Origin of the sequence: Nonomuraea sp. B12E4, assembly GCF_039871825.1 — a bacterium.
GTDB lineage: Bacteria > Actinomycetota > Actinomycetes > Streptosporangiales > Streptosporangiaceae > Nonomuraea.
The window spans coordinates 221,540-269,645 of sequence record NZ_JBDPME010000011.1 but is presented as its reverse complement, the minus strand read 5'-3'; the positions used below and the strand labels follow the sequence as shown (position 1 = coordinate 269,645).

General features: G+C 72.1%; 51 protein-coding genes and 5 pseudogenes (1 of these 56 only partly in view). 32 read left to right on the top strand and 24 right to left on the bottom strand.

The window, feature by feature from the left end:
- Positions 1-361 precede the first annotated feature (361 nt).
- A complete protein-coding gene (locus tag ABGB18_RS25865) occupies positions 362-1,351 on the top strand; it encodes a hypothetical protein (protein ID WP_347698166.1) in 990 nt (329 codons plus the stop codon).
- A 295-nt stretch (positions 1,352-1,646) separates the two neighbouring features.
- Here ABGB18_RS25865 and ABGB18_RS25860 read toward each other — a convergent pair whose 3' ends face one another.
- Positions 1,647-2,228, bottom strand: coding sequence for a helix-turn-helix domain-containing protein (locus ABGB18_RS25860; protein WP_347698165.1), 582 nt, complete (start codon positions 2,226-2,228; stop codon positions 1,647-1,649).
- A gap of 104 nt (positions 2,229-2,332) precedes the next feature.
- Between ABGB18_RS25860 and ABGB18_RS25855 the strand changes: the two genes are divergently transcribed.
- The 3 genes and pseudogenes from ABGB18_RS25855 to ABGB18_RS25845 all read left to right on the top strand — a co-directional run.
- Positions 2,333-2,878, top strand: coding sequence for an LLM class flavin-dependent oxidoreductase (locus tag ABGB18_RS25855; protein ID WP_347698164.1), 546 nt, complete (start codon positions 2,333-2,335; stop codon positions 2,876-2,878).
- A gap of 131 nt (positions 2,879-3,009) precedes the next feature.
- A complete protein-coding gene (locus ABGB18_RS25850; RefSeq protein ID WP_347698163.1) occupies positions 3,010-4,440 on the top strand; it encodes an FAD-dependent monooxygenase in 1,431 nt (476 codons plus the stop codon).
- Positions 4,391-4,969 (top strand): annotated as a pseudogene (locus ABGB18_RS25845) (TetR family transcriptional regulator); the annotation flags it as partial. The gene ABGB18_RS25850 and the pseudogene ABGB18_RS25845, both read left to right, overlap by 50 nt.
- Positions 4,970-4,973: 4 nt before the next feature.
- Here the strand turns inward: ABGB18_RS25845 and ABGB18_RS25840 are convergent.
- Positions 4,974-5,036 (bottom strand): annotated as a pseudogene (locus ABGB18_RS25840) (hypothetical protein); the annotation flags it as partial.
- A gap of 119 nt (positions 5,037-5,155) precedes the next feature.
- Between ABGB18_RS25840 and ABGB18_RS25835 the strand changes: the two are divergent.
- Both ABGB18_RS25835 and ABGB18_RS25830 read left to right on the top strand, forming a co-directional pair.
- Positions 5,156-5,317 carry a hypothetical protein gene (locus ABGB18_RS25835; RefSeq protein ID WP_347698162.1) on the top strand — a complete coding sequence of 54 codons (162 nt, stop codon included), beginning with the start codon at positions 5,156-5,158 and terminating at the stop codon, positions 5,315-5,317.
- Between the two features lie 45 nt (positions 5,318-5,362).
- Positions 5,363-5,983, top strand: coding sequence for a ferric iron reductase (locus ABGB18_RS25830; protein WP_347698161.1), 621 nt, complete (start codon positions 5,363-5,365; stop codon positions 5,981-5,983).
- 203 nt (positions 5,984-6,186) lie between these two features.
- Here ABGB18_RS25830 and ABGB18_RS25825 read toward each other — a convergent pair whose 3' ends face one another.
- Entirely contained in the window at positions 6,187-6,909 is a 723-nt protein-coding gene (locus tag ABGB18_RS25825; RefSeq protein ID WP_347698160.1) for an SDR family oxidoreductase, read from the bottom strand.
- 51 nt (positions 6,910-6,960) lie between these two features.
- On the opposite strand from ABGB18_RS25825, the gene ABGB18_RS25820 reads away from it, so the two are divergent.
- A complete protein-coding gene (locus ABGB18_RS25820; RefSeq protein ID WP_347698159.1) occupies positions 6,961-7,521 on the top strand; it encodes a MarR family transcriptional regulator in 561 nt (186 codons plus the stop codon).
- Between the two features lie 16 nt (positions 7,522-7,537).
- On the top strand, positions 7,538-8,764 hold the full coding sequence (locus ABGB18_RS25815) for an acyltransferase (protein ID WP_347698158.1): 1,227 nt from the start codon (positions 7,538-7,540) through the stop codon (positions 8,762-8,764).
- 22 nt (positions 8,765-8,786) lie between these two features.
- On the opposite strand, the gene ABGB18_RS25810 is transcribed toward ABGB18_RS25815, so the two are convergent.
- From ABGB18_RS25810 to ABGB18_RS25800, 3 genes are all read right to left on the bottom strand, one after another.
- The gene (locus ABGB18_RS25810; RefSeq protein WP_347698157.1) at positions 8,787-9,074 is read right to left on the bottom strand and encodes a zinc-binding dehydrogenase; all 288 of its coding nucleotides are present in this window, start codon (positions 9,072-9,074) and stop codon (positions 8,787-8,789) included.
- Between the two features lie 9 nt (positions 9,075-9,083).
- Positions 9,084-9,761, bottom strand: coding sequence for a zinc-binding dehydrogenase (locus ABGB18_RS25805; RefSeq protein WP_347698156.1), 678 nt, complete (start codon positions 9,759-9,761; stop codon positions 9,084-9,086).
- Between the two features lie 115 nt (positions 9,762-9,876).
- A complete protein-coding gene (locus ABGB18_RS25800; protein ID WP_347698155.1) occupies positions 9,877-11,097 on the bottom strand; it encodes an erythromycin esterase family protein in 1,221 nt (406 codons plus the stop codon).
- Between the two features lie 57 nt (positions 11,098-11,154).
- Between ABGB18_RS25800 and ABGB18_RS25795 the strand changes: the two genes are divergently transcribed.
- The 3 genes from ABGB18_RS25795 (at position 11,155) to ABGB18_RS25785 (ending at position 16,510) form a co-directional block, all read left to right on the top strand.
- Positions 11,155-11,868: a TioE family transcriptional regulator gene (locus tag ABGB18_RS25795; protein WP_347698154.1), complete on the top strand. Its 714-nt coding sequence runs from the start codon at positions 11,155-11,157 to the stop codon at positions 11,866-11,868.
- A gap of 86 nt (positions 11,869-11,954) precedes the next feature.
- The gene (locus tag ABGB18_RS25790) at positions 11,955-13,748 is read left to right on the top strand and encodes an HSP90 family protein (RefSeq protein ID WP_347698153.1); all 1,794 of its coding nucleotides are present in this window, start codon (positions 11,955-11,957) and stop codon (positions 13,746-13,748) included.
- Positions 13,745-16,510: a hypothetical protein gene (locus ABGB18_RS25785; protein WP_347698152.1), complete on the top strand. Its 2,766-nt coding sequence runs from the start codon at positions 13,745-13,747 to the stop codon at positions 16,508-16,510. The genes ABGB18_RS25790 and ABGB18_RS25785 overlap by 4 nt, the downstream gene beginning before the upstream one ends.
- 238 nt (positions 16,511-16,748) lie before the next feature.
- Here the strand turns inward: ABGB18_RS25785 and ABGB18_RS25780 are convergent, their stop codons facing one another.
- From ABGB18_RS25780 to ABGB18_RS25765, 4 genes are read right to left on the bottom strand one after another with little or no spacing between them, the layout of a single operon-like run.
- Positions 16,749-18,773, bottom strand: coding sequence for an ABC transporter ATP-binding protein (locus ABGB18_RS25780; protein ID WP_347698151.1), 2,025 nt, complete (start codon positions 18,771-18,773; stop codon positions 16,749-16,751).
- The gene (locus tag ABGB18_RS25775) at positions 18,770-19,687 is read right to left on the bottom strand and encodes an ABC transporter permease (protein WP_347698150.1); all 918 of its coding nucleotides are present in this window, start codon (positions 19,685-19,687) and stop codon (positions 18,770-18,772) included. Before ABGB18_RS25775 ends, ABGB18_RS25780 begins: the two co-directional genes overlap by 4 nt.
- Entirely contained in the window at positions 19,680-20,660 is a 981-nt protein-coding gene (locus ABGB18_RS25770) for an ABC transporter permease (protein ID WP_347698177.1), read from the bottom strand. Before ABGB18_RS25770 ends, ABGB18_RS25775 begins: the two co-directional genes overlap by 8 nt.
- A gap of 2 nt (positions 20,661-20,662) precedes the next feature.
- A complete protein-coding gene (locus tag ABGB18_RS25765) occupies positions 20,663-22,399 on the bottom strand; it encodes an ABC transporter family substrate-binding protein (RefSeq protein WP_347698149.1) in 1,737 nt (578 codons plus the stop codon).
- A 320-nt stretch (positions 22,400-22,719) separates the two neighbouring features.
- Between ABGB18_RS25765 and ABGB18_RS25760 the strand changes: the two genes are divergently transcribed.
- Both ABGB18_RS25760 and ABGB18_RS25755 read left to right on the top strand, forming a co-directional pair.
- On the top strand, positions 22,720-23,601 hold the full coding sequence (locus ABGB18_RS25760) for a sigma-70 family RNA polymerase sigma factor (RefSeq protein ID WP_347698176.1): 882 nt from the start codon (positions 22,720-22,722) through the stop codon (positions 23,599-23,601).
- Positions 23,602-23,671: 70 nt separating this feature from the next.
- Positions 23,672-23,863 (top strand): aldo/keto reductase, encoded by a 192-nt coding sequence (locus ABGB18_RS25755; protein ID WP_347698148.1) that lies wholly within the window; start codon positions 23,672-23,674, stop codon positions 23,861-23,863.
- A 58-nt stretch (positions 23,864-23,921) separates the two neighbouring features.
- Here the strand turns inward: ABGB18_RS25755 and ABGB18_RS25750 are convergent, their stop codons facing one another.
- A complete protein-coding gene (locus ABGB18_RS25750; protein WP_347698147.1) occupies positions 23,922-24,725 on the bottom strand; it encodes an alpha/beta fold hydrolase in 804 nt (267 codons plus the stop codon).
- Between the two features lie 500 nt (positions 24,726-25,225).
- Between ABGB18_RS25750 and ABGB18_RS25745 the strand changes: the two genes are divergently transcribed.
- The 4 genes from ABGB18_RS25745 to ABGB18_RS25730 all read left to right on the top strand — a co-directional run bounded on the left by ABGB18_RS25745 (position 25,226) and on the right by ABGB18_RS25730 (position 27,878).
- A complete protein-coding gene (locus ABGB18_RS25745) occupies positions 25,226-25,597 on the top strand; it encodes a hypothetical protein (protein WP_347698146.1) in 372 nt (123 codons plus the stop codon).
- A 93-nt stretch (positions 25,598-25,690) separates the two neighbouring features.
- Complete coding sequence (locus ABGB18_RS25740; protein ID WP_347698145.1) at positions 25,691-26,806, top strand: histidine kinase; 1,116 nt, start codon at positions 25,691-25,693, stop codon at positions 26,804-26,806.
- A complete protein-coding gene (locus tag ABGB18_RS25735; RefSeq protein WP_347698144.1) occupies positions 26,803-27,450 on the top strand; it encodes a response regulator transcription factor in 648 nt (215 codons plus the stop codon). Before ABGB18_RS25740 ends, ABGB18_RS25735 begins: the two co-directional genes overlap by 4 nt.
- A 104-nt stretch (positions 27,451-27,554) precedes the next feature.
- A complete protein-coding gene (locus ABGB18_RS25730) occupies positions 27,555-27,878 on the top strand; it encodes a hypothetical protein (protein ID WP_347698143.1) in 324 nt (107 codons plus the stop codon).
- Positions 27,879-28,115: 237 nt separating this feature from the next.
- On the opposite strand, the gene ABGB18_RS25725 is transcribed toward ABGB18_RS25730, so the two are convergent.
- Positions 28,116-28,610, bottom strand: a complete 495-nt coding sequence (locus ABGB18_RS25725) for a carboxymuconolactone decarboxylase family protein (RefSeq protein ID WP_347698142.1) — start codon at positions 28,608-28,610, stop codon at positions 28,116-28,118.
- A 283-nt stretch (positions 28,611-28,893) separates the two neighbouring features.
- Here ABGB18_RS25725 and sigJ point away from each other — a divergent pair, with 283 nt between their 5' ends.
- The 3 genes and pseudogenes from sigJ (at position 28,894) to ABGB18_RS25710 (ending at position 30,585) form a co-directional block, all read left to right on the top strand.
- On the top strand, positions 28,894-29,829 hold the full coding sequence (sigJ, locus tag ABGB18_RS25720) for an RNA polymerase sigma factor SigJ (protein WP_347698141.1): 936 nt from the start codon (positions 28,894-28,896) through the stop codon (positions 29,827-29,829).
- Between the two features lie 77 nt (positions 29,830-29,906).
- Positions 29,907-30,017, top strand: a pseudogene (locus ABGB18_RS25715) (NAD-dependent epimerase/dehydratase family protein); the annotation flags it as partial.
- Between the two features lie 94 nt (positions 30,018-30,111).
- A complete protein-coding gene (locus tag ABGB18_RS25710; protein WP_347698140.1) occupies positions 30,112-30,585 on the top strand; it encodes an SDR family NAD(P)-dependent oxidoreductase in 474 nt (157 codons plus the stop codon).
- Here the strand turns inward: ABGB18_RS25710 and ABGB18_RS25705 are convergent.
- Complete coding sequence (locus tag ABGB18_RS25705) at positions 30,546-30,890, bottom strand: SgcJ/EcaC family oxidoreductase (RefSeq protein WP_347698139.1); 345 nt, start codon at positions 30,888-30,890, stop codon at positions 30,546-30,548. The two genes, ABGB18_RS25710 and ABGB18_RS25705, sit on opposite strands and share 40 nt — an antisense overlap.
- Before the next feature lie 294 nt (positions 30,891-31,184).
- Here ABGB18_RS25705 and ABGB18_RS25700 point away from each other — a divergent pair, with 294 nt between their 5' ends.
- The 3 genes from ABGB18_RS25700 (at position 31,185) to ABGB18_RS25690 (ending at position 35,809) form a co-directional block, all read left to right on the top strand.
- Positions 31,185-32,474, top strand: a complete 1,290-nt coding sequence (locus ABGB18_RS25700) for a dicarboxylate/amino acid:cation symporter (RefSeq protein ID WP_347698138.1) — start codon at positions 31,185-31,187, stop codon at positions 32,472-32,474.
- Positions 32,475-33,444: 970 nt separating this feature from the next.
- Positions 33,445-33,699: a MerR family transcriptional regulator gene (locus tag ABGB18_RS25695; protein WP_347698175.1), complete on the top strand. Its 255-nt coding sequence runs from the start codon at positions 33,445-33,447 to the stop codon at positions 33,697-33,699.
- 496 nt (positions 33,700-34,195) lie between these two features.
- Complete coding sequence (locus ABGB18_RS25690; protein ID WP_347698137.1) at positions 34,196-35,809, top strand: DUF885 domain-containing protein; 1,614 nt, start codon at positions 34,196-34,198, stop codon at positions 35,807-35,809.
- Positions 35,810-36,060: 251 nt separating this feature from the next.
- On the opposite strand, the gene ABGB18_RS25685 is transcribed toward ABGB18_RS25690, so the two are convergent.
- Both ABGB18_RS25685 and ABGB18_RS25680 read right to left on the bottom strand, forming a co-directional pair.
- A complete protein-coding gene (locus tag ABGB18_RS25685) occupies positions 36,061-36,825 on the bottom strand; it encodes an NAD(P)-binding domain-containing protein (protein ID WP_347698136.1) in 765 nt (254 codons plus the stop codon).
- Between the two features lie 58 nt (positions 36,826-36,883).
- The gene (locus ABGB18_RS25680; protein ID WP_347698135.1) at positions 36,884-37,324 is read right to left on the bottom strand and encodes a hypothetical protein; all 441 of its coding nucleotides are present in this window, start codon (positions 37,322-37,324) and stop codon (positions 36,884-36,886) included.
- A 100-nt stretch (positions 37,325-37,424) separates the two neighbouring features.
- Between ABGB18_RS25680 and ABGB18_RS25675 the strand changes: the two genes are divergently transcribed.
- Both ABGB18_RS25675 and ABGB18_RS25670 read left to right on the top strand, forming a co-directional pair.
- Positions 37,425-37,802: a MerR family transcriptional regulator gene (locus ABGB18_RS25675; RefSeq protein WP_347698134.1), complete on the top strand. Its 378-nt coding sequence runs from the start codon at positions 37,425-37,427 to the stop codon at positions 37,800-37,802.
- 49 nt (positions 37,803-37,851) lie between these two features.
- A pseudogene (locus tag ABGB18_RS25670) lies at positions 37,852-38,115 on the top strand (cadmium resistance transporter); the annotation flags it as partial.
- Positions 38,116-38,197: 82 nt separating this feature from the next.
- On the opposite strand, the gene ABGB18_RS25665 reads toward ABGB18_RS25670, so the two are convergent.
- A complete protein-coding gene (locus tag ABGB18_RS25665; protein WP_347698133.1) occupies positions 38,198-39,118 on the bottom strand; it encodes a zinc-binding dehydrogenase in 921 nt (306 codons plus the stop codon).
- Between the two features lie 97 nt (positions 39,119-39,215).
- On the opposite strand from ABGB18_RS25665, the gene ABGB18_RS25660 reads away from it, so the two are divergent.
- Together ABGB18_RS25660 and ABGB18_RS25655 are read left to right on the top strand one after the other, a co-directional pair.
- Positions 39,216-39,791 carry a TetR/AcrR family transcriptional regulator gene (locus ABGB18_RS25660; RefSeq protein ID WP_347698132.1) on the top strand — a complete coding sequence of 192 codons (576 nt, stop codon included), beginning with the start codon at positions 39,216-39,218 and terminating at the stop codon, positions 39,789-39,791.
- A 69-nt stretch (positions 39,792-39,860) separates the two neighbouring features.
- Complete coding sequence (locus ABGB18_RS25655; RefSeq protein ID WP_347698131.1) at positions 39,861-40,820, top strand: LLM class flavin-dependent oxidoreductase; 960 nt, start codon at positions 39,861-39,863, stop codon at positions 40,818-40,820.
- A gap of 144 nt (positions 40,821-40,964) precedes the next feature.
- Here the strand turns inward: ABGB18_RS25655 and ABGB18_RS25650 are convergent, their stop codons facing one another.
- The 3 genes from ABGB18_RS25650 to ABGB18_RS25640 all read right to left on the bottom strand — a co-directional run bounded on the left by ABGB18_RS25650 (position 40,965) and on the right by ABGB18_RS25640 (position 43,430).
- The gene (locus ABGB18_RS25650) at positions 40,965-41,351 is read right to left on the bottom strand and encodes a hypothetical protein (RefSeq protein WP_347698130.1); all 387 of its coding nucleotides are present in this window, start codon (positions 41,349-41,351) and stop codon (positions 40,965-40,967) included.
- Between the two features lie 320 nt (positions 41,352-41,671).
- On the bottom strand, positions 41,672-42,847 hold the full coding sequence (locus ABGB18_RS25645; RefSeq protein WP_347698129.1) for a GDSL-type esterase/lipase family protein: 1,176 nt from the start codon (positions 42,845-42,847) through the stop codon (positions 41,672-41,674).
- A gap of 4 nt (positions 42,848-42,851) precedes the next feature.
- The gene (locus ABGB18_RS25640) at positions 42,852-43,430 is read right to left on the bottom strand and encodes a TetR/AcrR family transcriptional regulator (protein WP_347698174.1); all 579 of its coding nucleotides are present in this window, start codon (positions 43,428-43,430) and stop codon (positions 42,852-42,854) included.
- Between the two features lie 324 nt (positions 43,431-43,754).
- Here ABGB18_RS25640 and ABGB18_RS25635 point away from each other — a divergent pair, with 324 nt between their 5' ends.
- Positions 43,755-43,964, top strand: coding sequence for a hypothetical protein (locus ABGB18_RS25635; RefSeq protein WP_347698128.1), 210 nt, complete (start codon positions 43,755-43,757; stop codon positions 43,962-43,964).
- Here the strand turns inward: ABGB18_RS25635 and ABGB18_RS25630 are convergent.
- Positions 43,948-44,079, bottom strand: coding sequence for a hypothetical protein (locus tag ABGB18_RS25630; protein ID WP_347698127.1), 132 nt, complete (start codon positions 44,077-44,079; stop codon positions 43,948-43,950). The genes ABGB18_RS25635 and ABGB18_RS25630 overlap by 17 nt on opposite strands.
- 87 nt (positions 44,080-44,166) lie before the next feature.
- Here ABGB18_RS25630 and ABGB18_RS25625 point away from each other — a divergent pair, with 87 nt between their 5' ends.
- Positions 44,167-44,826, top strand: coding sequence for a hypothetical protein (locus ABGB18_RS25625; protein WP_347698126.1), 660 nt, complete (start codon positions 44,167-44,169; stop codon positions 44,824-44,826).
- Between the two features lie 198 nt (positions 44,827-45,024).
- Here ABGB18_RS25625 and ABGB18_RS25620 read toward each other — a convergent pair whose 3' ends face one another.
- Together ABGB18_RS25620 and ABGB18_RS25615 are read right to left on the bottom strand one after the other, a co-directional pair.
- Positions 45,025-45,681 (bottom strand): hypothetical protein, encoded by a 657-nt coding sequence (locus ABGB18_RS25620; protein WP_347698173.1) that lies wholly within the window; start codon positions 45,679-45,681, stop codon positions 45,025-45,027.
- Between the two features lie 332 nt (positions 45,682-46,013).
- The gene (locus tag ABGB18_RS25615) at positions 46,014-46,475 is read right to left on the bottom strand and encodes a MarR family transcriptional regulator (protein ID WP_347698125.1); all 462 of its coding nucleotides are present in this window, start codon (positions 46,473-46,475) and stop codon (positions 46,014-46,016) included.
- Positions 46,476-46,598: 123 nt separating this feature from the next.
- Here ABGB18_RS25615 and ABGB18_RS25610 point away from each other — a divergent pair, with 123 nt between their 5' ends.
- The 3 genes and pseudogenes from ABGB18_RS25610 to ABGB18_RS25600 form a co-directional block, all read left to right on the top strand.
- Positions 46,599-46,955, top strand: a complete 357-nt coding sequence (locus ABGB18_RS25610) for a multidrug efflux SMR transporter (protein WP_347698124.1) — start codon at positions 46,599-46,601, stop codon at positions 46,953-46,955.
- A gap of 29 nt (positions 46,956-46,984) precedes the next feature.
- On the top strand, positions 46,985-47,305 hold the full coding sequence (locus ABGB18_RS25605) for a multidrug efflux SMR transporter (protein WP_347698123.1): 321 nt from the start codon (positions 46,985-46,987) through the stop codon (positions 47,303-47,305).
- Positions 47,306-47,376: 71 nt separating this feature from the next.
- Positions 47,377-47,526: pseudogene (locus ABGB18_RS25600) on the top strand (DNA-binding response regulator); the annotation flags it as partial.
- Here the strand turns inward: ABGB18_RS25600 and ABGB18_RS25595 are convergent.
- Positions 47,502-47,717 carry a hypothetical protein gene (locus ABGB18_RS25595; RefSeq protein ID WP_347698179.1) on the bottom strand — a complete coding sequence of 72 codons (216 nt, stop codon included), beginning with the start codon at positions 47,715-47,717 and terminating at the stop codon, positions 47,502-47,504. The pseudogene ABGB18_RS25600 and the gene ABGB18_RS25595 sit on opposite strands and share 25 nt — an antisense overlap.
- 192 nt (positions 47,718-47,909) lie before the next feature.
- A protein-coding gene (locus tag ABGB18_RS25590) for an MFS transporter (protein ID WP_347698122.1) crosses the window boundary here: on the bottom strand, positions 47,910-48,106 show its 3' end. It continues 1,219 nt past the right edge of the window; the window shows 197 of its 1,416 coding nt (coding positions 1,220-1,416); the start codon falls outside the window, past its right edge; it ends in the stop codon at positions 47,910-47,912.

The following is a 48,106-nucleotide window of genomic DNA, read 5'->3' as shown; positions in this document are numbered from 1 at the left end:
GCCGAGAACCTCGCAGCCGAGGGCGGCGGAACATGGAAGACCTACGCTCCTGGCGATCACACACAGTGATGGAAAGCCCCGAACGGCCGGGAACTCAGATCAGTCAATCAACGGCTCCTGCCAGTTCTGCCTCCCTTTCACGGCGGTCCTGGTACTGATCGTGACAGGCTCCCCCGGGGATCGCCTCCCTCTCAAGAGGGAGTGGCTCCCCGTGCCGGGGGAGGCCCAAGTTGGCGAGCCCGGGGGATCTGGCGGGCGTGGTGCGCCGCCTACGTTTCTCGTGTCGGCATCCCGCCGGTGAATCCCCAGGCCACAGCGCCCCTCACGCGCCGAGGGCCGGGCACTTCCACGGAGGCTTGTGATGATCGGTTTCGACCTGCACCACCCGCGGCCCGCCACCTTCCCCGCACCTGTCGCGCACGTCCCCGCGACCGGCATCCGTTCCCTGCTCGCCGCGATGCGCGCCTCCGTCCGGGCGTTCTGGGACGAGGCGACGGGCTACCAGCGCCTGGCCTACCTCGTCGGCGCGGCCCTGATGGTCGTGGGGCTGGCGCACGCCGCGATCTGGATGGTGGTCGGTGGCTCGGCCGAGGGCGCGTTGTCGTGGCGCAAGCCCATGACGTTCGGCCTGTCGTTCGGCCTGACCACCGCCACGCTCGCCTGGGTGGGCGGTCACCTGCCCGTGGGACGCCGGATCGGCTGGGTCGTCTCCGCCGCGCTGTGCGCCTCGACCACCTTGGAGGTCGCCTGGGTCGTGCTGCAGCACGCCCGGGGCGTGGCCTCGCACTTCAACGACGCGACACCGCTCGACGAGACACTGTTCGTCGGCGGCGGCGTGACGATCGGCGTCACCCTCGTCGTGGTCGTCCTCATGACGCTCGCCTCGTTCGTCCGCACCTCCGCTCCCCCGGCCATGGCCCTGGCGCTCCGTGCCGGGCTGGTGTCGCTGCTGGTCGCCATGGCCGTCGGCGGGTGGATGATCATCAACGGCAACGAACTGCTCGACGCCGACGTCAGCCCGCTCACGCAGTCGATGACCACGTACGGCGCCGCCGGCGTGATGAAGTTGGCGCACGCGGTGCCGATGCACGGGATCCAGTTCTTCGGGGTGCTCGCCTGGCTGCTGACCTTCTCCGGCCTGCCCGCCCGCCGGCGGCTGTCGCTGGTCGCGCTGGCGGTGGCCGGGTTCGCCGGGCTGTTCGGCGTGGTGCTGATGCGGACCGTCTCGGGGCTGGCGCCGTTCACGCCGATGGACGCCTCCCTGGGCGTCTACCTGGCCCCGATCGGGCTGCTGGCCACGGCCGGGAGCGTCACCCTGGCCGCCGTGTGGCGCCACGCCCGTGGGATCTGAACCCCCGTACCCCTCGATCCGGAAGTCAGGTCGGCATGAATGGCTCGCAGCGGGCCCGCCGCGACGAACCGGCCGCCTTCCTCCGCGCCCAGCACGCGGCCCTGACCAGAGCGGCCGAAGCTCACAACCTCGCCGCGCTGATCACCGGCGACTGAGGCCGCCCGCCCTCGCCGAGAAGCCGTGCCGGACCCAGCACAGCTTCTTCATCCCGGCTCACCCTGCGGATGGCGGCCGCCGCACCAGGGGCCGCGGCCGGTATCCGGATTACCGTTCCGGATGCACTGATGAACGGCGGCTAGCGCGGTCGGCGCAGTCCGGCGACGAGGAGCTCCACGAGCCGCCGCGCGTCGTAGCGGGGATCGTTGTCGGCGCCGATGCAGAGGTTCCCGACGCCGCGCATGAGCTCGTAGGCCTCGAGGTCGGAGCGGATCTCGCCGGCGGCGGCCGCGGCTTGGAGCAGTTGCCCGCACACGGGCACGAGCCGGTCGAGGAAGTAGGCGTGCAGCGCGTCGAAACCGGGCTCGTCCGACTGCAGCACGGCGGCGAGCCCGTGCTTGGTGACCAGGAAGTCGACGAACAGGTTGATCCACCGCCCCAGCGCGGCGTGCGCGGACGCGCTGCTCGCCAGCAGGGCCGGACCGGCCTCGGCGCAGGCCTCGACCTGGTGCCGGTAGACGGCGATGATGAGGTCCGCCCGGGTCGGGAAGTGCCGGTAGATCGTGGCCACCCCGACCCCCGCCCTGGCCGCGATGTCGCGCACCGGCGCTTCGACGCCCGAGGTCACGAAGACCGCCGCGGCGGCGTCGAGCAGCGTCCTCTCGTTGCGCCGGGCGTCGGCCCGCTTGCGCGGGGCCGCGCCCCCGTCCCTGTCGTTCACCGCGCTGTTTCCTCCCATACCGGGCTTGCCAAAACGGAACGACGTTCCCTGTCGTACTTTCGGAACACGATTCCGGTTGCCCATGATGCCAGAGCCCGGGACCGGTGGCCAAGCCATGCCTTGGCCTGCCCTTCCACGACGCCGCACACGCCGTGGGCAGCCTCGCCGAGGCGTGCACGGTGATCCCGCGGTTGTGGACCGAGGCCGAACCGTTCGACTTCCACGGCACGTACGTCCGGCTCACCCAGGCGTTCGGCAACCCCAAACCCGTCCAGCGCCCCCATCCGCCGATCCTCATCGGCGGACGCTCGTCCTCGACACTGCGGGTGGTCGCCGAGCACGCCGACCTGTGGAACATCCCGGGCGGCGACATCAACGACGTCATCAGCCGCAGCGCGCTGCTGGACCGCTACTGCGCCGAGGTCGGCCGCGACCCCGCCTCGATCACCCGCTCGATCCACCTGCCCGTCTCCTACGACCAGCCCGGCGCCACCCGGCACGCGATCGGCGAGGCCCTCGACGCCGGCTTCCGCCACATCGTCCTCGGCCTCCCGACGCCCTACCCCACCGCCACCGCCCGCCGGGTCACCGACGAGCTCATCACCCCGTCGACCCAGGCCCTGGCACAAACCCCGGCATCACCTTCCTGACGCGAGCGCATAGCGCCGGGCACCGAGCCGAGGTACGACACACCCCGGGCGATCGGCGCTGAGGCGCTGGCTCACCAGGACATCCATGCGCTATAAATGTAGCGATACATACGTAGCGAATGGAGAGCGTCGTGAACGACGTCATCATCGTGGGAGCCGGCCCCACCGGCCTGATGGCCGCCTGCGAGCTGGCCCTGGCCGGGGTGTCCTGCGCGATCGTGGAGAAGCGCGGCTCCGATTCCAACGTCACCCGGGCCTTCGGCCTGCACGCCCGAGCCTTGGAGCTGCTCGACGCCAGAGGCATGGGCGACGAGTTGGTGGCGCGGGGCAACCCGCTCAGGACCGTGTACCCTGCCTACGCCTCACGTGTGGACTTCGGCCGGCTCGACACGAGATATCCGATGCTGCTGATCGTGCCGCAAAACGGCACCGAGCTGATCCTCCAGCAGCGCGCCACCGACTTAGGCGTGGAGATCCGCCGCAATGCCAACGTCGTCGGCCTGACCCAGGACGCCGAGTCCGTACGGCTCAGCCTGGAAGACGGAACGGAGCTGGCCGCCCGGTACGTCATCGGCGCCGACGGCGCCCACAGCACCGTCCGGGATCTGGTGGACGTGGGTTTCGCCGGGGCGACCTACAGCCTGCCCATGCTCCTGGCCGATGTCCGCATCCCCACCTCCGAGCCGCCCTCCATCGCTCAGGTCGGCGCAGAGGGCGTCGTCGTGACCCTCCCGTTCGGCGACGGCTGGTTCCGGGTCGGCGCGTGGCTACGCGAAGCCCAGAAGGACGCGGATTTCGCTCAGATCCGCGAAGCCTTCCGGCACATCGCCGGCACCGACTACGACATGAGCGAGCCGCGTTGGTTCTCCCGCTTCACCGCCGAACGTCGTCAGGCCCGCCACTACCGATCGGGACGCGTCTTCCTGATCGGGGACGCCGCCCACGTGAACTCGCCCATCGGCGGCCAGGGCATGAACACCGGCCTCCAGGACGCCGTCAACCTGGGCTGGAAGCTCGCCGCCACGTTGCACGGCTGGGCCCCGTCCTGGCTCCTCGACACCTACCATGCCGAGCGGCATCCCGTCGGCTCCACCGTCCTGGCCATGACCGACCACCTCACCGGGCTGGTGTTGAGCGGATCACGGCTACGCCTGGCGATCAACCGGCGCATCATGGCCACCCTGCTGCACACCAGCGCCGGACGTCGTCGCATCCTCGGACGGCTGTCCGGCCTGGAGTTCGCCTACCCGCCCGGCGGGCCGGACGCCCATCCGCTGACCGGCCGCCGCGCCGCCGACGGACCGACAGAGGCAGGCCGCCTGTACGAGGTACTGCGCGCCGGCACCTTCGTCTTGCTGTCGGACCAGGGAGTGCCGGCCCCGTATCGGGATCGCGTACGGTGGGCCAAGCCGCCGCACGGCACCCGGCCGGAGGCGACACTGGTCCGCCCGGATGGCTACGTGGCCTGGGCCGGTGATCGCGACGGCATCCAAGCGGCTCTGCTGAAATGGTGTGGCCCGGCCGACCACGACAACCTTGAAGGACACCGTGCCAGCGCCTAACCCACAGCGCCGCGACCACCTCGCAGACGCGGCCATCACCGTACTGGCCGAGCAGGGCTCCCGCGGGCTGACCCACCGGGCCGTCGACACCGCCGCCGCCGTGCCACCCGGCACCACCTCACGCTACTTCCGCACCCGCGACGCGCTCCTCAACGGAGTCATCGAGCGGATCACCCACCGGCTCGGCGAACGCGTGAACGCCTATGCCATCCGGCCGGTCTCGCCCCGCGACCTTGAGGAAGCCCTGGTCGCCGTCCTGACCACGATGCTGACCGACGGCCGGAATGACCCGCTGGCCCTGTTCGAACTGCACCTGGAGAGCACCCGCAATCCCCGCCTGCGGCACACGCTGACCGACGCTCTGCACAGCCGCGCCGATCTCATCGTGCGGCAATGCCGCGCCGCCGGGGTCGAGGTCAGCCAGGACGACGCCATGCTCCTGGAGATGAGCGTGCTGGGCATCCTGTTCACCGCGCTGACCACCGGCGTCCCCCGATCCCCAGGCGAGCCGATCCGCACCGCCGTGCGCACCCTCATGGCCGCCGTCTCCTCACCAGAGCGCCGGATTCCATCGCCACCCAGATCGCGCCGTCCGGCCCGACCGTGAGCCCGTGAGGCTCCCAGGCGGCTGTCCCGCTTCACCCGGCGCCTGCGCCGGCCGATCATCACCCTCGAGCTGTGGGCGGCCGCGGAGCTGACGCGCAGCGGGCTGCCCGTGCTGTGCGAGGTGGCGGGCGGGGTGCTGGGCGACGAGCCGCGGGAGTCGTGGGGGTTCCTGGTCCGCGAGGCGAGTCCGCGCCTGGGCACCACCGTCCTGCCTCCCGGAGGGAATCCGGCCGGCGCCGACGTGTGGCACCCGAGCGCGGCGGACGGGTGATGTCCGCGCCCGGCGGGTGTCGCCGGCTCGCCACCGCAGCACACGGTGCCGCTGTTCGCCCTGTACGGCCGGGACGTCCGCTGGCCGGATCACCCGACCCTGCTGGAGCAGCTCGTCATCCGCAGCGGCGAGGATCCGGCATCGTGGCTGGTCCGGCGGGTGGTGACGCCCATGGTGGCGCTCTGGGCGCACGCCGCCGTCCGTACCGGGTGCGCGCTGGAGATGCACGGCCAGAACACCCTGTTCGGCTACGACCGCGACGGACGCCGTTCCGCCGTGTTCTACCGCGACTGCGCCGTCAACATCGATCCGGCCATCCGCGCGCGGCGGGGGCTGACGCGCCCCCTGCCGGAGGTGAACATCATCTCCCGCGACGTACGCCAGCCCGCCCCGCACGTGTTCAGCCTGGTCTACGACGGCTTCATGGCGCACCATGCGCTGGAGCGGCTGGCCGAGGTCGCCGCCGAGACCCTCGGGGTGGATCCGCGCCTCCTGCGGCAGGCGGGCCGCGCGGCCTTCACCGCGCACGGCGGGCAGTCCCTCGACCTGCCCGCCACGGTCTTCTACTACGACGACGTGCTGCGCCCCGACGGCCGGTGGTCCCTGAAGGACACCGGCGAGCATCCCCGCTGGCGGCCCGGCCCGAGCACCCATCCCGCGGCCTGAGCTCAGGTCCGGCCCGTTCCGGCGATGGTGAGGATCCGCACGTGTCCGGTTTAGAAGTGGCGACTGTGGTTCTCGCTCCGCCGCCGGTCGTCTTCGACGCCTCCTTGTCCGTCGAGTCGCACACCTCCCCGATGCGCGGCTCGCGCGAGCAGGCGGTCGCCGGGGTCACCTCCGGACGGCTCTCCGTGGGGTTCGCCCTCGTGTCAGCGGGTGGTGAAGGCGCCGCCGTTCACGTGGATGGTCTGGCCGGTGATGTGCCGGGCGCCGGGAGAGGCCAGGAAGAGGATGGTCTGGGCGATGTCGTCGGGAGTGCCCGGCCGCTTGAGCAGCGTCTCCTCCACGAGTGCCCGGTGGCGCTCCTCCGTCATCCCGTCACCGAAGAAGCCGGTGCCGGCGACGTACCCGGATGAGATGACGTTGCAGGTGACGTCCTGGGGGCCGAGTGCGGCGGCGAGGGAGACGTTCCAGGCGGCGAGCGCGGCCTTGGCGGCGCCGTAGGAGCCGCCGCGGCGTTCGGCGCCGATCGATCCGACGCTGATGACCGCGCCTCCCGGGGCGAGCCGGTCGCGGACCGCGGTCGTGGTGAGCACCGCGGTGAGCACGTTGCCGGACACGCTGGACAGCCACTCCTGCGCGAGCGCCTCCAGCGGCGGCGTCCCGGCGGCCGGGGCGGCGGGCAGACCGCCGGCGGCGTTGACGAGCACGTCGAGCGAGCCGCCCAGCTCCCCGGCCAGGGCGGCGACCTGGCCGGGACTGGTGGCGTCGCAGGCCAGCCCGCGCACGCCCAGTGCCTCGGCGGCGGGGGCCACGGTGTCCACGCGGCGGCCGGTGATGACGACGTCGGCGCCGTCGGCGGCGAAACGAGCGGCGACGGCCCGGCCGATGCCGCTGCTACCCCCGGTGACAAGTACGGTCCTGCCCATCATTCCTCCTTGGCGACTGCTATGTTTAGATCTAAACATAGCGGAGGATTCCCGATGGCCGACACCCCGACCAGTCCCGCGGAGATCGCGGCCGCCTGGCAGCGCGAGCGCCCCGGCACGCCGACCGACTCCATCGAGATCGTCACGCCCATCTGGCGGCTGGCCAAGATCTTCGCCGACGACCGCGCCCGCGTGCTGCGCGCCGCCGGGATCGACGCGGCCACGCTCGACCTGCTCTCCGTGATCCGCCGCTCCGGGCCGCCGTACCGGCTGAGCACCCGCGAACTGGCCCGCCGCACGCTGGTGACGGCCGGCGCGATCTCCCAGCGGGTGGCCAGGGCCGAGCGTGCGGGCCTGATCCGGCGGAGCCCCGGCGACACCGGGCGCAAGAGCGTCGCGGTGTCACTGACGGAGGAGGGTCACGCGCTCATCGAGCGGTCGGTCGACTCGGTCCTCGGCCGCGAAGCCTCCCTGGTCGCGGGGCTGACGGAGGGCGAACGGGCCGCGCTCGCGACCCTGCTGGAGAAGCTGACCATCGACGTCCAGGACAGGATCTCCGCCTTGGCGCCGGCTTCCCGCCCCCTTGACCCGGCCGCCCCACTTTCCCGGCATTGATCGCTAACATCGCCGGATGCCGAAAAATCCGGGGGCCGAGCCACCGGCCGGGCGACGCATGGCCTGGCTCGACGCCCTGCGCGGCATCGCCGCCACGGCGGTGGTGCTCGAACACGCCTTCAAGTTCCTGTTACCCGAGGCGAAAGCGCCGGTCAGGGCGGTTTTCGAGTCCGGCTGGTACGGGGTGACGGTGTTCTTCCTGGTCAGCGGCTTCATCGTGCCGGCCTCGCTGGAGCGGCGCGGCAGCGTGCGGGCCTTCTGGATCTCGCGTTTCTTCCGGTTGTATCCGCTGTTCGGGGTGTGCGTGGCGGGGGTGGTGCTGCTCGTGGCGGCCGGCTGGGACGGCCTGCACATCTGGTGGGGCTCGCGGACGGTCTCCCTGGCGGTGGGCCACCTGACGATGCTGCAGAACCTGCTGTACGTGCCGAACCTGGTCAATGTGCTGTGGACGCTCTCGTACGAGATGGCCTTCTACCTGCTGGTGACCGCGATGTTCACGCTCGGCGTGCACCGCCGGAGCACCGCGGGCTCGCTCGCCTTCACCGTGGCCGCCGTGCTGGGGGCCGGCACGCTGCCGGTCACGCTGCTTTCGGCCGGCGGGCCGGGGCGGATGCTGACGGTGGTGCTGCTGATCGTCACGCTGGCCGGGCTGGGGCTGGCGGCGGTGATCGCGGGGTCGGGTCGCGTACGGCGGGCGGGCGCGATCCTCATCGGAGTCGTCGTGCTCGGGCTGCTGGCGGTCAACCAGACCTATCCCGCTCCCGGGCAGGGGCTGCTGATCCTGGCCACCATGTTCGCCGGCACGGCGCTGTATCGGGCCGAGCAAGGCCAGATCCCGTGGAAGCGGGCGTTATGGGTGGTGCTGGTGCCGCCTGCCGGGCTCTGGCTGGCGCACGGCGATCTCGGCCAGCAGATCGCGACGGCCGCCGCCTGGATCACCTTCGCCACCGGGATGGCGCTGCGGCACCGGAGAGTGCCACGGGTGCCGGCCTGGCTGGGCCTGATCAGCTACTCGATCTACCTGCTCCACCCCCTGCTCCTGGAGGGTGTCGAGCGGTTCTGGCCCGACCCGCTGGCCGTGCCGCTCGCCCTGCGGCTGCCGGCCCTGGCGGGGGTGATGGCTCTGCTGCTCGGGCTCAGCACACTGACCTGGCGTTTCGTCGAGTCCCCAGCGCTGCGGCTGGGCAGGCGCCTCATCTCAGCCGGGTCTCAGCCGGCGGTCGCGGCACACCGCGACCGCTGAGCCTCGCGGGCGTCCGCCCGGGTCAGGGGAGCAGCAGGGTCTTGCCCAGGACCGTGCGGGCCTCCATGGCCGCATGCGCCTCGGCCGCCCGCTCCAGCGGGTACGTCCGGCCGATGACCGGCCTGATCCGGCCCGCCGCCGCCTCGGCCAGGGCCCGCTCGGTACGGTCGCGCCAGTCGGCGCCCATGGCGGCCAGTTGTTCGAGGCCGATCACCGTGACCCCGCGACGTTCGGCGTCCTCCGGCGCGATCACGGAGACCCGGCCGCTGGCGGCGCCGTGCACGGAGAAGCGGCCCCCGCGCGCCGTCACCTCGAACGCCTACCGCCCGACCCACCCGCCGGCCCCATCGAAGACCACGTCCGCCCCGCGTCCGCCGGTCGCCTCCCAGATCGACTTCGTCCAGCCCGGCCGGCTGTAGTCGACGACCGCCTCGGCGCCGAGCTCGCGCGCCACCGCCAGCTTCGGCGCGCTGCCGGCGGCCGCCACGACCTGCGCCCCGGCCGCGCGCGCCAGCTGCACCAGCAGGCTGCCCAGGCCCCCGGCGGCTGCCTCGACCAGCACCCACTCGCCGGGCCGCACCCCGGCGTTGTCCATCAGGCCGACCGCCGTGCTGCCGTCGTGCAGCAACGCCGCCGCCTCCGGCAGGCCCACGCCGTCCGGCACCGGGACGAGGTCGGCCACCGCCGCGACGGCCAGCTCGGCGTTCCCGCCGCGCAGGCCCACCGTGCGCGCGACGACGCGCCGATCAAGCCACCCGGCGGCCACACCCGCGCCGAGGGAGGCCACCCGCCCGGAGACCCCGCCACCGGGGAAGTACGGCGGCTCGGGCAACGCCGGGCCCGGCGTGATCCCGCGCCGTAGCTGCGTCTCGACGAAGTTGATCTCCGCGGCCTCGACCTCGACCACGACCTGCCCGGGCCCCGCGGCCGGGTCCGGCGCCTCCCCCGGCTCCATCACCTCGGGCCCGCCGAACCGCGTCACCTGCACCACACGCATGCTGCCCACTTCCCACGACCGTGTCCACGAATTCCGGACTCAGCCTGATACCCCAACCACACTTGAGGTCAAGTCGGAGCGGACCAGGCAGAAGCCGGCTCCGCCTCATGCGCCATCACCCCACCGGACGCGCCCGGTCGCCCGGAAGGTCCTTGATGAAGACGATGCCGTCGAGCTCGGCCAGATGCGCCGGGTCCAGCGGGAAGTAGCCGAACCAGGGGGAGACGCGGGCGGCGGGCGGCGCGTCGGCGAGGGCCGCGGCCAGCCCGCGGGCGTCCACGAGGGAGCGGTCCTCCGGGAGCGCGTACAGGAGCCCTTCGACCGTGTCCGGGGGCGGGTCGTCCACTCCCTGGTGCCGGATCGTGCCGAGGGCCGTGGCCAGGAAGGCGTAATCCTCGCCCAGGCGGGCGCTCATGATCGCGCCGGTGCTCCACCACTCCATCGGCACCTCGCCCAGGCGCATCCTGCTCTTCTCCCGCTGGAGGTGCCGGTTGGAGGCGTGGACCAGCGCCGGGCCCCACTCGGCGACCGCGAGCAGGTTGGCGGCCATCATCGTGGCCCGCGAGCCCAGCAGCCGCGGAACGCGGGCCGGCGAGGGCTCGGCCAGCCAGAAGTGGTAGCCGAGCAGGCCGGTGGCGGTGCGCCCGTACAGGCAGGCGCGTTCCCAGTCCTCCCGCGAGGAGACCGCGAGCAGGCGGGGGGTCTGCTCGTCGAGCAGCGCCACCAGGTCGTCGGCGAGCAGCCGCAGCTCCTTGGCCTCGGCCGACCGCCCCACGGACCGGGTGGAGTCCATCATCGCGGCTGGATCGGCCCACCGGTCGTCGGCGCCGAGCAGGCGGTCGAGCGTGCCGGCGGTGCAGGGCAGCAGGTCCGCCCGCACCCGGGCCGCGAGGTAGCCGTGGAGCGCGGTGAGGGCCTGCCGGGGGCTCGCGGCGGCGGTGATCTCCAGCGGGCCGTCGAAACCGGCGAAACGCAGCCGGTCGGACGCGGGCCGGCCCTCGTTGTGGGCGCGCATCCAGCGTACGAGCTCGCGATTGGCCGCCGAGGCGCCGAACCCGTGGCTGAAGCCGCGCTCCATGACCTCGTCGAGGGTGCCCGTGCCCGAGGTGACGTAGTCGTCCACCGCCAGGCCCATCAGGCAGTCACTCTCGATCGCGATCGACCGGTAGCCCTCCTGCTCGACGAGCTGCCGGAAGAGCTCGTTACGCACCTCGAGCAGGAGGTCCTCGCCGTGGGTGGGCTCGCCCAGGCCGAGCAGCCGCGGCCGGGCCGGGAGCAGGCTCATGACGGCGGCGGCCTCGACCGCATGGACGGTGTCCTTGATGCCGGTGCTCATGCCTTCAACGGTATCGTTAACCATAAAGTTGAGACTTTTCGCGATATCGGCAGGCCCATGCGACGAAACCCTCAAGGCGGCGTACGCCTCAGGCCGGTCGACCTGGCCCGCCCGCACGGCCTGTCCACGCAGGCGGTCAGAAACTACGAGGACGCCGGCATCCTGCCGCCCGCCGAACGCACCGTCCACGGCTATCGCGCCTACACGCCGCTGCACGCGCAGGCCCTGCGCGCGTTCCTCGCCCTCGTGCGCGGGCACGGCCACCAGACGGCCACGTCGATCATGCGGGCGGTCAACCGGGGTGCCACCGAGGACGCGCTGCGGCTCATCGACGAGAGCCACGCCCAGCTCCTCGACGACCGCCGCACCCTACAGGCCGTCCAAGCCGCCCTCCGCGACCTCGCGCCCCTCCCCCAGGAACGCGGCGACACCTTCATCGGCCCCCTGGCCAGAAGGCTCGGCCTTCGCCCGGCCACCCTGCGCAAATGGGAGAACGCCGGCCTGATCCGGCCGCGCCGCGACCCTCGGACGGGCTACCGGGTCTACAGCGCGGCCGACGTACGCGACGCCCGGCTGGCCCACCAGCTCCGGCGCGGCGGCTACCTGCTGGAGCAGATCGCCCCGCTGATCGCCCAGGTCCGCTCCGCCGGCGGCGTCGCACCCCTGGAGTCCACGCTGCGCGACTGGGCCACCCGCCTGTCGGCGCGGGGCCGCGCCATGCTCGCGGGCGCCGCCGCCCTGGACGCCTACCTCGGCGGCGACCAGGGCTGATCATGATCCGACGATGCCCGGAAAAATGCGGATCGCCCGGCGCCACTACTATGGCCCGCTGGTGACAACGACCGAGGAGTGGGGACGTGGAGCGTACCTTCCAGGTCGATCTGCGAGGGATCGTCGACCTGTTCAGCCGGCACCTGTACGCCAGTCCACGGGTGTACATGCGCGAGCTTCTGCAGAACGCCGTCGACGCCATCACCGCGCGCCGCGCGCTCGACCCGGACGCGCCGGCCACGGTGTCGATCGAGCCGCCCGAGCTCACCGGCGACGGGACCCTGCGCGTGCACGACAGCGGCATCGGCCTGTCCGAGCCCGAGGTCCACGAGCTGCTCGCCACGATCGGGCGCAGCTCCAAGCGGGACGAGCTGGGGCTGGCGCGGCACGAGTTCCTCGGCCAGTTCGGCATCGGGCTGCTGTCCTGCTTCCTGGTGGCCGACGAGGTCCGGGTGACCACCCGATCGGCGCGCGGCGGGCCGACGGTGGAGTGGACCGGCCTGGCCGACGGCCGCTACCGCGTGGCGCCCGCGGCACGCGAGCGGGTGGAGCCCGGCACCACCGTGACGCTCAGCCCGGTGCCCGGCATGGCCCGGTGGCTGGCCGGCGAGATGGTGCACGACCTCATAGCAACGTACGGTGACGCGCTGCCGGTGCCGATCTCGATCGCCGGGCGGCGGGTCAACTCCGGCGCGCTCCCCTGGCAGAACGGCTACCCGTCGCCTGCCGCGCGGGCCGGGGCGCTGCGCGCGTACGCCGAGCGCGTCTTCGGCTTCGCCCCGTTCGACGTGATCGACCTGGCGGTCCCCGAGGCCGGGCTGGCCGGGCTGGCGTTCGTGCTGCCGATGGCGGCCAACCCCGCGGCCCACGCGGGCCACCGGGTGTACCTGCGCCGGATGCTGCTGGCCGACGGCGTCGACAAGCTGCTGCCCGAGTGGGCGTTCTTCGTCCGCTGCGTGGTGGACACCGGCGAGCTGCGCCCGACCGCCAGCCGCGAGGCCCTGTACGAGGACGACCTGCTCGCCGGCACCCGGGAGGCGCTCGGCGCGCAGGTGCGGGACTGGCTCGTCCGCCTGGCCGCGACCGACCCGGACCGCCTGCGCCGGTTCCTGGCCGTCCACCACCTGGGCGTGAAGTCGCTGGCGCTGCACGACGTGGACATGCTGCGGGTGGTGGACCGCTGGTGGCCGATGGAGACCGACGCCGGGCCGATGACGCTGGCCGACTTCCGCCGGCGGCACCCGGTGGTGCGCTACACGGCGACCGCGGACGAGTTCCGGGTGCTGGCCCCGGTGGCCGCCGCGCAGCATTTCGGCCTGGTCAACGGCGGCTACGCGTACGACATCGAGATCATGCGCCGGCTGCCGCTGCTGGACCCGGCGGTCGACGTACGCCGGCTGGACCCCACCGAGCTGGCCACCCGCTTCGAGCCGCCGGACCCGGTGCTCGAAGCGCGGATGCGGCCGTTCCTGGTCGCGGCCGCCGGCATCCTGCGGGGCCTGGGATGCGACGTGGTGCCGCGCTCCTTCGACCCGCCGGCCCTGCCGGCGCTCTACCTGACGAGCCGGGCCGCGGCCCAGGCGGAGGAGATGCGGTCGGCCCGGGCGTCGGCGGATGAGCTGTGGTCCGGGGTGCTCGGCGCCGTCGACACCACGGACGCGGCGCACCGGCCGCAGCTGATCCTCAACCTGCGCAACCCCGTCGTCCGCCGGGTCGCCGAGGTGCGCGACCCGTCCCTGGCCGCGCTCGGCGTCCAGGCCCTGTACGGCCAGGCGCTGCTGGCCGGCCACCATCCGCTCAGCCCGGAGGACGGCGCGATGCTCAACCGCTCCTTCCTGGGCCTGCTGGACTGGGCCACCGGCGCGGCGGGCGCCCGATGAGCCGCGGCGAGGCCGAGGTCTCCGCGATGCTGGCGCAGGCCCGGCGGATGGACCACGGCGAGGCGCAGATCGCGCTGCTGGAGGACGCGGTGCGGCACGCCGACGCCGGCGGGCTGCACCGGCTCGCCTTCCTCGCGCGCCGGAGCCTGGCCGGCGCTTACAGCACCGAACGCCAGTGGGACAAGGCGTTCCCGCTGTTCTCCCGCTGCCTGAGCGAGTACGACGCGCGGCCCGGCGAGTTCGGCCCGGAAGAGGACTGGGCGCTGCGCGGCTGGTACGCCAGCATCGCCCAGTCGATGGCCGAGTTCCCCGAGATCAGCCTGACGCAGATCAACGGTGCCTTCGAGGACATGGAGCGCCGCTTCCGCGCCGGCGGGCACAGCCTGGGACAGGTGTACGACGCCCGCCGGTGGGTGGCCCAGCTCGCGTGCGACTGGCCCGAGGAGGAGCGCCGGCACCGGCAGTGGAAGGCGGCCGGCGGACCGGACCCGGATTCGGTGTGGGATTTCGAGGCCGACGTGGAGCGGCTGGTCCGGCGCGGTGACGACGCGTCCGTCGAGCGGGCGCTGGCCCTGGCCGGGCCGGTGCTCGCGGGCGAGGTCACCTTCCACGAGCCGCCCGCCCCCATCCAGTGCCACCTGTTGCTGCCGCTGGTCCGCGCCGGCCGCCTGGAGGAGGCGGTGAAGGCCTTCAACCGGTCACACCGCGACATGTGCGAGGGCCATTACCGCTACGAGTACTGCAGCATGCAGATCGAGTTCTGCGCGCTGACCGGCAACGAGGAGGCCGGGCTGGACATCCTGCGGGCGCGGCTGGTGGGTTACCCCACGCTGAACCGGCCGAACGGCAAGATGGAGTTCGCCGCCGCCGGGGCGATCCTGCTCCGGCGGCTGGTCGCGGACGGCCGGGGCGGCGAGTCGGTCCGTGCGAACGGCACCGACCTGAGGTGGTCGGTGGCGGAGCTCTGCCAGGAGATGGAGAGCACCGCGCGCGACCTGGCCGCCCGGTTCGACGCGCGCAACGGCACAACCCATCAGGGGGACTGGATCCGCGCCCGGCTGGCGGCGGCCCCGGTGGTCGGCTTCCTGCCGCTCTTCCCGGGCGCCCGCAGGCCGGTGCGGCCGCCGATCCCGACCGGCATGCCACCCGAGGCGATGCTGGACCAGGCCGAGTGGTTCGAGCGACGGGAAGAGTACGCCCTGGCCCGCCGGTTTCTGGCCGCCGTCGGCACACCGCCGCCGCACCTGGCCGCGCGCCACGCCGAGCTGACCGCGCTGACCGGCTTCGGGCGGCCCGAGGCCGAGCATCACTTCCGCCGGGCGGCCGAGGCCTACCGGCAGGCCGGCGACCAGCGGCGTCACCTCTTGTGCATGTGCCAGCTCGGCAGGTGGCTGTGCGAGCAGAACCGGTTCGGCGAGGGGCTGGGGATGGTGGCCTGGGCGGCGGGCGAGCTACGCCGTACCGGCGAGCCCGGGCTGATCGCCCAGGGCGCCTGGCTCCACGCCCTTTCGCTGGCCATGGCCGAGCAGAAGGGGGCGTACGAGTTGCTCGACGATGCCGTCCGGCACGCCGTGGCCAGCGGTGACCCGGTTCTGATCGGCTCGCTGGCGCTGATCGACGGGGCCTTCCGGGAGGTCCGCAGGTTCCCGCCCGGTAACGTGATCGACCTGGCCGACACGGCCCGGAGGGCGTTCGCCGCGGCGGATTCGCCTGGTCAGCTCGTCAAGGCGTACGAGCTTCGGCGCCGAAACCACGAGCGGGCCGGCGCGCCGCACCACTTCACCGAACTGGTCGAACGGGAGCTCGCCACGCTCCCGCCGGCGGCCCCGGCACAGCTACGCGGCTACCTGCGGTATCGGCGCGGCCTCGCGCTCCTGCACGCCGGCCGCCCGGCCGACGCGCTCGACGACCTGATCGAGGGAGTCGGCGAGGCGCGTACCCGCGACGCCGACACCCCCGAGCAGAGCTACCAGCTCGCCCTGGCCTTCCGGGCGGCGGGCCGGGCCGGGGAGGCGGCGGAGGTCGCCGAGGACCTGGCCGAGTGGCTGGAGCGACTGCGGCGGGACGGAGACTCCTCCCTCGGTGACCTGGCCGATCGGAACCGTCTCCTGCTCGCCGAGGCCCGTCAGGCCCTCGGCCACCAGGCCCGCGCGCTCGCGGAGTACCGGCAGGTCGCCGCCTCCGCCCGGGACCGGCACGACCCGGGGCTGCTGCTCCAGGCGTTGATGCCGGCGGCGGCCATCCAGGACCTGCTGGACGGGAACACGGCCGCGACCTACCGGGAGGCCGCCGATGCCGCGACGGCGCTCGGCGACGTGCACACGGCGGCGAACTGCCGCGCGTCCGAGGCGCTGTCGCTGCAGCGGTCCGGTGACGTAGGGCCGGCTCTCGCGGTGCTCGCGCAGGCCGAGGCCATGACCGGCGCGCTGCCCGCCGAGCCCGCGGACCGCCTCCCGCGCAGCTGGGCGATCACCTGGCGCAGCGCCGCGCACGTGCTGTCCGCGGCCGGCCGCCTCCCGGAGGCGGCGGACCGCGCGGCCCGCGCGGCGGCGGCCTTCCGGCAGGTGGGCGAGCCGGCCGACGCGGCGCGGATGGACCTCCTGCACGCCCGCACCCTGATCCGGCTGGACCGCCCCGACCTCGCCGAACCGCTGTTGCGCACCCTCCTGGAAGCCTTCGGCCATGAGACGCCGCTGCACCAGTCGGCGGCCCGGGCCCTCACCGACCTCCAGGCCCGCCACCCCACCCACCCCATCCCTTGAACGGACGCCCGGAACCCTGACCGATCCCCGGAACCCTGACTGATCCCTGGAACCTTGACCGATGCCCAGGGCCTTGACCGACGCCTGGGGCTTGAGCGGATGCCCGGCGTCACGGGCCTGATGACGGCTGAGGGGACGCGAAGGCGCCGGCCCGGGCGGCGGCCAGGGTGATGGCAGCGGCGTGATCGGCCGCGGCGGCGTCGAGCGGCTCGGCGCCTCTCAGCGGGACTCGAACCGCCTAGAGCAGGGTGGTCTCCTCGGCGTAGTGGCAGGCGACCGGGGCCCCCTCGGCGCCCGGGGTCCCGCGCTCGACGAGGGTGGGCTCCTCCTCCACGCACCGGGCGCGCTCGTCCTCGCTCAGCCGCAGGGCGAAGGCCGGGCAGCGGGTACGGAAGCGGCAGCCGCTGGGCGGCGCGGACGGGCTGGGCACGTCACCGGTCAGCAGGATGCGCGGGCGGCTGCGCTCCTTGTCGGGGTCGGGGATGGGAATGGCCGAGATGAGCGCCTGCGTGTAGGGGTGGGCCGGGCGGGAGAAGAGCTGCTCGGCCGGGGCCACTTCGACGATCTTGCCGAGGTACATGACGGCCACCCGGTGGGCGATGTGCCTGACCACCGACAGGTCGTGCGAGACGAACAGGTAGCCCAGCCCGAGCTCCTCCTGCAGGTCCTTCAGCAGGTTGAGCACGCCGGCCTGGATCGACACGTCCAGCGCGGAGACCGGCTCGTCGAGCACCAGCAGCCGCGGCTTGAGCGCGAGCGCCCTGGCCACGCCGATGCGCTGGCGCTGGCCGCCGGAGAACTCGTGCGGATACCGGTTGCCGTGCTCGGGATTGAGCCCGACCAGCCGCAGCAGCTCCCTGACCTGGGCGCGGTCGTAGGAGCCGTGGATACGCAGCGGCTCGGCGACGATCTCGCTGACCGTCATCCGGGGATCCAGCGAGGCGTAGGGATCCTGGAAGATGATCTGGAGGTCCCGGCGCAGCGGCCGCATTTCCGAGCGGCTGAGCCGGGCCAGCTCGCGGTCGCCGTACAGCACCTCGCCCGAGGTGGCCCGGACCAGGTTCAGCAGCGCCCTGGCCGTGGTGGTCTTGCCGCAGCCCGACTCCCCGACCAGGCCGAGCGTCTCGCCCTCCCGTACCTCGAAGGAGACGCCGCACACCGCGTGCACGCTGCCGACCTGCTTGCGCAGCACGCCGCGCGAGCGCAGCGGGAAGTGCTTGACCAGCTCGCGGACCCGCAGGATCGGCTCGCCGACCGCGGGCAGCGGCCGCTCCGCCTCCGGCGGGTAGACGGTCCCGCCGGTCAGCGTCTCGGCGAAGTGGCAGGCCGCCCGCTGCCCGGCGGGCGAGACCACGCGCAGCTCGGGCTCCTCCTGGCAGGCGGCCTCGGCGAGCGGGCAGCGCGGCGCGAACGGGCATCCGCCGCCGAGGTCGAGCAGCGACGGCGGCGCCCCGGCGATGGGTGTCAGCCGCCGCTGCGGCCGGTCCAGCCGCGGCACGCCGGCCAGCAACCCCATCGTGTACGGCATGCGCGGCCGGTAGAACACCTCGCGCGCCGTGCCGGTCTCCACCAGCCGGCCCGCGTACATGACCGCGACCCGGTCGGTGTGCCCGGCCACCACGCCCAGGTCGTGGGTGATGAGGATCAGCGCGGCCCCGGTCTCCTCCCTGGCCCGCTCCAGCGCGGCCAGGATCTGTGCCTGGACGGTCACGTCCAGGGCGGTGGTGGGCTCGTCGGCGATGATGACGTCCGGGTCGTTGGTCATCGCGATGGCGATGACGACCCGCTGCCGCATGCCGCCGGACAGCTCGTGCGGGAAGCTGTCGACCCGCTGCTCGGCGTGCGGGATGCCGACGATCTCCAGCAGCTCGATGGCCCTCTTGCGGGCCTGGGCCTCACCCACGTCGTGGTGGGCGAGGATCGCCTCGGCGACCTGGTAGCCGACGGTGTAGACGGGGTTGAGCGAGGTCATCGGATCCTGGAAGATCATCGCGATGCGGCCGCCGCGCACGTCGCTCATCTCGTCGTCGGTCAGCCCCAGCAGTTGCCTGCCCTCGAACCGGATCTCCCCCTTGACCTGGGCGTTGATCGGGAGAAGTCCCATGATGGCCAGCGAGGTGACGGACTTGCCGGATCCGGACTCGCCCACGATGCCGAGCGACTCCCCCGCGGCCAGCGAGAAGCTCACGCCGCGGACGGCCCGCACGGGCCCGTCGTCGGTGGGGAAGGAGACGTGGAGGTCGTCCACTTGGAGCACGGTCATTGGCGCACCCTGGTCTGCTTGGGGTCGAGGGCGTCGCGCAGGCCGTCGCCGATGAAGTTGACGCACAGCGCGATGAGGATGATGAACAGGCCGGGGAAGTAGAACAGCCACGGCCGGGTCTGCACGGCCGTGCGCGCCTCGCTGACCAGGATGCCCAGCGAGGTGTCGGGTGGTTGGACGCCGAAGCCGAGGAACGACAGCGCGGTCTCGATGAGGATGCCGGAGGCGACCAGGATCGTCGCCGCCACGATGATCGGCCCGATGGCGTTGGGCACCAGGTGGCGGAAGATGATCCGGGCGTCGGTCGCGCCGAGCGCCCTGGCCGCCTCGACGAACTCCCGTTCCCGCAGTGACAGCACGACGCCGCGGACCACCCGGGCCACGTGCGACCAGACCAGGCCGGCGATGACCAGCGACACCATCCACCAGGCGCCGTCGGAGGAGTTGGCCAGCACGGCGGCCACCGCCAGGATCGGCAGGATGATGACCAGGTCGGCGATGCGCATCAGTACGGCGTCGACCACCCCGCGGAAATAGCCGGCCGCCGCGCCCCAGATCGTGCCGAAGGCGGTGGAGACCACCGCGATCAGCAGGGAGATCTTCACCGACTGCTGGGTGCCCCGCATGACCAGGGCCAGCAGGTCCTTGCCGTCGCCGGTGGTGCCGAAGGGATGGTCGAGCGAGGGCGGCTGGGAGTTGTCGGGCGTACTGGTGAAGTAGGTGTACTTCCACAGCAGCGGCCCGACGAAGGCGAACAGCACGATCAGGACGAACACCAGCAGGCTGAACACGGCCAGCCGGTGTCGCAGGAAGCGACGCAGGACGAGCTGGGTCTGGGTGCGCTCGGTGACCGCGAACGGCTGGTCGGCGAGCGGCACCGGTGCGCGGACCTGCTGCTCGAGGGGGTCAGTCATAGCGGATCCTCGGGTCGAGCTTGGCGTACAGCAGGTCCGCCAGCAGGTTGAACAGCACCACGGCGACCGAGGCGACCAGCAGCCAGGCCATGACGACGTGCACGTCCCTGGCCCTGATCGCGTCGAGCAGCAGGCGGCCCGCGCCGCGCCACTGGAAGACGGTCTCGGTGACGACCGCCCCGCCGATGATGTTGGCCAGGTCGAGCGCGGTGATCGTGACCAGTGGGATGAGCGCGGTGCGCAGCGCGTGCCTGGTCATGACCTTGCGCCAGCGCAGGCCCTTGGCCCTGGCCAGCCGTACGTAGTCGCTGTTGAGCACCTCCAGCATGGAGGCGCGCTGGTAGCGGCTCCAGGAGGCGAAGCTGATCAGCGCGAGCGCGATCGTGGGCAGGATCAGGTGTCCCAGCCCGTCGAGGAACCTCTCCAGGAAGCCGCCCTCGACCACGACCGAGCTCTCCCCGACCGTGTAGAAGACCGTCGCTCCCAGGTTGTTGTTGGCGAAGACCCCGCCCTCCTTCAGCAGGACGGCCAGCCAGAACGAGGGCATGGCCAGGAACAGGAAGCCGAAGAAGGTCGAGGTGTAGTCGATCACGGTGTACTGCCGGACGGCGCTGATCACGCCCACGATGACGGCGAGCACCAGCGCCACCAGCATGGCCAGCAGCACCAGCCGGAAGGTCACCGCGAACCTGGAGAACACCTCCGGGCCGATCTGGAGGTACTGGTCGGCCGACGGCCCGAAGTCGCCCCGCAGGATGCCGGACAGCCAGAGCCAGTATCTGGTGAGCAGCGGCTGGTCGATGAACAGCCGGTGCTCCTCGGCCGCGAGCACCTCCGGTGGCGGCGGCGGGTCGAGCAGCCGGAGCCGGTCGACCGGGTTGCCGGTGAGGGAGACGAGGATGAAGACCACGAAGGTGGCCGCGAGAATCACCGGGATCGACGCGGCCACTCTGCGAAGCGCGTAGGCGAGCATGATCACTGGGCCAGCAGGCCCCAGTCCTTCGCGTTGTAGACGGGGCCGTCGCCGGTCGGGTTGTTGCGGATGTTCACGACGTCCTTGTTCACCGCGATCGCCGTCGGCTTCTGGTAGATGGGCAGGACTGCGTATCCGGCGGCGAACTTGTCCAGCGCCTGGTTGAGCAGGTCGCTGGCGGCGGCCAGGTCGGCCGTCTCGACCGCCTTGGCCAGCAGGCCGTCGATCTCCTTGTCGCCGAACCTCGAATAGTTGCTGGCGCTCGTGGAGGACCAGTACTGCTTGGCGTTGACGAACGGGAAGATCGTACCGGTCCAGCCGAAGATCATGATGTCGAAGTCACCGCTGCCGAGCGTGCCGGACAGGTCGTCGGTGGGCTCCACCTTGAGCGTGACCCCGAGCGGCCGGACCATCTCGGCGAACTGCTCGCACATGACCTTGCGCACCTCGTTGCCGCCGGTGTAGCGCAGGCGCAGCGGCGCCACCTTCTTGCCGTCCGGCGTCACCAGGCCATCGGGGTTGACCTTGTATCCGGCCTCGGTCAGCACGCTCTTGGCCTTCTCGATGTCGCCACCGCCGGCGCCGGTGGGGGTGATGACGTCCTTGTAGTGCGGTGAGACGCCCTCGAAGAGGTTGTAGTTGTTGAGCGGCTTGATGTCGGGCGCGAACTGGCCGACGGTCTTGTCGATCAGCGCCTGCCGGTCCACGGCGGTGAACAGCGCCTGGCGCAGGGCCTTGTCCTTGAGGAACTCGTTGGTGGTGCGGATGTCGAAGTGCTCCCAGCCGAGCCCCGGGCCGATGTAGAAGTTGGAGTTCTGGTCCTGCTTGAGCTGCTGGACCATGTCCACCTGCGGCTGCGGGTAGATGGCGTTGACCTCGCGGTTGGCCAGCGCGGTCGGCAACTGCGGCACATCAGTGATGATCTTGAAGATGAGCCGGTCGAGGGTCGGTTTCTCCTTGCCGTACCACCTGGGGTTGGGGACCATGACCAGCGAGTCGCCCTGCTTGTACTCCTGCAGCTTGTACGGCCCGCCGCTCCAGGTGGGCACGGTCTTGCTGAAGAACTCCACGGCCTTGGCCAGGTTGGCCTCGTTGTCCAGCGGGCCGACGGCCTTCTCGGCGATGTGCGCCGGGTAGATGCGGGACTGCTGCCACATCGCCTGCCACTCGGCGAACGGCTTGCTGAGCTTGACCGTGACGGTCTTGCCGTCGGGCGACTCGATGGACTCGATCTGGTCGAAGCCCGCCTGGGTGTACGGCGTGCACTTGGCGACGTCGCAGTCCTTGCCGTTGGCCACGCGCCACAGGTACTGCAGGTCCTTGACGCTGATCGGCGTGCCGTCGTCCCAGACCGCCTCCTTGCGGATCTTGTAGACGATCGTGGTGGGGTCGACGAGCTCGGCCGACTCCATCAGGTCGGTGTTGAGTCCTACCTTGGCGTCGGGGTTCTGGCTGAAGATGCCGGGGTTGAGCAGGGCCAGCGCCTGGGCGCTGTAGAGCAGGTTGCCTCCGGCGGAGTTCACGTTCCAGTTGGTCCACTGCTGTTCCAGGGCGTATATGAGCTGCCCGCCCTGCCGGCGCTGGCCGGTGTTGCAGGTGGCCGGCGCTTTGGGACACTCGGAGAAGCCCACACTCGTGGCGGTCTGCCCCTGGTTCTGCTGCTCAGTGGAGGGCTGATTACTAGCACATGCGGTCAGGCCGAGCACAAGCGCGGCAAGGACCGTCAAGCCTCTTCTCATGGGGGTGGCCTTTCAAGCGGCTTTCCCCACAGCATGAAGGGCGATCTGATCATGTCCCATAACAGAGATGTCACTAAATATTGCGATTTTGTGACACCAATAGCTCCAATCTGGCTGCCACCTGTTCTGGACGGGCCGGAGGAGCCGCCCGGCACCGGCCGATCCCCGGCCCCCGCGGCCGGCCGTGGCGACGCGAGGCCGCCGGCGAGGTCGGCCGGCCCCCGCACCGGGTTGATCCCCGGGCAGGCCGCTCCGGTGTCACCTTTTCCGGGTTTGGTTCGTCAGCGATACGACTCACCCGAGGAAAGGGAAGCGTGACCGTGGCACCCCATGATTTTCTGGCCGACGAGTTCGAGGGCCATCGCCCCCACCTGAAGGCGGTCGCCTACCGCATGCTCGGCTCGCTGCCCGAGGCCGAGGACGCGGTTCAGGAGGCGTGGCTGCGGCTGGCCCGCTCGGACGCGGGTGGCATCGGCAACCTCGGCGGCTGGCTGACCACGGTGGTCGGCCGGGTGTGCCTGGACATGCTCCGCGCCAGGAAAGGGCGGAGCGAGGAGCCGCTGGAAACCCATCTGCCGGATCCGGTGGTCAGCCGGGCGGACGGTGCCGACCCGGAGCAGGAAGTGCTCCTGGCCGACTCGGTCGGCCTGGCGCTGCAGGTGGTGCTGGATTCGCTGACTCCGGCGGAACGGCTGGCGTTCGTGCTGCACGACATGTTCGGCCTGCCGTTCGAGGAGATCGCGCCCATCGTGGACCGGACCCCCGCGACGGCCAAGAAGCTCGCCAGCCGGGCCCGCCTGCGGGTGCGCGGGGCGGCTCCGATCCCCGACCCCGACCTGGCCGGCCAGCGCCGGGTGGTGGTCGCGTTCCAGGCCGCCGCGCGCGACGGCGACTTCGACGCGCTGCTCGCCATCCTCAATCCGGACGTGGTGATGCGCGCCGACGGCGGCGTGCTCACGGGCGGCCTGCGGATCATCCGGGGCGCCGCGAACGTGATCAGGCAGGCCATGGCCCACCGGCGCATCGCAGCGGTCGGGTATCCGGTGCTGATCAACGGAATCGCCGGCCTGGTCACCACCGTCGAGGGGCAGCCGCTCTCCGTGATGTGCTTCACCGTCGCCGGCGGCCGGATCGCCGCGATCGACATCCTGAGCGACCCCGACCGCCTGGCCCGCCTGGACCTCACGGGCGTCACCGGCTGACCGGCCGGGGATCCCGTACCTCCCGATCGCGGCGGGCTCGCACGCCGGTCCTGGGAGCCCGCTGGCCGAGGTGGCCGCCGAGATCGGCGTCACGCCCGCGCAGGCGTCCCTGGCCTGGCTGCTGCGCCGCTCGCCCACGGTGATCCCGATCCCCGGCACGACCTCGATCACCCACCTGGAGGAGAACGTGGCCGCGCTGTCGGCCACGCTCACCGACGCCCAGTTCGGCCGGCTCTCGGCCGCCGCCGTCCCCGCCGAGTAGGTCACCCGGACGGGGTCACGCCGGCAGCGTCATCCCAGACGGGTCACGCCGGACGGGGTCACGCCGGCGGCGCCGGGACCGTCGCCAGGAACTCGCGGACGATCCGGAGCCAGGTCGCGCGGTCGGGCTCCTCCAGGATGTGCGCGGCGCCGGGAAGCTCGACGAGCTTGGCCCCGGGGATGCCGGCGGCCAGACGGTGGGAGCCGTCGGGCAGAACCAGGCGGTCACCGGTCGGCGCGAAGACGAGGGTGGGTACGGCCACGCGCGCGAGGTCGTCGCGCACGTCCACCCGCGACGCCAGGTCGAAGTGGTCCACCGTGCCCGGCGGCATCGCCTCCTGGGTCTGGGCCACCAGGGCGTCGAGCTCGGCCGGGGAGATCTCCGCCAGCCGGGCCGGTGACAGGCACGACACGCAGGCCAGGCGGGCCACGGCGGCCCACTCACCGGCCCGGGCCAGCGTCTTGATGAGCTGGGCGACCAGCGCCAGGACCGGGTCGGTGACCGCGAACCCCGCGGTGAGCACCAGCGCGGTGACCCGCCGGGGATGCCGGGCGGCGATCCGGACCGCCACTGCGCTGCCCATCGACTCGCCCAGGATGGCGAAGGACTCGTGTCCCCGCGAGACTGCGGAGGCCACCAGTTGGTCGGCCAGCTCGTCGAGCAGCAGCGGTTCGGTGGCGACGGGGGTGGCGCCGGCGCCCGGGTAGTGCGGGCCGATGAGGGTGTGGTCACGTGAGAGGTCGTCGAGCACCAGGCCGAAGTTGCCCTGGATGCCGCCGCCGGCGCCGTGGGCCAGCAGGAGCCCGGGTCCATCGCCCTGCACCAGAACGTCCAGATGGGGAAGGGGGTGTTCGTACGTCATGCCGGTCACGCTAAACCCACACATCGATGTGAGAGTCAAGCCCGGGTTTCGGTGGCGGCGGCGTTCCCGGCCCTCGGGAGGCGCGGGACCTGCGACACCTGCCTCGCCGATCACAGCGGCAGACTTGCCGTGACGCGGGTGCGGGCCGGCCTCGAACGCGCCGCCGAACACGTGAACGCGGTGTCACCGAAGGCACTCGGCCGGCGCCGGACCCGGCGCATAATCGGAGCAGCCGCGGCGATGACGGCCCGGCTCGCTGCGAGGGAGCGGGTCACATGGCGATGTTCGTCGGACGAGAGCACGAGCTCGCCCGGTTGCGGGCCGAGTCACCGCCGTCTACGTCCGGCCCACCGTGAGCCACGACCCGCGCGGCCTCTACTGCGACTACCTCATCCAGCCGGGCGGGACGACCGATCCGGGCTATCACCATCAAGGAGACCGTCATCACCCGGCGTGTCACGGCCGGGCATCTCGCCCTGCTGGAGCGGGGCACACCGGGCGTGGTCCTGTTCCAGGAGCTCGTACCGGCCGCCCTGGATCTGCGCGTCACCCTCGTCGGATCGGAGACGTTCGGCTGCGCCATCCACAGCCAGCGGGGGGAAAGCCCGCTCGACTGGCGGCTGGACCAGTCCGTCCCCATGACGCAGCACCAGCTCGACCCGCACACCGAGTCGGCGCTGCACCAGGTCAGGGAGCGCCTCGGCCTGCAGTACGGCGCCGCCGACCTGCGGCTCACTCCGGACGGCGTCCCGGTCTTCCTGGAGATCAACCCCTGCCCCGAGTTCTCGTTCGCCGAGCACCGGGTGGGCGCCCCGATCTCCCGGGCGCTCGCCGGCCTGCTGTCACCTGCCGATCAACGGCACAACGCGTGACCCGGACGGCTCTCGCCCCAGCCGGGCGCGGGGCGCGGAACAGTACTTTCGGCCGGTACAGGCCGGCCGGGTCCCTCTCCTAGCCTGGACGCCGTGCGTTCTCCCCTTCGGCTCGCGACGGCGGTCGATGCCGGTCTCGGCGTCGTGTTCGCGGTGGCCGTGCCCTTCCAGGCGTACCAGGTCGCCGACGTCTGGGGTGCCGGTTACTGGTGGTTCGGCGCGGCGGTCGCGGGCTCGGTGTGCGCGCTCGCCCTGGTGCGCCGCGGCAGTCCGCTGTGGCCCGCGGTCGCGGGCCTGGCCGTGGCGATGCTCGCCGTCCTCGTCACCCGCCTCGTTCACCTGCCCGCCGAACCGAGCCCCGCCGCCTCCCTGGGGCTGGCGGTGCTCGTCGCCCGTGCGGTCAGGACGCTGCCCGCCCGCGGGGCCTGCGTGGTGGGCGGCGCGGGGACGGCCGTGGTGGTGGCCGCGCTCCTGGTCAGTCCCCGCTCGCCCGTACCGGTGCTGGGCGGCCTGGCCTGGCTCGCCGGTGTGGCGGCCGGGCTCGGCACCCGCCTGCAGGCCGCCCGCCGCCGCGCCGCCGCCGAGCGGGTACGCCGCGCCGAACGCCTGGAGCTGGCCAGGGAGCTGCACGATGTCGTCGCCCACCACATCACCAGCATCGTGCTGCAGGCCCAGGCCGCCCGGCTCGTCACCGCCAAGCACCCGGACAGGACCGCCGGTTGCCTCGCCGGCATCGAGACCGCGGGTTCGGAGGCCCTGAACGCCACCCGCCGTGTGGTCGGCCTCCTGCGCGACGCCGCCCCCGTCGCCGCGGGCCACGAGCGGCTCGCCGAGCTGGTCGAGGGCTTCGAGAGCCATGGCCGGCGGGCGCGCCTGCGGCTGGACGCGGAGCCGTCCGGCTGGCCGCCCGAGGTGAGCAGCACCGTCTATCGGGTCGTGCGGGAGTCGCTGACCAACGTCTCCCGGCACGCGCGGCACGCCCGCACCGTCGCCGTCGGCGTCGCCCAGCACGACGCGGCCGTCACGGTCGAGGTCGAGGACGACGCCCCGCAGGCGCCCGGCCGCCGCCACCGCCGCGCCGGATACGGTCTCATCGGCATGCGCGAACGGGTCGAAGCCCTCGGCGGCACCCTGACCGCCGGCCCCCGCCCCGGCTCGGGCTGGGCCGTCCGCGCCACCATCCCGACCGGCGAACGGGAGCGGCCATGACCATCCGGGTGCTGCTGGCCGACGACCAGGCGATGATCCGGGCCAGCCTGCGGATCATCCTGGAGGACCAGCCCGACATCGCCGTGGTCGCCGAGGCGGGCGACGGTGTCGAGGCGATCGAGCAGGCCCGCCGGACGGACCCGGACGTGTGCCTCGTGGACATCCAGATGCCCCGCCTCGACGGGATCGAGGTCGCCCGCGCGCTGGCCGGCACGCCGGCCCGGGTGGTCATGGTCACCACGTTCGACCTGGACGAGTACGTCTACGGAGCGCTGCGCCGCGGCGCCGCCGGGTTCGTGCTCAAGGACGCGGGCCCGCGCCTGCTGGTCGAGGCCGTGCGGGCCGCGTACGCGGGGGACGCGCTCATCTCGCCCTCGATCACGCTGCGGTTGCTGCGCCACCTCGCCGACCGCGGCGCGCGGACCACGGCCCGTGCCCCCGCGCCACCGCTGTCCGCGCGGGAGACCGAGATCGTCCAGGCGATCGCCCGTGGACGCACGAACCAGGAGATCGCCGACGAGCTGTTCCTCTCGCTGAGCACGGTCAAGGGGTACGTGTCCGGCATCATGGACAAGCTCGGCGCACGCAACCGGGTCGAGGTCGTGGCCTGGGCCTGGGAGAGCCGCCTGGTCGACCCGGGCTGACGGATCCTCAACGGATCCTCAACAACCCGCGTCCTACCTTCCTCTCGTCCACCACCACCGATGAGGCGACCCACGACTACGTCCCCGGCTGGGACTTCGCCGACGTGATCGAGGAACCCGCCGCCGACGGCGGCACCCCGCCCAAGGGCACCCGCGTCTACGGATTCGTCCCACAGGGAGCCTGGGCCGAGTACGTCGTCGCCACGCCCAAGATGATGACCCCGATCCCCGACGGCGTGGAGACCGTCCAGGCGGCGTCACTGCCCGTGGCCGCCGTCACCGCGCTGGCCGCCCTGGAGTCGGCGGGCACGCTGCTGGGCCGCAAGGTGCTGGTCACCGGCGCGGCGGGCGGCGTGGGGCGCTACGCCTGCCAGCTCGCGCACCTGGGCGGCGCCCACGTCTACGCCGTCAGCCGCCCTCGCGCCTGATGTTCCCGACGGTCACGCCTTCGGACCCGTTGGGCGCGCTGATGTTCGGCATGGGCGTCCTTCGGCTCAGCCGCGCCCGGGCCGGCCGCCGCACGTGGATGCGGCACGTGGATGCCGCACGTGGATGCCGCACGTGGATGCCGCACGTGGATGCCCGCCCAAAGCATGACGCCGGCCAGCTCGGCGGGCTCGGGATGAGGTACGGTCGCCGTCCTCGTCCCGAGCCTGCCGGGGCGGTTATTTGCTGTAGTTCTTCCCGAGGGGCATCCCGGGGATCGGCCTGGCGATCAGGGCGACGGGGATGAAGAAGCAGATCTGGCTGATCACCAGGATGAGCGTCCAGAGCTCCTTCTCGTCGTACTGGGCCGAGGCCCTGGCGAACAGCTCGTCGGGGACGCGCTCCCCGCCCGGGTTCGGCGTGAGAACGGCCTCCACCAACTCCAGCGCGACCCGTTCCGCCTCGCTGAAGTACGGGGCGTCCCGCCACGACGCCACGGCCGTGATGCGCTCCTCCGTCTCCCCCGCCTTGCGGAGCTCACCGGCCTGCCGGACGGTGTGGTAGGTGCTCCCGACGATCTGCCCCGCCCGGAGCTGCACCAGGTGGATCGTGCTCCGCGGGATGGACCCGTTCAGGGTCACCTTGGCCATGCCCCCGGCCACGGCCCCCATCTCGGGGAAGAGCCGAGCGGGGTCGGGCAGCCGGGACTGGAGGTGGTCCTGCTCTACGGACATGGTGGATCCTTCCTTCTCGTCAATATCAGCGGCGTTCCTGAGGCTCGCGACCTGACCGGGATGGGGCCCCCGTGACGAACCGGTCACGTGCTCCGACGCAGGCTTCCGGCGGTGATCCGCATACCGGGCGGGGGTCACCGCACTTTCCCGCGTGCTGGATGGTGCCTCAGTAGTCCGACGGGACAACCCCCCGGAATGTCAGGCGACGCCTCGACCTCACATTCGGCAGGGCTGTCTCGTCGACCTCGTAAGAGCAATTGCACCGAGGAAGGCCGGCGACACCATGAACACCCCACCCAGGCCGGCGGACGACCGGCTCGACCCGAGCCTGAGCGCCATCGTGAGCGAACGGCGCCAGCTGATCAACCTCGCCTACCGGCTGCTCGGCTCCCTGGCCGACGCCGAGGACGTCGTCCAGGAGACCTACACCCGCTGGTACGCCATGTCCCGCCGGCAACAGCAGGCCATCGTGTCGCCCGGCGGCTGGCTCACCAAGGTCGCCAGCCGCATCTGCCTGGACCTGCTCGGCTCGGCCCGCGCCCGGCGCGAGACCTACGTCGGCGAATGGATCCCCGAACCGCTGCCCGACCGTACCGAGTGGATCAATGTGCGACCGGGCGGCGCCGCGCCCGACCCCGCCGACCGCGTGACCCTCGACGAGTCGGTCAACATGGCCTTCCTCGTCGTCCTCGAATCGATGACCCCCGCCGAACGCGTCGCCTTCATCCTGCACGACGTCTTCCGCTATCCCTTCAACGAGATCGCCGAGATCGTCGGCCGCACCCCGGCGGCCTGCCGCCAGCTCGCCTCCTCGGCCCGTCACCGCATCCGCGCCGCGGAGCCTCCCGCGAGCGCGGCGACAAGGCGCTCCGTCGTCCGGGAGTTCAAGCGGGCCTGGGAGGCCAAGGACATCGAGGCCCTCATCACCCTGCTCGACCCGCACGCCACGGCGGCCAGCGACGGTGGCGGCCTGGTCAACAGCGCGCTCCGCCCGATCGTGGGCGCCGAGCAGATCGCCCGCTTCACCGTGGAGATCTCGAGCAGGGTGCCCGGGATGACGTTCCTGGAGCGTACGGTCAACGGCCAGCCCGGCCTGATCGCCCAGCAGGACGGCGTCACCGTGACGGTGATGGCGTTCGACGTCGCCGGCGGCCGGATCCAGCACATCTGGGCCGTACGCAACCCCGACAAGCTCCGGCCGTGGACGGCGGAGAGTTAGGCGCCCGGCAGTGGGTTGTGCCCCCGCTCCCCCAGCGGCGATGATCGGTGACCGCACGCCGCGAGGAGGGAGCCGTCATGGGGCATGTGCTGGTGACCGGGGCCACCGGGGGAATCGGGACGGCGCTGGCCGGCGCGCTGGTGACGGCCGGGCATCGGGTGACCGCCGTGGGGCGCGACCTCGGGCGGCTCGGCGTAGAGGGGATCGAGGCGGATCTGGCCGAACCGGAGACGCTGGCCGCCGCCATGGGAGCGCTGGAGGAGGCCGGGGACCCTCGGCGACGTGCAGGCGCTGGTGCACTGCGCGGGGATCTCCCCCGTCGAAGCCGTCGCCGAGGCCGGACCCGAGTCCTGGCGGCGGGTGCTGGCGGTGAACGTGGCCTCCGCCGCCGAGCTGGTACGGCTGACACTGCCGGCGCTGAGGCGCTCCAGGGGTCACGTGATCTTCGTCAACGCCTCGCCCGGCCTGACGGGCGTCCCCCGCTGGTCGGCGTTCGTCGCCAGCAAGGCGGCGCTGCGGGAGCTGGCCGAGTCCCTGCGCGAGGAGGAGGCCGCCCACGGGGTACGCGTCACCACGATCTACCCCGCGGCGACGGCGACCGACCTGCTGGGCGAGGTCAGGCGCGCCTTCGGGCGCCCGTACGATCCCGAGGCGTGCATCCGGCCGGAGACGCTGGCCCAGATGATCGTCTGGGTGCTGAGCGCGCCGGCCGACTCCTACGCCTGCGAGCTGTCCGTCCTGCCGTCACCGCGCTGACGGCGGAGGCGCCGGCGGCGCGGCGGTTCATCGAGCTCTACCTGGCGGCCGCCGACGCGAGCGGGCTCGAATGTCACCGACATGCCCTCCATTCCGCCGGGAAGCACCTGACGGGTGAAGGCCGCGATCTCGTCCAGGCCGAAAAGGCGCTTGCCACCGCCCGTCGTCCAGACCGCGTCGGCCCGGAACAGGCCGAGGAACTCGTCGGGAAGCTCGTTGTTCTGAGCGTGTTCGACCGTGGCGACCACCCGCTTGATCGCCTCGATCTCGGCCTCGCGGGCCGGTACGTCCACATTTGCCGTCATGACCTCCACCCTGCGATCTCAACCATGCTTAAGGTAAAGCGGCGATCTTGCGTGTGAGGTGGATCACGCCTACGGTCGGAATAATCCCCTATTAGTACGGCTTGCTCACACTTGTGAGGTTCACCGTCGTGTCCGTGTGGCTCGTTGAGCGGCTGCACATCGATCTCTGTCGTCTGACCGGCTCCCGTTGTCGCTGATCGCGCTCTGACGTAGCGCTCGATCCCCGCCCCCTCCTCACCCACCCCCTTTCCGCATGCCTACTCAGGCATGCCGCCTTACGGAGCCCACCTCATCGTGAAGAGATTCTCTTTCTCCCTGCAGTTGCTGCTGGGCCTGGTCGTCGGTGTCGCCCTCGGCTTCGCCGCCCGTGTCTGGGACCTGGACTGGCTGGCCACCACCCTCACCCAAGTCGGAGCGATCTTCGTCCAGCTGCTCAAGCTGGCCGTGCCGCCGCTGGTCTTCACCGCCGTCGTGGTCAGCGTCGCCAATCTCCGCAACGTCAACGGCGCGGCCAGGCTGGCGGGCAAGACGCTGTTCTGGTTCCTGGCCACCGGACTGATCGCCGTCGTCATCGGCATCGTCCTCGGCCTGATCATCAACCCCGGCCAGGGCGTCACCCTGAGCACGGCGGGCGCCAAGGCGCCCGAGCACGTCGGATCCTGGGTCGACTTCCTCACCGGCATCATCCCGACGAACATCGTCACGGCGTTCACCGAGCTCAACGTCCTTCAGATCGTCTTTCTGGGGATCGTCCTCGGCGCGACGACCATGGCGATCGGCGAGAAGGCCGAGCCGTTCCTCACCTTCAGCCGCTCGGTCCTCGAACTGGTCCAGAAGGCGCTGTGGTGGGTCATCCGCCTGGCTCCCCTCGGGACCGCCGGCCTGATCGGCAAGTCGGTCGCCACGTACGGGTGGGACCTGCTCGCGCCGCTGGCCAAGTTCAGCCTCGGCGTCTACATCGGCTGCTTCATCGTCCTGCTGGCCGTCTACCCGACGCTGCTCGCGGTGATCGCCAAGGTCAACCCGAGCACGTTCTTCCGCAACGCGTGGCCCGCGATCGAGCTGGCCTTCGTCTCCCGCTCCTCGGTCGGCACGCTGCCGCTGACGCAGAAGGTCACGATCGAGCGCCTCGGAGTCGACCGCGACTACGCCTCCTTCGCCGTGCCGTTCGGCGCGACCACCAAGATGGACGGCTGCGCCTCGATCTACCCGGCGCTGGCGGCGATCTTCGTGGCGCAGGTGTTCGGCATCCAGCTCGGCATCGGCGAGTACGTGCTCATCGCGTTCGTCTCCGTCGTCGGCTCGGCCGCCACGGCCGGTCTGACCGGCGCCACCGTCATGCTCACGCTGACGCTGAGCACGCTGGGCCTGCCGCTGGAGGGCGTCGGCCTGCTGCTGGCCATCGACCCGATCCTCGACATGATGCGCACCGCCACCAACGTCGCCGGGCAGATCGTGGTGCCGCTGCTGGTGGCCCGCGGCGAGGGCCGTCTCGACGAGGCGGTGCTCAACGCTCCCCCGCAGCCGCTGGACGACGCTCCGGACAGCGCGCCGCGCCCCTCCGGCGAACCGGCCATCGCCTGACCTGCTCCACCGAATGAACAGCCGGGGCGGCCGGCACGAGGCCCGTCCCGGCTGCTCGCGTTCCGGGGCGGCCGGCACGAGGCCGGTCCCGGGAGCGCGGCCCGCAGGCCGATCACCGGGCACACCGCCGAAGGCCACACCGCGAACTCCAGCCCGTCTCCTGCGCCCTTGATCGTCGCTGCTGCCCCGTCGTGGCCCTGGTCGTGCTCGCCCATCGCCATCACCTCACCCCCGGCTCTGCCTCGCTTTCACGTCGATCATGTGGCGTGGCGGCGGGTTCTTACCTCACGAGCGAACGAAAATCTGTAGTGGCCACGGTAGACATTCGCACTGTGAGCGGCTAGAGTTTCTGACATCGCAAGGGACGGATCCACGAGGGCAGCGCAGTACGAGCACCACGACGGGGCTGCCCGGACGGCGTGGACAGCAGTACAGAACGAGGTAGAAGGCAGAAGGTCGGACTGCCGCGGCCAGCGTGATTGAGCAAGGGGGCCGGGGCGGTGGACGCGCTGCCGCTTGCAGGAAGCCGGCACCAGCGGTCGGGGTGCCGAGGCACGGATAACTGGAAGGGAGTGTTGAACGCCATCAGGATCGCCCGTCGCCGGCCGCATGTCGCCGCACGGGTACCGCAGCTCCACGAACAGGACGGTGGTCTACGGTCACGCTTACGCGATCCCCGCACCCCCGCAACGGGCGGCTGGTGCGGCACAAGTGAACCGCCCCTGCAGCACGCAGGCAGGGCCGGTCGATGGTGTTAAACCTCTGGGCCCCGGCGCATCATGGCGCCGGGGCCCCTGTTCTCATTCAGGAAGGTTGCATGGATCAAACACCTCAGGCAACGGCCACCGCCTCCAGGGGGGAGCGACCCCACCCCGCCGGCGCTCACCCGGCCGATCAGCCGGTCCAGGCGGCCGAAGCGGCCGGCAGTCCCGGGCAGCGCCTCGATGACGAGGACTATCCCGCCTACAGCATGGGCCGGGCCGCCGCGATCCTCGGCGTCACCCCGGCGTTCCTGCGCAGTCTCGGCGCCGCCAGCCTGATCGAGCCGCTACGCAGCGAGGGGGGCCACCGCCGCTTCTCCCGCTACCAGCTGCGCCTGGCCGCCCGCGCCCGCGAACTCGTCGACGCCGGCACCCAGCTGGAAGCGGCCTGCCGCATCATCATCCTCGAAGACCAGCTCGCCGAAGCGCTGCGCATCAACGAAGAACTCCGCCAGCGTCACTGACCCCTCGGCCCCCGGCCACACCCGGGGGCATCAGGACAAGCCGCGCCCGAAACGGCGGGCAGCCACGACAATTCCACGACAGCCAGGCCCGCGCGACGCCGGCCGTTGAAACGGACCGCCCCCTTCTCCGAGAAAGACGTCCCGTGACCGAGGACCACGGCTCGCCCAAGCGCTGTCGATCACCGGCCTGCGCACCACATTTCAGGTGGCACCGTCACTTGAACAGGCCATCCAGACCGTGACCGCGACACGGGCCGTGACAGCGGCCCCGGGGCCCTCGCCCAAGCCGCTGGAAGCAGGCTGACCACCCGTCCCCGGGCCGTCACGATCAGGATTGCTCCGGCCGCAACGGCAGGGGCTCACTCGCCTGGGAGAACCCCGCTGAACGCCGGATTCCGCTCCAGGTCTCACTGCCCCCGGCTCCGGGACGCGATCTGCCGTGAGGCCGCCGACGCGCCTTATCGGTGATCCACCACGGCCCGGTTACTGTGTCCGAATGACGCAGATTTTCAAGCTTTGCGAGGATTATGTTGGAAAGGCGGCCGCGCTCGACCCGGTCGGCGCGGGGATCCGCGGAGTCGCCGGGGACTTCGCCCCCGCCACCGACTACGGCCCGGATGGCCATGCCGCCCGCCACGAGCTGGCCCGCCGTACCCTGGCCGAGCTCGCCGGGCTGAGCCCGGCCTCCGACGCCGACCGGCACGCCGCAGCGCACCTGCAGGAACGCCTGGAAGCCGAGGCGGCCTGGCATGAGAGCGGGGAGCCGCTGCGCATGCTGCGCGGCCAGTTCGGGCTGCTCAACACCGTCCGCGACAGCGTCGACCTGCTTCCGCGCGGCGACGACGACCAATGGCGCGACGTCGCCGCCCGTCTGCGCGCCATGCCGGTGATGCTGGCGAGCTGGCGCGCCAGCCTCGATCTCGGCTTGGCGAAGGGGCTGGTGGCGGCTCGACGCCAGGCGCTGGAGGCCGCCGCCCAGGCCGAGCGCTTCGCCGGGGCGCACGACGCCCTGGTGACCTCCTACGGCGACGGCCCCCTGGCCGGGGAGCTCGCCGAGGCGGCGGCCTCCGCGCACGCGGCCTACGCCGCGACGGCCCGCTACCTGCGTACGGACTACGCGCCCCGGGCGGCGGAGCGGGACGGGGTCGGCGCCGAGCGCTACGCCGTGGCGGCCCGGCAGAGTCTGGGCGCCGACATCGACCCGGCCGAGGCGTACGCGTGGGGCTGGGCGGAGCTGGACCGGATCGAGGCGGAGATGGCCGCCGAGATCGAGCGCATCCGCCCGGGCGCGAGCTGGGAGGAGGTGAGCGCGTTCCTTGACCAGAGCCAGTGCGTGGTCGGCGTGGACGCCTACCGGGGCTGGCTGCAGGACCAGCACGACCGGGCCATCGGCGAGCTGCACGGCACCCACTTCGACATCGCCGAGCCACTGCGCCGGGTCGAGGTGACCATCGCTGCCGCCTCGACCGCCGGGTCCCCCTACTACACGCCGCCGACGGAGGATCTGACGCGGCCGGGCCGCACCTGGTGGCCCCTGGGAGGCCGGGAGCGGTTCGCGACCTGGCGTGAGCTGACGACCGTCTTCCACGAGGGCGTACCCGGTCACCACCTGCAGATCGGCGCCGTGATGGCCGCCGGGGACACGCTGTCGCGGTTCGCGAAGACCGTCCGGGTGAGCGGGCACAGCGAGGGCTGGGCCCTGTACGCCGAACGCCTCGGCGACGAGCTGGGCTGGTTCTCCGATCCCGGCACCCGGCTGGGCATGCTGGCCGCCTCGGCGCTGCGCGCGGCCCGCGTGGTCATCGACATCGGCCTCCACCTGGACCTGCCGCTGCCGGACGGGTCACGGTGGACGTTCGACAAGGCCTGCCAGGTGCTGAGGGAGCGCGGCCATGCCAACTCCCATCGGATCCATCCCGAGGTGGTGCGGTATTTCGGCTGGCCCGCGCAGGCGATCTCGTACAAGCTCGGCGAGCGCGCCTGGCTGGCCGCCCGCCAGGCCGCCGGCCGGCAGCCGGGCTTCGATCTCAAACGCTGGCACACCACCGCGGTCGGCCTCGGCCCGATCGGGCTGGACGGCCTGGCCGAGGCGCTGCGGCAGGCCGGCTGACCCGGCCCTTCGAGGTCCAAATGGCCGGCAGGACCGGAAGGGGGACTCCCCCGGTCCTGCCCGGCCCCTGGCGCCGGCGGCCGGGACGTCACACTTCAGCGGGGCGGGGTCACCCCGTTGAACCAGTTCCGCGTGGCGACGGCGGTGTCGTGTTCCCGGTCTCCGGTCACGGTGATGCGTTCGAGGGCGGCTGTACGGGCACGTTCCGCTCCCTCGCCTTCACCGCGCGTTCCTGAGCCATCGGAGCCGCGCTAATGGAGATCGGCGAGGAGGCCGTCGAGGGCTTTGGTGAGGGCTTCGGCGTTGGCCGGGGCGAACCAGGTGGTGCGGATGCGTTCGTTGCTTCCGTTCGGGGTCTCGTGGTTGGCCGCGAGCTCGTGCAGGGAACGGGTCTCGTCGCCCAAGGAGCGACCGGCCCCCTGGAAGAGGCCGCGGACGTAGCTCTCCGCGTCGCCGGAGGCGATGCCGTGGCCGGCGGCCCACGACGTGAGCGTGGCGAGGTACGCGTAGTGGGTGCTCAGCGTCGCCGTCAACGCGGAGAAGACGTTGAAGACCGCCTCGTCCGCGACCGGGAGCGCCCCGCCCAGGTGCTCGAAAAGGGAGTCCACCACCGGGTGCGACGGGTATGTCACTGTGACGGAGCCGCGTTCGCGTACGGGGGGCAGCGGGATCGCCCGTACCAGCGGGGCATCGGTGGCCAGCGCCTGGCGCAGGTCGTCGATGCCGACGCCGGCCATCAGGTTGACCACCAGCTTGTCGCCGCCCACCCGCAGGCCGGCGAGTGCTTCGTGCCGGTCCCGCGGGCGTACGGCGATGATCACCACCTCGGAGCGGTCCACCACCTCCTGGTTGCCGGCGCACACCCGCACGCCCTCGTAGCGCTCGGACAGCTCCGCGACCGTGGCGGCTCCCCGGGGGGACAGGAACACCTCGGGGGACTCGTCGGCTCCGTCACACAGGCCCACCACGATCGCCCGGCCGATCTCGCCCACTCCGATGATGCCGATGCGCTTCACTGCGTCTTTCCTCCTGGTGCGTGGTGGTCGTGACCCGCGTTGGTCCGGTTATGTGACGTTACTCTCTGCCGGTCGAGCCCGTGTCGCGGGCGCCGCGGCTCGGGTCCGTGACGATGCGCAGGCCCCTGGCGGCCAGGTGGTCGCCCAGCTCGGCGAGGCCGCGCCCGGCGGTCTCGGGCAGGTGGTAAAACTCCTCCAGCATGGCGCGGGCGGTGTCGTCGTCGCTGACCGCGCAGTCCCAGATCACCTGGTCGCCGTCGGCCCTGACGTCGAAGGCGAAGAACGCGCAGCAGGCCTTCTCGCGCGCGGCGAGATCACGTGCCTGCTCTTCGACGCCGGGCTCGGCGCGCAGCCGGAAGCGGATGCCCTCGGCGGTCCGCTCGCGGCCGAGCAGGTGCCGGCCGAACAGGCTCCAGTAGTCGTCCACGCGCTGCTGGGGCGTGTCGACGGCGGTGGTCATGTTGCACGCGACGGGGGTGGAAGCGGGTGGGATGTCCATGAACGGACTCCTTCCGAGTGAGGGGTTCCGGTGGTCTTGTGGTGCCACCGCCCTCGACCTTAAAGTCTGGACTCGGGTCCAGAGTCAAGGGGTGGGGCGCGTGAAAATCGGGCAGGTCGCCGGCGCAGCCGGGGTCAGCGTGGACACGGTGCGCTTCTACGAGCGGCGCGGGGTGCTGCCCGCCGCCGAGCGCCGGCCGTCGGGATACCGCGTCTTCGACGCCGCGGCGGTGGAGCGCATCCGCCTCGCCAAGGCCCTGCAGGAGCTGGGCTTCACCCTGGACGAGGTGGTCGAGGCGCTGGCCGCGCACGACGCCGGCGACGCGACGTGCGACAGCGAGCGGTGGCGGCTGGAGGCGGTGGTGGATCGGATCGACGCCAGGATGGCCGAGCTGGCCCGAACCCGGCGGGCCGCCCTGGAGAGCCTGGACGAGTGCCGGGCCGGCCGCTGCCGCTTCGTCCCGCGCCCCGCCCAGTAAGGCGGAGGAGCCCGCGGAGGAACGCGCCGGCGGTCCGGGGGCGCTGGAGGTGGCGGCGGTCACGTTCGCCAACGGCGGCGACAACATCGGGGTCTACGTCCCGGTGTTCGCCACCGCCGGGGCCGGCTCGATGAGCGTCTATGTCGTCGTCTTCCTGGTGCTGGTCGCGGTGTGGTGCGCGGCCGGGCGGTTCTTCGCCACCCGCCCGGTCATCGCGCGGGCGCTCAGCCGCTGGGGCCACGTCCTGCTGCCGGTCGTGCTGATCGGCGTCGGGGTGGTCATCCTCGTCGAGGGCGGCGCCTTCGGCTTGTAGGAGCGCGGGTGGGTGCCAGTGCGCGTTCTGGTCGGCCACGTCCCCTCCTGAGCTCTCATCCCGGCGTCCTGGGGACGGCCGGTCAGGACGTGGGCGCCGGCTCAACGTCCAGGACCGCCTTGCCCGCGACGCGCCGGTCCAGCAGGGCGCGGGCGGCGTCGGTGACCTGCTCCCAGGAGCCGCGCCAGCCGACCTCCGGGGACAGCCGCCCGGCCGCCACGAACCCCAGCAGCGTGGCCAGGTCCGGGCCGACCTCATGGACGTCGCCGAACGTGCTCATCGTCTTGGCCGGGCCGACGGAGAACAGCGAGTACGGCGCGAACACCGCCGGCTCGTCGGACGCCCAGCCGATGTTCTGCACGTTCCCGCCCGGCGCGAGCAGCTCCCAGGCGGCGGCCAGTTGCGGTCCGCCCACGTTGTCGAGGATGAGGTCGACCGGCCGGTCGATGCCCTCCAGGCCGATCACCACCTCATGGGCGCCCAGCGCGGCCAGCCCCTCGGCGCGGGCGGCCGACCCCACCGAGGCGATGACGTGGGCGCCGCCGAGGGCCGCCAGCTGGACCGCGTACCGCCCGACGCCGCCCGCGGCGCCGGTGATCAGCACCCGCCGGCCCAGGATGGCGCGGGAGCGCAGCGTACGCAGCGCCGTGACGCCGGCCATGGGCAGCGCGGCGGCGTCGGCGAGGTCGACCCCGGCGGGCACCTCGGCCACCGCGGTGGTGTCCACGGCCATCCGCTGGGCCCACGCCCCGGCGCCGAAGGCCGCGACCCTGGTGCCCACGGCCGGTCCGGTGCCGTCCGCCGCGGCGCGTTCGACGACCCCGGCGGCGTCGTAGCCGTGCACGGTGCCGGCGGGACGCCGACCGGCGAAGGCCACCTCGCCGCGGTTGAGGGAGATGTGCCGGACGCCGAGCACGAGCTGGTGGGGCGCGGGCCGGGGCTCGGGGGCCGGGCCGAGGCGCAGGGATCCGGGGGCGTCGGGGGCGACGACGAGTGCGTGCATGTCCATTCTCCACAGGCAGGGGAAATCCGGACTGTCAGTCCGGATAGCGGGACGATAGCATATCCGGACTGACAGTCCGTCTACTGAGGAGTGGCCGATGGCCGGACAGCGCGCCGAACGCGCCGACGCGGCCCGCAACCGCCGCGCGGTCCTGCACGCGACCGAGCAGCTCCTGGCCGAGGGCGGTGGAGACCGCGTGTCGCTCGACCGGGTCGCCACCCTCGCCGGGGTCGGGAAGGGCACCGTGTTCCGCCGCTTCGGCAACCGCGCCGGGCTGCTGCAAGCACTGCTGGAGGAGCGGTCCCGCGAGCTGCGCGAGGCGGTCACGGACGGCGCCCCGCCCCTGGGGCCCGGAGCGCCCGCCCCTGAGCGGCTGCTCGCCTTCCTCGACGGCCTCGGCGCGATCGCCGAAGGCAACGCCGTCCTGCTGTCCGCGCACGAGCAGGCCTGCGCCGAGGACAAGTACGGCGACCCCAGCTACCGGTTCTGGCACGGCCACCTCAGCGGCCTGCTCGCCGCGAGCCGTCCCGACCTCGACGCCGGCTTCCTGGCCCACGCCCTGCTCTCCGTCTTCGACGGCGATCTGATCCGCCACCTGACCCCGCCCGGCGACCCGCGGCGCTTCACCCGTTCCGTCCAGCAGATGGCCACGGCGCTGCTCGGCCAGGGGTGAACGACCGTACGCGCTCCGCTTCGAGCGGAACCCGGAAGCGGCCGGAGAAAAGTACGAAATGCTCCCTTTATGACGGACTTTTCACTTCAAGCCAACGCCGCCGACGTCGCGTCCTGGACGGACCTCGCGCGGAAGTGCGAGGCGGCGGGGTTCGACGCCCTGCTGGCCGCCGACCATCCGGGGGTCACGGCCTCGCCGTTCGTCGCCCTGGCGGCGGCCGCGGCCGTCACCTCCACGATCGGCCTCGGCTCCTACGTCTCGAACGCGGGGATCAGGGAGCCGATCCTGCTCGCGGGCGATGTCGCCACGCTTGACGCGCTGTCCGGCGGCCGTGCCCGGCTCGGAGTGGGGGCCGGTCACACACCCGGCGAGTGGGACGCGGTCGGTGCCCCCTACCCGGAGGTGGCGGGCAGGGTGCGGCGGTGCGTGGCCGTGGCGGAGGCCGTACGCGCCTTGCTCGACGGCGAGGAGGTCGACGTCGACACGCCGGAATTGGTGGTCAAGGGTGCCCGGCTGGTCAAGCCGCTGCCCGTCCAGGAGCGGATCCCGCTCACCCTGGGCACCGCCAATTCGCGGCTCCTGCGCTGGGCGGGGGCCCACGCGGACGTCGTCGGCCTGACCGGGTTCGGGCGCACGCTGTCCGACGGGCACAGCCATGAGGTGCGCTGGCGTACCACTGAGATCGAGGCCCAGCTTGAGCACGTCGCCACCGGCGCCGCCGGGCGGGAGCGGCCGCCTGCCCTGGAAGCGCTCGTGCAGCTCTTCCAGGTGACCGACGACGCCGCCGGGTGGATCGCCGAGCACGCCAAGGATCTCGGCCTCACCGAGGCCGAGCTGCTCGCCTCGCCGTTCGTCCTCGTCGGCACCGAAGCGGAGATCGTCTCGGCGATCCGGGAGCACGAGCGCCGCTGGGGCGTCACCCGCTACGTCGTACGGGTGGGCGCGATGAAGGCGGCCGCCTCGATCATGTCCGGGCTGAGCGCGGCCCCGCCACGCCGGGCACCTGGATCGCCACGGGTCTCCCCTTGAGCGGCCTTTCCGGCCCGGGTATGCGTTCCCGCAGATCAGCGCGTTGAACTCAGGGGACGGAACGATGATCCCGTGCCCCGTCGGCAAAGGGCTGACCTGCGGAAACACTGGCGATCCTGCCGGAGGCCGCCATGCCCCCATGTATCAGTAGTACATGAACGTGGCCAGAAGGCCGTTGCTCATGATCTGGGTGAGGAGCTCCCCTGGCCCGGCTCCCCATCCATTGGCGGCGTTGGCCAGGGAGTAGACGTCCCCGTAGTTGCCCATCCAATGCCATCCCGGGACCGCGGTCGTCTTCGCCGCGGAGCACGCCTTGAAGAGCTCGATGCCCTGCTGGGCGGTCAGGACCTGGTCACGAGCCGGCTCGTGACAGGTGGAGCTCGCGCTTGTCGACGCCTTCGGGGCGGGTGTGTCCGCCGACGCCGACGCCGACACGCTGATCAGCAGCGCGGCGGGAACGGACACCAGGGCGAGTACGCGCAACCGGTTCAAGGTCCGACCCTGCACGGGGTGCCGCCGGATGTTGGCCATGCCGTGTTCCTTTCACTTGGAGTTGCCGCTCGATCGAAGGTCGCGGTGACCTTGTCGCCAACGATCGGGGCCGGGGGCGATGTCCGGCGACGGCACCGGACGCATTCGCCGGCGCCTCCGGCGAACTCCCCGGTCACGGCGGTGCCCGGTGTCCGGCGCCACCGGACACCCAGGAGCCGTTCCTCGGTCCGATGGCCGGCAGCCGCCGGATTGTCATGATTTGCGGATGCGTCGAGGTGACGTGGCCAACGAACCGTTGCCGTTGGTCTCCGTGATCCTCGGGACGGTTCCTCCCGCCCGCGCCACTCCGGGCCGGCCTGTCAGCGGCGGCCGGGCCTGGTGGCGAACGGACCGCCGGCGCCGAACGCGAGCCGTGCGAAGTTCTCTCCGATGCGACGTTGCCCCGCCGGGTCGGGGTGCACCTCGTCGGGCAGCGGCAGCTCGGCGTGGTCCGGCTCGCCGTAGAGGTGGCGGCCGTCGAGGTAGTGCAGGTTCGGGTCGTCGGCCGCCCTCTCTCCGATGATCCGGGCGAGCTCGTCGCGGATGACGTTGAGGGTCAGGCGCCCGGCAGCGCGTTCGGCCGGGTCGCCGGTGGCCTTGAACCGTACGGTCCCGCCGCCGAAGTCGGGCATGAGAGGCCCGGGGGTGTCCTCGTGGATCGGGCACAGGATGGCGGACACGACCAGCAGCGGCGAGCTCGGATGCCCCTCGCGGATGGTGTCGAGGAAGCCGTGGACGGCGGGGCCGAAGGCGCGCACGCGCATCGCGTCGGCGTTGACGACGTTGATGCCGATCTTGACGCTGACCAGGTCCGCGGGGGTGTCCCGCATCGCGCGGGCGGTGAACGGGTCCAGCAGCGCGCCGCCGCCGAACCCCAGATTGACCAGCTCAACCCCGCCCTGGGCGGCGGCCAGGGCGGGCCAGATCCCGGTCGGGTGAGCGGCGTTCGAACCGTGGCTGATGGAGCTGCCGTGGTGCAGCCACACCCGGCGCCCGCTGTCGGGCGCGGGCTCGACCGGGGCGTCGGTGCGCAGGGCGATCAGCTCGGTGATCTCCGTGTGCGGCAGCCAGATCTCGACGTGCTTGTCACGCGCGGGCAGGCCGGCGAACCGCGCGGTGCCGGGCGGCCCGTCGCGCAGATCGACCGACTGGGTGGCCAGGTCGAGGGTGCGGACCCGCCCGCCGGTCACCGTGGCCTGGCCCGCGAGCAGGCCGTCGGCCAGCAGGTCGTAGACGCCGTCCGCCGGGGCCGGGAGCCCCCGGAAGGCCCTCTTGGTGGGCAGCGTGTCCAGCTCGACGGTGGTGGCCCGGGTGCGGAAGGCCAGCCGTACCCCGGACGGCTGGGCCTCGGCCATGGCGAGCTGCTCGTCGGGGATCTGGCGGCGGGCCCGGGCGGGCAGCCGGTGCGGCAGCAGCCCGTGCGCCGTGCGCTCCACGTCGAGGGCGCCGCGCAGCAGGTCCGCGGTGACGGGTGTGGTGATGTACTCGGTGTTCACGGCCTCAGCTCGTCGGGGTGGTGGTCCAGGTGCGCAGGAGGGTGTCGAGGGAGTCCACGATCCAGGACCAGGATTCCTGCGGGTCGACGGCGGTGTGGCTGAAGCCCCCGCTCATCTCCAGGCTGACGTAGCCGTGGAAGACGCTGCCCAGCATCCGGACCGCGTGCGTCTGGTCGGGCTCCGCCAGGTCGTAGCCGCGCAGGATCGCCCGCGTCATCTGCGCGTGCCTGACGCCGGCGCCGGCGGCCGCGGTCTCGGGGTCGAGCCTGAGCTGGGCGGCGGCGTAGCGGCCGGGGTGCTCCCTGGCGTAGTCGCGGTAGACGTCCGCGAAGGCGGCCAGGGCGTCCTTGCCGGCCCGCCCGGCCAGGGCGGTGGCGGCCCGGTCGGCGAGCTCCGCCAGAGCGAACAGGGCGATCCTGGTCTTCAGGTCGTGGGAGCTCTTCAGGTGCGAGTAGAGGCTCGCGACCTTGACGTCGAACCGCCGGGCCAGCGCCGAGACGGTCACCTGGTCGAAGCCGACCTCGTCGGCCAGCTCCGCCCCCGCCTTCGTCAGGCGCTCCACGGTCAGCCCCGCTCGAACCATCATCATCCTTCCATTTGCCGATAGTCATTATCCAACTGCCTAATAGTTGTAGGCAAATGCGGTCAGCCGATCGGTGGAGTGGCTCAGCCGTCCGATTGGTCCGCCGGTTCCATGAGATCGGGCGATGCGCGGCCCGCCGCCGTGTCGCGACGCTGGAGTCCTGCCGGCGTGGACGAGGATCGAGCAGGCCCTGTGCGGATGGCCGGTGGGGGCGTTGTCGCGATCGCGAACGGGAGGCACCTGCGCTCGCTGTTCGCCGCCCGGTGAACGCCCTGGTGGCGGCTAGATTGTCCAGGGATGCCAAGGGGTGCGCAGGAGGCGCGGATGAGCAACCCGCTGGCGGGCCGGCCGGTGGCGACCGTGGTGCCGTACGCGCTGCTGGCGGTCCTGGCCGTGGCCACTGTGGCGATCAAGCAGGCGGACGGCGAGCCGCGCGGGAAGTCGGCGTGGGCGACCGCGCCGCCGCCGTCACCCAGGCGTTCAACCAGGGTCTCCTCGTCCCGGACGGGCGGGATTCCTAGCGCACCCGGGTGACCGGGTCGCCGGCGCGCACCGTGCCGGGTTCCACGACCTCCAGGTAGAGGCCGACGCACGACAGCCGGCCGAGGTCGAAGACCGGGATGCGGTGCTCGCGGGCGACCGCGCGCATGATCCCCGGGCGGCAGATCGTCGTGGCCGAGGGTGGGGACCACGCAGCGCGGGATGGGAGACGAGCGATGAGTCAGGCAAAATGATCATGTCGTCTCGTTCCTTCGCCGAGTACCGGGCGATGTTCGCGATCGACGACCGCGATCTGGGTGGCGTCATTCTCGACTGCGCCGGCGGGGCGTCGAGTTTCGTCGCGGAGGCCCGGACGGCGGGAGCCCGGGCCCTGGCGGCCGACCCGCTCTACTCCCAAGGCGCCGGCGCGATCGCCGACCGCCTGGCGGCCGACCTCACCCAGGGCAACGCGATGATCGACGCGAACGCGGACCGGTTCGTGTGGACGTGGTACGGCTCGGCGGAGCGGCGCCGCGAGATGCGCCTGGCCGCCAGAAGCGCGTTCATGGCCGACCTCCGCCGGCATCCGGGCTCCTACCTGGCCACCGGCCTGCCGCATCTCCCGCTGGCCGACGACAGCGTGGACCTGGTGCTGTGCTCACACCTGCTGTTCACCTGGGCCGGGCGCCTGGATCGGGAGTGGCACCGGGCGGCGATCACCGAGATGAGCCGGGTCAGCCGGGCCGAGGTGAGGATCTTCCCCCTGGTCCGCATGGGCGACGGCGAGCCGGTCGGCTTTCTCGACGCGCTGCGGGCGGATCTACGGGCCGACGGGCTGGTGTGCGCGGTGCGCAGGGTCCCCTATGAGTTCCAGCGCGGCGCCGACCACATGCTGGCCGTGGGCGGACACCGCTGATCCCACGTCAACGGACGGACAGGATCCGCTGCATCCGCACCGAGTTGATGTACGGGCCGTTCGTGCCCGCGCACTCGCGGACGTCGGCCGGACTGCGGATTCTAGGCGCAATCGGCCAGGGCAGGCTCGGCCGAACTCGGCCGGCCGCTCGCGGGCGTCGCCGCGGGCTGGGTCGCCGGCGGGGCCGGTGGGCGTGCGTCAGGGCAGGTAGTGGCTGAAGTGGTCGGCCACGATGTCGGCCATGCCGTCCGCGTCGTGGGACCCGTCGACCCGCAGGACCCGGATGCCCAGGCGGCGAGCGGAGCCGGCGGCCTCCTCGAAGACGAGGCGGTCCCGGTCGAACCGGTTGCGCTGTGCCCGGCCGGGATCGCTGACCCGGTGCTGTACGGCGGCGGCCCGGGGCAGTTCGCGCAGCTGGCGCCGGCGGAACTCCTCGCTCGGCACCATGACGATCATCCGACGGGGCGAGTCGACGATGGGAGCGACCAGTTCCGGACGCAGTCCCCAGCCCTCGGCGATGACGGGCCGCCCCGACACCAGGCCGCGCAGGTCGTCCAGCGCCCACTCGAACCGCACGGGAAAACCGGCCAGGACCTCCTCGGCCATCCGCTGCGGGCTGGTGTTCACCCAGGCGGTGTCGGGGTCGGGGTCCGCGATGGGCTCACCCTGCCGCACCCGGCGGGCGATTCGACGGTCGTGATGCCCGCGTGCGTCGTGGTAGTCGTAGTGGTAGGCGGTCAGCCCGTACCGGATGGCCAGCAGCCTGGCGACGGTGGATTTCCCGGCCCATTGCCCGCCCCCGATCCACAGCACGTTGCGCAGGGTGCCGAACGGGTCCCAGACCTCGCTGCTCATGGTGTTCACGAGTACAGCTTGGCGACGGCACAGGCCGCAGGAACAGTCTTGTTCTGCCCGGCCCGGACGGGTGATGATCGAAGGGAGGGGCCGTCCCGGGATGGACGGCGGGCTGTGGCGCTGGGAGCCGGCCGCCCGCCGAGCGCCCTCGGCGGCGGCCCTCAGCATTCCGGATGGCGTCTTCGGCTCAAACCGGCAGGCCGACGCCGCCCCGGGGCTCCGGTCAGCGAACGCCGCCCCGGGGCTCCGGTCAGCGAACGCCGCCCCGGGGCTCCGGTCAGCGAACGCCGCCCCGGGGCTCGGGTCAACGGCCTACGCCCCGAGGGCTCGGGTCAGGCGATGGACTCGCCCAGCAGCGTCACCGCCGCGGCGAGCTGGGGGTCGGTCTGCCCCGCCTCCTCCAGCGCGACCGTCAGCGTCTCCTCGTACGTACGGCTCGCCTCGCCGTATTTCGCGCGGCCCGCGTCGGTGACGACGCAGTAGACCCCGCGCTTGTCGTCCGGGCACAGATCCCGGTACGCGAAGCCGGCGGCGTTCAGCCGGGCCACCAGGCGGGTCACCGAGCTCTGGTTGAGCCCGATCAGCTCGGCCAGCTCCTGCATGCGCAGTTCGCCGTCGCGGGCGACGGCCAGGTGCCCGAGCGCGCGGTATTCCGACAGGCCGATGCCGTGCCGTCGCTGCAGCGCGGCGGCGAGCACGCCCTCGACGCGGGAGTGCAGGAGCATGACGCGGTGCCACATGGCGACGGCGTCCGAGGGGAGCGCCGTGCTGGGGACAGAGGCTGCCGGGGCCATGGTGACCTCCCGATCGGTGGATTGCCGGAGTTCTCGTTCACCGGGTTGACAGGAGAATACATGTACATGCAAGATTTTGCCCGTCCACTTGCACATACATGCAACTTTTTGGAGAGCCGCTCGATGGCTTGGATCTACCTGCTCGTCGCCGCCGTCTTCGAGGTCGTGTTCGCCCTCGCCACCAACGCCACGGAAGGCTTCACACAGTTGTGGCCCTCGCTGCTCACCGCGGGGGCGGCGGCCGGCGGCATCTTCTTCCTGAGCCTCGCGCTGAAGACCCTGGACGTCGGCGTGGGCTACACCATCTGGACCGGCATCGGATCGATCGGCACCGTCGTCTTCGGCGCCGTGATCTTCGGTGAGCAGCTCACCGTGTGGAAGGCGCTGGCGTTCGTACTGATCATCGGCGGGGTGCTGGGGCTCAAACTCGCCGACCGCCTCTCCTCCGCGAACAGCTCCTCCCCCGCTTCCACCCACTGATCCCGCCCGTCGCCTGAGGAGTCGTCACCATGGAATGGATCTATCTCGCCGTCGCCATCGTCTTCGAGATCGGCTTCGCGCTCGGCACCAATGCCACCAAGGGCTTCACCCGGCTCTGGCCATCGGTCTTCACCCTGGTGTGCGCCGCCGGCGGCATCTTCAGCCTCAGCCTCGCGCTGAGAACCCTGGACGTCGGCGTGGGCTACACCATCTGGACCGGCATCGGATCGGTCGGCACGGTCGTTCTCGGCGCGCTCATCTACAAGGAGAAGATCACGCCCGCCAAGCTGGTGTCGTTCGCGGCGATCATCGGCGGAGTCGTCCTCCTCCGCGTCGCCGCCGGGATCTGACCACCCCATCCAGGGGCTCCCCTCCCGGGAAGATCGTCCCCGGGGCCGAGCCGCCCTCCGCGCCGGCGCGCGACGCCGGCCTGCGCGCGGTCATCCAGGCCCGCCGCACCCAGCCCGGCTTTCCGGTCCTGATCCTGTCGCAGTACGTCGGGCAGCTCTACGCCAGAGAGCTGCTCGCCTCCGGCGGCGGGACCCGCTACCTGCTCAAGGATCGGGTCGGCTCACTCGCGGGCATCGCGGCCACCGGCGTCCTGGTCACCACTCCCACCGCGAGCGCCGCCACCCAGTCCGCCACTCGGTCCGCCGCCGCCACTGTCGCGGCCGCGGTCGAGACCGCCGCGAGCATCCGCAGGAACTGCGGCATCACCACGTGCTCCTGGTACTTCAGCAGGGCCACCACCCGTACGGTCAAGCAGCACTTCGACACCTACGGATGGACGGCGCCGACCGCGTCCTCCCGCATGTGCCGGCTCATTCCCCACGTGGCCGCCGGCGCGGCCTGCACGATCGCCGTCCGCTACCACATAGCGAGCGCGGGCAGCAACATCAGAGCCGCCTACAACCGCGGCGGCGGCCACAAGAGCCGCCGCCGGCAGCGGGAGCGCTACACGGCGTGCCGCCTGGGCAGGGTGAGGACGGCGAGGGCGCCCGCGGCGGCGAGGACCGCGCTGATGAGTAGGCCCAGGCCGTAGCCCGAAACCAGGGCCGCCGCCGTGCCGGGCGCGGGGAGGTTCGCGGTGTGGGCGACGGCGGCCGTGACCAGGGCCGCCACGCCGACCGCGATGCCGACCTGCTGGGCGG

Bases quoted from the DNA above. Each gene is read 5' to 3' on its own strand.
- ABGB18_RS25865 (WP_347698166.1), top strand. From the start codon at position 362: ATGATCGGTTTCGACCTGCACCACCCGCGGCCCGCCACCTTCCCCGCA.
- ABGB18_RS25825 (WP_347698160.1), bottom strand. From the start codon at position 6,909: ATGATGGGCAGGACCGTACTTGTCACCGGGGGTAGCAGCGGCATCGGC.
- ABGB18_RS25820 (WP_347698159.1), top strand. From the start codon at position 6,961: ATGGCCGACACCCCGACCAGTCCCGCGGAGATCGCGGCCGCCTGGCAG.
- ABGB18_RS25815 (WP_347698158.1), top strand. From the start codon at position 7,538: ATGCCGAAAAATCCGGGGGCCGAGCCACCGGCCGGGCGACGCATGGCC.
- ABGB18_RS25805 (WP_347698156.1), bottom strand. From the start codon at position 9,761: ATGCGTGTGGTGCAGGTGACGCGGTTCGGCGGGCCCGAGGTGATGGAG.
- ABGB18_RS25800 (WP_347698155.1), bottom strand. From the start codon at position 11,097: ATGAGCACCGGCATCAAGGACACCGTCCATGCGGTCGAGGCCGCCGCC.
- ABGB18_RS25795 (WP_347698154.1), top strand. From the start codon at position 11,155: ATGCGACGAAACCCTCAAGGCGGCGTACGCCTCAGGCCGGTCGACCTG.
- ABGB18_RS25785 (WP_347698152.1), top strand. From the start codon at position 13,745: ATGAGCCGCGGCGAGGCCGAGGTCTCCGCGATGCTGGCGCAGGCCCGG.
- ABGB18_RS25780 (WP_347698151.1), bottom strand. From the start codon at position 18,773: ATGACCGTGCTCCAAGTGGACGACCTCCACGTCTCCTTCCCCACCGAC.
- ABGB18_RS25775 (WP_347698150.1), bottom strand. From the start codon at position 19,687: ATGACTGACCCCCTCGAGCAGCAGGTCCGCGCACCGGTGCCGCTCGCC.
- ABGB18_RS25770 (WP_347698177.1), bottom strand. From the start codon at position 20,660: ATGCTCGCCTACGCGCTTCGCAGAGTGGCCGCGTCGATCCCGGTGATT.
- ABGB18_RS25765 (WP_347698149.1), bottom strand. From the start codon at position 22,399: ATGAGAAGAGGCTTGACGGTCCTTGCCGCGCTTGTGCTCGGCCTGACC.
- ABGB18_RS25750 (WP_347698147.1), bottom strand. From the start codon at position 24,725: ATGACGTACGAACACCCCCTTCCCCATCTGGACGTTCTGGTGCAGGGC.
- ABGB18_RS25735 (WP_347698144.1), top strand. From the start codon at position 26,803: ATGACCATCCGGGTGCTGCTGGCCGACGACCAGGCGATGATCCGGGCC.
- ABGB18_RS25725 (WP_347698142.1), bottom strand. From the start codon at position 28,610: ATGTCCGTAGAGCAGGACCACCTCCAGTCCCGGCTGCCCGACCCCGCT.
- sigJ (WP_347698141.1), top strand. From the start codon at position 28,894: ATGAACACCCCACCCAGGCCGGCGGACGACCGGCTCGACCCGAGCCTG.
- ABGB18_RS25705 (WP_347698139.1), bottom strand. From the start codon at position 30,890: ATGACGGCAAATGTGGACGTACCGGCCCGCGAGGCCGAGATCGAGGCG.
- ABGB18_RS25695 (WP_347698175.1), top strand. From the start codon at position 33,445: ATGGGCCGGGCCGCCGCGATCCTCGGCGTCACCCCGGCGTTCCTGCGC.
- ABGB18_RS25690 (WP_347698137.1), top strand. From the start codon at position 34,196: ATGACGCAGATTTTCAAGCTTTGCGAGGATTATGTTGGAAAGGCGGCC.
- ABGB18_RS25680 (WP_347698135.1), bottom strand. From the start codon at position 37,324: ATGGACATCCCACCCGCTTCCACCCCCGTCGCGTGCAACATGACCACC.
- ABGB18_RS25665 (WP_347698133.1), bottom strand. From the start codon at position 39,118: ATGCACGCACTCGTCGTCGCCCCCGACGCCCCCGGATCCCTGCGCCTC.
- ABGB18_RS25660 (WP_347698132.1), top strand. From the start codon at position 39,216: ATGGCCGGACAGCGCGCCGAACGCGCCGACGCGGCCCGCAACCGCCGC.
- ABGB18_RS25655 (WP_347698131.1), top strand. From the start codon at position 39,861: ATGACGGACTTTTCACTTCAAGCCAACGCCGCCGACGTCGCGTCCTGG.
- ABGB18_RS25650 (WP_347698130.1), bottom strand. From the start codon at position 41,351: ATGGCCAACATCCGGCGGCACCCCGTGCAGGGTCGGACCTTGAACCGG.
- ABGB18_RS25640 (WP_347698174.1), bottom strand. From the start codon at position 43,430: ATGGTTCGAGCGGGGCTGACCGTGGAGCGCCTGACGAAGGCGGGGGCG.
- ABGB18_RS25635 (WP_347698128.1), top strand. From the start codon at position 43,755: ATGAGCAACCCGCTGGCGGGCCGGCCGGTGGCGACCGTGGTGCCGTAC.
- ABGB18_RS25630 (WP_347698127.1), bottom strand. From the start codon at position 44,079: ATGCGCGCGGTCGCCCGCGAGCACCGCATCCCGGTCTTCGACCTCGGC.
- ABGB18_RS25625 (WP_347698126.1), top strand. From the start codon at position 44,167: ATGTCGTCTCGTTCCTTCGCCGAGTACCGGGCGATGTTCGCGATCGAC.
- ABGB18_RS25620 (WP_347698173.1), bottom strand. From the start codon at position 45,681: ATGAGCAGCGAGGTCTGGGACCCGTTCGGCACCCTGCGCAACGTGCTG.
- ABGB18_RS25615 (WP_347698125.1), bottom strand. From the start codon at position 46,475: ATGGCCCCGGCAGCCTCTGTCCCCAGCACGGCGCTCCCCTCGGACGCC.
- ABGB18_RS25610 (WP_347698124.1), top strand. From the start codon at position 46,599: ATGGCTTGGATCTACCTGCTCGTCGCCGCCGTCTTCGAGGTCGTGTTC.
- ABGB18_RS25605 (WP_347698123.1), top strand. From the start codon at position 46,985: ATGGAATGGATCTATCTCGCCGTCGCCATCGTCTTCGAGATCGGCTTC.